The 57671-nt window shown below is 40.1% G+C and carries 64 protein-coding genes and 2 tRNA genes (2 of these 66 running past the window's edge); 7 read left to right on the top strand and 59 right to left on the bottom strand.

What is annotated here, in order from left to right; translation table 11 throughout:
- Nucleotides 1-130, bottom strand: the 5' portion of a protein-coding gene (locus EHQ16_RS15415; RefSeq protein ID WP_135632118.1) for an adenylosuccinate synthase. The gene continues 1145 nt to the left of window position 1, outside the view; the window shows 130 of its 1275 coding nt (coding positions 1-130); it begins with the start codon at nt 128-130; the stop codon falls past the left edge of the window.
- Nucleotides 131-137: 7 nt separating this feature from the next.
- A complete protein-coding gene (locus EHQ16_RS15410; RefSeq protein WP_135632117.1) occupies nt 138-1163 on the bottom strand; it encodes an ATP phosphoribosyltransferase regulatory subunit in 1026 nt (341 codons plus the stop codon).
- A 122-nt stretch (nt 1164-1285) separates the two neighbouring features.
- Between EHQ16_RS15410 and EHQ16_RS15405 the strand changes: the two genes are divergently transcribed.
- Nucleotides 1286-3304: a 1-acyl-sn-glycerol-3-phosphate acyltransferase gene (locus tag EHQ16_RS15405; protein WP_135632116.1), complete on the top strand. Its 2019-nt coding sequence runs from the start codon at nt 1286-1288 to the stop codon at nt 3302-3304.
- On the opposite strand, the gene EHQ16_RS15400 is transcribed toward EHQ16_RS15405, so the two are convergent.
- The 45 genes from EHQ16_RS15400 to EHQ16_RS15180 all read right to left on the bottom strand — a co-directional run bounded on the left by EHQ16_RS15400 (nt 3294) and on the right by EHQ16_RS15180 (nt 35180).
- Nucleotides 3294-5114, bottom strand: coding sequence for a PAS domain-containing sensor histidine kinase (locus EHQ16_RS15400; RefSeq protein WP_135632907.1), 1821 nt, complete (start codon nt 5112-5114; stop codon nt 3294-3296). The two genes, EHQ16_RS15405 and EHQ16_RS15400, sit on opposite strands and share 11 nt — an antisense overlap.
- Before the next feature lie 108 nt (nt 5115-5222).
- Complete coding sequence (rplQ, locus tag EHQ16_RS15395; protein WP_135632115.1) at nt 5223-5738, bottom strand: 50S ribosomal protein L17; 516 nt, start codon at nt 5736-5738, stop codon at nt 5223-5225.
- 1 nt (nt 5739) lies between these two features.
- Nucleotides 5740-6717, bottom strand: coding sequence for a DNA-directed RNA polymerase subunit alpha (locus EHQ16_RS15390; RefSeq protein WP_002974165.1), 978 nt, complete (start codon nt 6715-6717; stop codon nt 5740-5742).
- Between the two features lie 25 nt (nt 6718-6742).
- Nucleotides 6743-7375 (bottom strand): 30S ribosomal protein S4, encoded by a 633-nt coding sequence (rpsD, locus tag EHQ16_RS15385; protein ID WP_135602925.1) that lies wholly within the window; start codon nt 7373-7375, stop codon nt 6743-6745.
- Nucleotides 7376-7385: 10 nt separating this feature from the next.
- Nucleotides 7386-7799 (bottom strand): 30S ribosomal protein S11, encoded by a 414-nt coding sequence (gene rpsK / locus EHQ16_RS15380; RefSeq protein ID WP_100743113.1) that lies wholly within the window; start codon nt 7797-7799, stop codon nt 7386-7388.
- A gap of 11 nt (nt 7800-7810) precedes the next feature.
- Complete coding sequence (gene rpsM, locus EHQ16_RS15375; RefSeq protein WP_100790756.1) at nt 7811-8188, bottom strand: 30S ribosomal protein S13; 378 nt, start codon at nt 8186-8188, stop codon at nt 7811-7813.
- Between the two features lie 6 nt (nt 8189-8194).
- A complete protein-coding gene (gene rpmJ, locus EHQ16_RS15370; RefSeq protein WP_002974084.1) occupies nt 8195-8308 on the bottom strand; it encodes a 50S ribosomal protein L36 in 114 nt (37 codons plus the stop codon).
- Between the two features lie 9 nt (nt 8309-8317).
- On the bottom strand, nt 8318-8536 hold the full coding sequence (gene infA, locus EHQ16_RS15365) for a translation initiation factor IF-1 (RefSeq protein WP_012476295.1): 219 nt from the start codon (nt 8534-8536) through the stop codon (nt 8318-8320).
- Nucleotides 8537-8546: 10 nt separating this feature from the next.
- The gene (locus EHQ16_RS15360; protein WP_004783833.1) at nt 8547-9110 is read right to left on the bottom strand and encodes an adenylate kinase; all 564 of its coding nucleotides are present in this window, start codon (nt 9108-9110) and stop codon (nt 8547-8549) included.
- A gap of 3 nt (nt 9111-9113) precedes the next feature.
- Nucleotides 9114-10493, bottom strand: coding sequence for a preprotein translocase subunit SecY (gene secY / locus EHQ16_RS15355; RefSeq protein ID WP_002974039.1), 1380 nt, complete (start codon nt 10491-10493; stop codon nt 9114-9116).
- A gap of 7 nt (nt 10494-10500) precedes the next feature.
- A complete protein-coding gene (gene rplO / locus EHQ16_RS15350; protein WP_135632114.1) occupies nt 10501-11034 on the bottom strand; it encodes a 50S ribosomal protein L15 in 534 nt (177 codons plus the stop codon).
- A gap of 4 nt (nt 11035-11038) precedes the next feature.
- The gene (rpmD, locus tag EHQ16_RS15345) at nt 11039-11218 is read right to left on the bottom strand and encodes a 50S ribosomal protein L30 (protein WP_100743117.1); all 180 of its coding nucleotides are present in this window, start codon (nt 11216-11218) and stop codon (nt 11039-11041) included.
- Between the two features lie 13 nt (nt 11219-11231).
- Nucleotides 11232-11735, bottom strand: coding sequence for a 30S ribosomal protein S5 (rpsE, locus tag EHQ16_RS15340; RefSeq protein ID WP_002973816.1), 504 nt, complete (start codon nt 11733-11735; stop codon nt 11232-11234).
- A gap of 3 nt (nt 11736-11738) precedes the next feature.
- Complete coding sequence (rplR, locus tag EHQ16_RS15335; RefSeq protein WP_100790758.1) at nt 11739-12107, bottom strand: 50S ribosomal protein L18; 369 nt, start codon at nt 12105-12107, stop codon at nt 11739-11741.
- A gap of 6 nt (nt 12108-12113) precedes the next feature.
- Nucleotides 12114-12653, bottom strand: a complete 540-nt coding sequence (gene rplF / locus EHQ16_RS15330; RefSeq protein ID WP_002973724.1) for a 50S ribosomal protein L6 — start codon at nt 12651-12653, stop codon at nt 12114-12116.
- Nucleotides 12654-12667: 14 nt separating this feature from the next.
- On the bottom strand, nt 12668-13066 hold the full coding sequence (gene rpsH / locus EHQ16_RS15325) for a 30S ribosomal protein S8 (RefSeq protein WP_002973604.1): 399 nt from the start codon (nt 13064-13066) through the stop codon (nt 12668-12670).
- A 16-nt stretch (nt 13067-13082) separates the two neighbouring features.
- On the bottom strand, nt 13083-13268 hold the full coding sequence (locus EHQ16_RS15320; RefSeq protein WP_012476296.1) for a type Z 30S ribosomal protein S14: 186 nt from the start codon (nt 13266-13268) through the stop codon (nt 13083-13085).
- Nucleotides 13269-13278: 10 nt separating this feature from the next.
- Entirely contained in the window at nt 13279-13830 is a 552-nt protein-coding gene (rplE, locus tag EHQ16_RS15315; RefSeq protein WP_004783730.1) for a 50S ribosomal protein L5, read from the bottom strand.
- Between the two features lie 2 nt (nt 13831-13832).
- The gene (gene rplX / locus EHQ16_RS15310) at nt 13833-14216 is read right to left on the bottom strand and encodes a 50S ribosomal protein L24 (protein WP_135632113.1); all 384 of its coding nucleotides are present in this window, start codon (nt 14214-14216) and stop codon (nt 13833-13835) included.
- Between the two features lies 1 nt (nt 14217).
- A complete protein-coding gene (gene rplN / locus EHQ16_RS15305) occupies nt 14218-14610 on the bottom strand; it encodes a 50S ribosomal protein L14 (protein WP_002974152.1) in 393 nt (130 codons plus the stop codon).
- Entirely contained in the window at nt 14607-14876 is a 270-nt protein-coding gene (rpsQ, locus tag EHQ16_RS15300) for a 30S ribosomal protein S17 (RefSeq protein WP_012388932.1), read from the bottom strand. The genes rplN and rpsQ overlap by 4 nt, the downstream gene beginning before the upstream one ends.
- A gap of 3 nt (nt 14877-14879) precedes the next feature.
- Nucleotides 14880-15152, bottom strand: a complete 273-nt coding sequence (gene rpmC / locus EHQ16_RS15295; protein ID WP_135632112.1) for a 50S ribosomal protein L29 — start codon at nt 15150-15152, stop codon at nt 14880-14882.
- Nucleotides 15149-15562, bottom strand: coding sequence for a 50S ribosomal protein L16 (rplP, locus tag EHQ16_RS15290; protein WP_002974545.1), 414 nt, complete (start codon nt 15560-15562; stop codon nt 15149-15151). Before rplP ends, rpmC begins: the two co-directional genes overlap by 4 nt.
- A gap of 22 nt (nt 15563-15584) precedes the next feature.
- Nucleotides 15585-16262, bottom strand: a complete 678-nt coding sequence (gene rpsC, locus EHQ16_RS15285; protein WP_100790762.1) for a 30S ribosomal protein S3 — start codon at nt 16260-16262, stop codon at nt 15585-15587.
- 3 nt (nt 16263-16265) lie between these two features.
- A complete protein-coding gene (gene rplV / locus EHQ16_RS15280) occupies nt 16266-16616 on the bottom strand; it encodes a 50S ribosomal protein L22 (RefSeq protein ID WP_004783773.1) in 351 nt (116 codons plus the stop codon).
- Nucleotides 16617-16624: 8 nt separating this feature from the next.
- Nucleotides 16625-16903: a 30S ribosomal protein S19 gene (gene rpsS, locus EHQ16_RS15275; protein ID WP_100743125.1), complete on the bottom strand. Its 279-nt coding sequence runs from the start codon at nt 16901-16903 to the stop codon at nt 16625-16627.
- 13 nt (nt 16904-16916) lie between these two features.
- The gene (gene rplB, locus EHQ16_RS15270; RefSeq protein WP_020777805.1) at nt 16917-17753 is read right to left on the bottom strand and encodes a 50S ribosomal protein L2; all 837 of its coding nucleotides are present in this window, start codon (nt 17751-17753) and stop codon (nt 16917-16919) included.
- Between the two features lie 2 nt (nt 17754-17755).
- Nucleotides 17756-18061 carry a 50S ribosomal protein L23 gene (locus tag EHQ16_RS15265; RefSeq protein ID WP_004783612.1) on the bottom strand — a complete coding sequence of 102 codons (306 nt, stop codon included), beginning with the start codon at nt 18059-18061 and terminating at the stop codon, nt 17756-17758.
- A 4-nt stretch (nt 18062-18065) separates the two neighbouring features.
- On the bottom strand, nt 18066-18701 hold the full coding sequence (rplD, locus tag EHQ16_RS15260; RefSeq protein ID WP_002973655.1) for a 50S ribosomal protein L4: 636 nt from the start codon (nt 18699-18701) through the stop codon (nt 18066-18068).
- Between the two features lie 19 nt (nt 18702-18720).
- Nucleotides 18721-19344: a 50S ribosomal protein L3 gene (gene rplC, locus EHQ16_RS15255; RefSeq protein WP_002974191.1), complete on the bottom strand. Its 624-nt coding sequence runs from the start codon at nt 19342-19344 to the stop codon at nt 18721-18723.
- A gap of 11 nt (nt 19345-19355) precedes the next feature.
- Nucleotides 19356-19664, bottom strand: a complete 309-nt coding sequence (gene rpsJ / locus EHQ16_RS15250; protein WP_002974412.1) for a 30S ribosomal protein S10 — start codon at nt 19662-19664, stop codon at nt 19356-19358.
- A gap of 5 nt (nt 19665-19669) precedes the next feature.
- Nucleotides 19670-20875 carry an elongation factor Tu gene (gene tuf / locus EHQ16_RS15245; protein ID WP_002974170.1) on the bottom strand — a complete coding sequence of 402 codons (1206 nt, stop codon included), beginning with the start codon at nt 20873-20875 and terminating at the stop codon, nt 19670-19672.
- 49 nt (nt 20876-20924) lie between these two features.
- Nucleotides 20925-22871, bottom strand: a complete 1947-nt coding sequence (locus EHQ16_RS15240) for an elongation factor G-like protein (protein WP_135632111.1) — start codon at nt 22869-22871, stop codon at nt 20925-20927.
- A gap of 73 nt (nt 22872-22944) precedes the next feature.
- Nucleotides 22945-23418, bottom strand: coding sequence for a 30S ribosomal protein S7 (rpsG, locus tag EHQ16_RS15235; RefSeq protein WP_015678186.1), 474 nt, complete (start codon nt 23416-23418; stop codon nt 22945-22947).
- Between the two features lie 14 nt (nt 23419-23432).
- A complete protein-coding gene (rpsL, locus tag EHQ16_RS15230; protein WP_004783543.1) occupies nt 23433-23807 on the bottom strand; it encodes a 30S ribosomal protein S12 in 375 nt (124 codons plus the stop codon).
- A 148-nt stretch (nt 23808-23955) separates the two neighbouring features.
- Nucleotides 23956-28257 (bottom strand): DNA-directed RNA polymerase subunit beta', encoded by a 4302-nt coding sequence (gene rpoC / locus EHQ16_RS15225; RefSeq protein WP_135632110.1) that lies wholly within the window; start codon nt 28255-28257, stop codon nt 23956-23958.
- A 14-nt stretch (nt 28258-28271) separates the two neighbouring features.
- Nucleotides 28272-31958: a DNA-directed RNA polymerase subunit beta gene (gene rpoB / locus EHQ16_RS15220; RefSeq protein ID WP_135632109.1), complete on the bottom strand. Its 3687-nt coding sequence runs from the start codon at nt 31956-31958 to the stop codon at nt 28272-28274.
- A 125-nt stretch (nt 31959-32083) separates the two neighbouring features.
- Complete coding sequence (gene rplL, locus EHQ16_RS15215) at nt 32084-32467, bottom strand: 50S ribosomal protein L7/L12 (protein ID WP_004783509.1); 384 nt, start codon at nt 32465-32467, stop codon at nt 32084-32086.
- 36 nt (nt 32468-32503) lie between these two features.
- Nucleotides 32504-33037: a 50S ribosomal protein L10 gene (gene rplJ, locus EHQ16_RS15210; protein ID WP_100743131.1), complete on the bottom strand. Its 534-nt coding sequence runs from the start codon at nt 33035-33037 to the stop codon at nt 32504-32506.
- Between the two features lie 12 nt (nt 33038-33049).
- Nucleotides 33050-33742 carry a 50S ribosomal protein L1 gene (gene rplA / locus EHQ16_RS15205; RefSeq protein ID WP_135632108.1) on the bottom strand — a complete coding sequence of 231 codons (693 nt, stop codon included), beginning with the start codon at nt 33740-33742 and terminating at the stop codon, nt 33050-33052.
- A gap of 28 nt (nt 33743-33770) precedes the next feature.
- A complete protein-coding gene (gene rplK, locus EHQ16_RS15200) occupies nt 33771-34196 on the bottom strand; it encodes a 50S ribosomal protein L11 (protein WP_135632107.1) in 426 nt (141 codons plus the stop codon).
- Nucleotides 34197-34235: 39 nt separating this feature from the next.
- On the bottom strand, nt 34236-34790 hold the full coding sequence (nusG, locus tag EHQ16_RS15195) for a transcription termination/antitermination protein NusG (RefSeq protein ID WP_002973653.1): 555 nt from the start codon (nt 34788-34790) through the stop codon (nt 34236-34238).
- A gap of 8 nt (nt 34791-34798) precedes the next feature.
- Nucleotides 34799-34987, bottom strand: a complete 189-nt coding sequence (secE, locus tag EHQ16_RS15190) for a preprotein translocase subunit SecE (protein ID WP_002973751.1) — start codon at nt 34985-34987, stop codon at nt 34799-34801.
- 41 nt (nt 34988-35028) lie between these two features.
- A tRNA-Trp gene (locus EHQ16_RS15185) sits at nt 35029-35102 on the bottom strand.
- 6 nt (nt 35103-35108) lie between these two features.
- Nucleotides 35109-35180, bottom strand: a tRNA-Thr gene (locus tag EHQ16_RS15180).
- 215 nt (nt 35181-35395) lie between these two features.
- Here EHQ16_RS15180 and EHQ16_RS15175 point away from each other — a divergent pair.
- The 3 genes from EHQ16_RS15175 to EHQ16_RS15165 all read left to right on the top strand — a co-directional run bounded on the left by EHQ16_RS15175 (nt 35396) and on the right by EHQ16_RS15165 (nt 37379).
- Nucleotides 35396-36088, top strand: a complete 693-nt coding sequence (locus EHQ16_RS15175; RefSeq protein WP_135632106.1) for a histidine kinase — start codon at nt 35396-35398, stop codon at nt 36086-36088.
- A gap of 73 nt (nt 36089-36161) precedes the next feature.
- Entirely contained in the window at nt 36162-36929 is a 768-nt protein-coding gene (locus EHQ16_RS15170; protein ID WP_135632105.1) for an SDR family NAD(P)-dependent oxidoreductase, read from the top strand.
- A 150-nt stretch (nt 36930-37079) separates the two neighbouring features.
- Nucleotides 37080-37379 carry an ArsR/SmtB family transcription factor gene (locus EHQ16_RS15165; protein WP_100790775.1) on the top strand — a complete coding sequence of 100 codons (300 nt, stop codon included), beginning with the start codon at nt 37080-37082 and terminating at the stop codon, nt 37377-37379.
- A 3-nt stretch (nt 37380-37382) separates the two neighbouring features.
- On the opposite strand, the gene rfaD is transcribed toward EHQ16_RS15165, so the two are convergent.
- Both rfaD and EHQ16_RS15155 read right to left on the bottom strand, forming a co-directional pair.
- Nucleotides 37383-38354, bottom strand: a complete 972-nt coding sequence (rfaD, locus tag EHQ16_RS15160) for an ADP-glyceromanno-heptose 6-epimerase (protein WP_135632104.1) — start codon at nt 38352-38354, stop codon at nt 37383-37385.
- 57 nt (nt 38355-38411) lie between these two features.
- Complete coding sequence (locus EHQ16_RS15155; RefSeq protein ID WP_135632103.1) at nt 38412-40184, bottom strand: UbiD family decarboxylase; 1773 nt, start codon at nt 40182-40184, stop codon at nt 38412-38414.
- Nucleotides 40185-40237: 53 nt separating this feature from the next.
- Here EHQ16_RS15155 and EHQ16_RS15150 point away from each other — a divergent pair, with 53 nt between their 5' ends.
- Nucleotides 40238-41779, top strand: coding sequence for a phosphatase domain-containing protein (locus EHQ16_RS15150; protein WP_135632102.1), 1542 nt, complete (start codon nt 40238-40240; stop codon nt 41777-41779).
- Between the two features lie 82 nt (nt 41780-41861).
- Here the strand turns inward: EHQ16_RS15150 and EHQ16_RS15145 are convergent, their stop codons facing one another.
- Nucleotides 41862-42866, bottom strand: a complete 1005-nt coding sequence (locus EHQ16_RS15145; RefSeq protein ID WP_135632101.1) for a glycosyltransferase family 2 protein — start codon at nt 42864-42866, stop codon at nt 41862-41864.
- A gap of 129 nt (nt 42867-42995) precedes the next feature.
- Nucleotides 42996-44531: a hypothetical protein gene (locus EHQ16_RS15140; RefSeq protein ID WP_135632100.1), complete on the bottom strand. Its 1536-nt coding sequence runs from the start codon at nt 44529-44531 to the stop codon at nt 42996-42998.
- A gap of 152 nt (nt 44532-44683) precedes the next feature.
- Between EHQ16_RS15140 and EHQ16_RS15135 the strand changes: the two genes are divergently transcribed.
- Both EHQ16_RS15135 and EHQ16_RS15130 read left to right on the top strand, forming a co-directional pair.
- Nucleotides 44684-46246, top strand: a complete 1563-nt coding sequence (locus tag EHQ16_RS15135) for a hypothetical protein (protein ID WP_135632099.1) — start codon at nt 44684-44686, stop codon at nt 46244-46246.
- A gap of 266 nt (nt 46247-46512) precedes the next feature.
- On the top strand, nt 46513-47964 hold the full coding sequence (locus EHQ16_RS15130; RefSeq protein WP_135632097.1) for a hypothetical protein: 1452 nt from the start codon (nt 46513-46515) through the stop codon (nt 47962-47964).
- Between the two features lie 11 nt (nt 47965-47975).
- Here the strand turns inward: EHQ16_RS15130 and EHQ16_RS15125 are convergent, their stop codons facing one another.
- From EHQ16_RS15125 to rfbA, 8 genes are all read right to left on the bottom strand, one after another.
- A complete protein-coding gene (locus tag EHQ16_RS15125; protein WP_135632096.1) occupies nt 47976-49589 on the bottom strand; it encodes an LA_3751/LA_3752 family putative glycosyltransferase in 1614 nt (537 codons plus the stop codon).
- The gene (locus tag EHQ16_RS15120) at nt 49589-51118 is read right to left on the bottom strand and encodes an LA_3751/LA_3752 family putative glycosyltransferase (protein WP_135632095.1); all 1530 of its coding nucleotides are present in this window, start codon (nt 51116-51118) and stop codon (nt 49589-49591) included. Before EHQ16_RS15120 ends, EHQ16_RS15125 begins: the two co-directional genes overlap by 1 nt.
- Before the next feature lies 1 nt (nt 51119).
- On the bottom strand, nt 51120-52262 hold the full coding sequence (locus tag EHQ16_RS15115; RefSeq protein WP_135632094.1) for a glycosyltransferase family 2 protein: 1143 nt from the start codon (nt 52260-52262) through the stop codon (nt 51120-51122).
- Nucleotides 52259-53935: an O-antigen ligase family protein gene (locus EHQ16_RS15110; RefSeq protein ID WP_167482669.1), complete on the bottom strand. Its 1677-nt coding sequence runs from the start codon at nt 53933-53935 to the stop codon at nt 52259-52261. Before EHQ16_RS15110 ends, EHQ16_RS15115 begins: the two co-directional genes overlap by 4 nt.
- Nucleotides 53936-54203: 268 nt before the next feature.
- Nucleotides 54204-54959, bottom strand: coding sequence for a glycosyltransferase family 2 protein (locus tag EHQ16_RS15105; RefSeq protein WP_208742318.1), 756 nt, complete (start codon nt 54957-54959; stop codon nt 54204-54206).
- 112 nt (nt 54960-55071) lie between these two features.
- Nucleotides 55072-55833: a glycosyltransferase family 2 protein gene (locus tag EHQ16_RS15100; protein WP_135632091.1), complete on the bottom strand. Its 762-nt coding sequence runs from the start codon at nt 55831-55833 to the stop codon at nt 55072-55074.
- A 122-nt stretch (nt 55834-55955) separates the two neighbouring features.
- Nucleotides 55956-56837 carry a dTDP-4-dehydrorhamnose reductase gene (gene rfbD / locus EHQ16_RS15095; RefSeq protein ID WP_425269957.1) on the bottom strand — a complete coding sequence of 294 codons (882 nt, stop codon included), beginning with the start codon at nt 56835-56837 and terminating at the stop codon, nt 55956-55958.
- Nucleotides 56838-57671: the 3' portion of a glucose-1-phosphate thymidylyltransferase RfbA gene (gene rfbA / locus EHQ16_RS15090; protein WP_135632089.1), read on the bottom strand. Its footprint extends 45 nt past the window's final position; the window shows 834 of its 879 coding nt (coding positions 46-879); its start codon lies off the right edge, out of view; it ends in the stop codon at nt 56838-56840.

Below are 57671 nucleotides of genomic sequence, written 5' to 3'. Positions count from 1 at the left end.
CTACCGTATGACCGGCGTTTGCTCCACCTTGGTATCTTACAATGATATCTGTATCTTTGGAAAGGTAATCAATTACCTTAGCCTTTCCTTCATCACCCCATTGTGCTCCGACAACTAAATTTGCAGGCATAATTCCCTCATTTCACCTTATTTACAATTTCTTCTATGGAATCAAGATGCAGGGCAAAACCACAGGCATCCTTCTTAATTCCCGTAAAACTTTCATACAATTCGTTATAAACACCACCGGCAAAAACCGGCTCTGGATCACCTTCTACATAACCCTGAAACATAAACCCAGTGTAATAAGATAGATCTCTTAGTAAGGATGGATCCCAAATACAAGGAATCCCTCTTAAAGCTTGACTCACTTCCGCAAAAAAAGCAGTGATCAATTCCAAATCCCCTTTTAAGATTTCCCATTCCTTAGGATTTAAGATCTTTCGCAAAGATTCTTGAAACTTTGGCATTTCACTGACTGGGATCGCTTTGAGCAAAAGTTGGATCATTTCCATATGTGGCTCGGAAGTATTTTCTCTAGCGGCAAGGGAAACAAGTTCAGGTAAGTTTTTGGTATATAAAAGTTGGCGTAGAACCTTTGTTTGTTCCTCGCTCCAACCAAGAATTTTTAAAACGGAACGAAAAAAAGCAGAATGTCCAAAAACAATGGTAAAAGAAACCTTGGGTGCCGATTTTTGCCAAAGTTTATTTAAAATTTGGATTTGAGATAAGATTTGGTTTGTATCACTTTTTCCGAGCGACTCCACACCGATTTGCAGAATTTCACGCCGGGACGCATTTCGTTTTTTGTGGTCACGAATCTTACGAGCAAAGTAAAATACATTTTGGTTTTCTTCCCAATGAGAACGCGCTGCCATTCCCTTCACTACTTGTAGTGTTAGGTCAACGCCTGGCGAAATTTCATTTCCATCCCAATCTTTAGAGACAAGTAAACTCTCCACACCGTGGTCTAAATGAGTACGAAATGAATTAGAATAATCAAAGGAAGGTAAATTGATTTCAGCATACCCTTCTCTTTCAAAGAGCTCTGAAAATGTTTGTAGTAAAATCCGCCGGTTTTTGCTTTCTTCGGGGCCTAAAAAATGAAATCCATCCGGAATCCATTTTTGTTCCGAGGAAATTGCTTTGTGTTTTTGATTCATACCGGGATCTCGATCACCCAAGAAGTCAGTTTAGAGAAATCCTGGATTTACGCAATCAATTGTAAAAATCGAATAGACAAATCGAAAATTTTCAGTAATTTAATGTCGGTTTAGAGGCATACATGACAGAAAAAGAAGCCACTTTGGGACGCTGGCATAAAGAATTTTTTGAGAACATCCACCTATTTGTAAAATCGGGACTTACCGAGTCCGAAGCAAAGTCCATTTTAGAAGAGTTTTTAGTCCTTTCGCAAAGTACGCCAAAACCAAAGGTAATGGATATCTTCCAAGAACCAGAACGTTTGGAAGAGATAGGAGTTTTCACAGACATACGTCCCGAACCTCGCGACTTTATGTTAAAATTTCTCGATCCCATCATGAAAAAATTCAAAGTAGAGGGAACAGAAAACCTCAAACTTTTAGATGGAGTCATCGGCAAATATCCAGTCACTTTAATCTCAAACCACCTAAGCCATTTGGATGCCCCTGCCATCTTTACTCTTCTTTACAATTCTGGGCCAGAAGGGAGGAAAATTGCAGAATCACTGGTTTTTATCGCAGGACGCCTTGCCTTCGAACCAGACTTCACTCGCCTGGGACTCTATATGTTTGGAACCCTTCTCGTCTGTTCCAAAAAGGATATGGCCGACAACCCATCGTTATCGGATGTAATGACCAAAATCAATATGCGAGCCTTTCGTAATTCGCAGAAACTACAATCTGATGGAAAGGTAATCTCTATTTTCCCTGAAGGAACGAGGTCTCGCGATGGAAGGCTTATGCCTTTTGTGGACACAGTGTACCATTATGTTGCCAACAAAGTGATCCTTCCTATCTCACTAGAAGGAACAGAAAAAATTCTTCCTATCGAAGGTTTACTTTTTAACCAAGCTGTCGGAAAACTTGTGATCGGCAAACCAGTGCTTGTTGGTGAACTCACCAAAAAGGAAATGGAAACATTCCCCAAACACATTGAACAAATTTCTTTTCCAGGGACTGGTGACAAAAAGCAGTTTATCATTGATAACTTAGCACTTCTTGTAGGTAGCAATCTAAACAAACACAAACATGGAACCTATCGTAACCTTTATAAAGGGGACGTAAGGGAAACAAACCAACTCATCCCTATTCCTAAAAAACCAGAAGAACATGTTGTCATCATCGGATCGTCCAACATGTCAGTGGCATTTGCTTGTGTGATGGCAAATAAGAATGTCAAAGTTACTATCTACACTCCCGATTCCGAAATTGTAAAACAAAGTAACGAAGAAAGACGTGATATTGTCCATTACCCAATTTACAAACTTCCACCAAACATTGAATTTTCTGACAAACCGGAAGTAATGGAGTCCGCCACACTGTTCATCCAAGGAACAAATCCTTGGGAATTTGATGGAATTTATTCAAAAATCAGAACCTATCTTCAAAAAAACAAATCTCCTATGGTGAATGTCATCAAAGGATTTACGGGATCAAAAAAAGGACTCATTTTAGAGGACTTAAATGAACTTTTGCTCATTGAAAGGGAAAGGTTGGCAGTCGTATCCGGTGCTTGTTACCCAGACCAAATTATGGAAAGAAAAATTTCCGGATTTGAAATTTCAGCTTTTGAAGATTCCCTCATTCCAAAACTCCAGGAACTTCTCGCCAACAACTATGTATTCACAAGACCCGCTATCAATTCTAGAGATACAAAAGGTGTACAACTTGGAGGAGCTTTAAAAACGATTTATGCTCTCGCAATGGGACTTGTGGAAGGATATTTCAAACGAGAGTTAGGTGGGAACGTAGACAACACTTTATTCCATTTGAGCAATCGTTTCTTCAATGAAATGGTTTCCATTGGAGTGTTACTCGGGGGGGATCCAACCACCTTCAATGGCCTTTCTGGAATGACAGACTTTATGTTGGCTTGTTTTGGATCTGATACGCGGGATAGAAAGTATGGTTATGATTTAGCCAATGGCACAAGACCTGAAAAGATCACCAATGGATTTTATGGATTAAAGGTATTACCAAATCTCATCCAATTAGATGAAAAAAGGCATCCTATAGTCACAGCGGCCTACAGGACTGTCATCCAAAACGAAGAGTTTGATTTGGTTGCAGAAAAACTGCAGATGCAACTGGCTAGGATTTAGGAAGAATCACTTCAAATACAGTATTGCCGGGTTCTGAGTGAAACTGGATCCGGCCATGGTGTCTTTCTTCCACAGATTGTTTCACAATCCCGAGGCCAAGCCCAGACCCTTCCCCCTTTTCTTTCGTCGTATAAAAAGGTTCAAAAATTCTTTTTTGGATGGCAACGGGAATCCCTGGGCCGTTGTCTTTAATTTGAACCATAACTTCCTTTTCTAATTCATCTACCTGGATGGTAAGTTTTCCTTTGAAAGCCATGGCTTGTAAGGCATTATAAATCAGATTGGTCCAAATTTGAATGAGTTCATCAGGATAACCAGCAATCAAAGGACTCACATTGTACAAACGAATACAATCGACACCTGACTTCATTTTGCTTTGATACAAAGTCAGAACTGTTTCAATGGTATCCACAACATTGATTTCCGATTTTGCTTCATTTTTATCAAATCTTCCGTAATTCTTTAAACTATAAACAATTTTGGAAGTTCTTTCCACTGCCAAACGAATGGATTCAATACTACGGAGAGTGTTGAGTTCAGAAAGAACTAACTCGAGTAAAGTGGACGATTTAAATCGAGGCAAAAAACCTTGGTTTTCAAGGAAAAAATCAGGAACTCCAAGATCAACGATTCGATCTGCCAAATCATATGCTGGTTCAATACCGAGTCGAACAAAGATCCCTTCTAAATTTTTTTTAGCCTTACGAGCCTCGGCAAATGCATACGACTTCGGTTTGACTTTGAATAAATCGACAACCCAAGCCACAACCTCACCCACTTCCTCTTCCGAATACTTTGCAAAACATTCTTTAATCTGGGACAAACGGTTTCCGAAATTTCCCATACGATTATAAATTTGTTCGCTAAAAGCAGAAATGGCGGCAAGTGGATTGTTGATTTCATGGGCGACACTAGCAACTAACTGACCTAAGGTTGCCATCTTTTCAGATAGGATTAGTTGGTCTTGGGTTTTTTGGAGATCTTCTAAAATCCGATTGAGTTCTTTCGTCCTTTCTTTGACAGCAAATTCAAGTGCTTCTTTATTTTGTTTTGATTCTGTAATATCAATCAAAATAGCAAGTAAGGTGGGCCTTCCGTGATTATTGAGGATTGTATTCCCAGAAACCACATGACGAATTTCTCCTGTTTTGGTACGAACACTTGCCTCCATCCCGGTACTCCAACCTTTTTTTTGAACCTCTGCTAGAAGTCTGGCCCGGTCTAGTTTGGTGATCCAAATATTTAATTCATGGGAGGTTTTTCCAATGATTTCATCGCGGTCGTAACCAATCAACCGGCAATAGGCTTCATTGATATCATCGTATTTCCCAGTTTCTGCATTGGAAAGGCTAACGGCTGCTGGGTTGAGGCGAAAGACACTTTCAAATAGTTCTTTGCTAATGACGAGTTCGTTTTGTAATGCATGAGCTAGATTTTCTTTTTCTTTTAACGCTGTGATGTTTTGTCCGGCTGATAATAGATACTTTCCATTTTCCACAATACGACCACTAAACAGGATGACAACGGTCGCACCTGTTTTCGTAATGAGGGGCACTTCCTTGTTGAGGATAAAACCGTCCTTCCTTAGTCCTTCTAAAATGAATTCGCGGTCATTTGCATTGGAATAAATCCCTAAATCAAGAGTGGATTTACCAATTACCTCCTCTTTCGTCCGACCAAGCCAATTACAGTATACGTCATTTACGTCTACGTACAGCCCAGTCTGCATATCGGTGAGTGCCATCCCTATGGGACTAGAACTAAAGGCCGTATGCCAAATAGAATCGGATATGGAAAGGGAGGAAGACATTCGTTTGGAATGTAGTATTTGATCAGAATACAAAACGAATGCAATAAAAAAAAAGCCTACTCGGAGTTGAGTAGGCTTCTCGTCTCTAATTAGAGAAAAAGTTTTCGCTTATTTCGCAGCTGCTTTTTCTTTTTTAGGTTTTTTAGGTTTTTCTTCCTTTTTTGCCGGTTTCTTTTCTTCGCGTTTCGCTCGCACTTCTGCTTTTAACTCATCTTGCGTTTTGCGATCTACAAGTTCCAAAATTCCCATGGCAGTGTTGTCAGAAGGACGGTTTACCAAACGGATGATTCTTGTATACCCACCCACTCTTTCAGCGTAACGATTCGCAAGGTCTTTCAAAAGTTTAGTTACGATTTCTTGGTCACCAAGATGGCTATAAAGATATCGTGTATTGTGCAGGATTGCTGCATTTTTCTTTTGTTCATCAAGATTTGCTAAGTTAGCATCTAAATTGCGTTTTGCTCTAGTGATGATTCGTTCTGCGTAAGAACGAGCCACTTTTAACTTCGCAACAGAAGATTCAATTCTTTCGTGACGAAGCAAAGAGATTACCATATTTTGAATCATAGCTTTTCTATGATCCGCGGATCTGTTGAGTTGTTTAACTTTATTACGTTTATTCATCTTAAAAATCTCTCATACCGAACGAAAGTCCCATAGAGGAAAGTTTTGCTTTCAACTCTTGTAAACTTTGTTCGCTGAAATGTTTTGATTTAGTCATTTCGTCTTCTGATCTCTTAACGAGTTCACCAATGAAGTCGATTTCCAAACTACGAAGAACGTTAGTCGAACGAACAGATAGTTCTAATTCTTCTACATGTTTAGATAAAGCTGCTTTTAGTTTTTCGTCAGCTTCATCCAACTCTTCTTCTTCTTCTTCAATTTCTTCTTCAAAGTTAATGAAAACAGTTAGGTGGTCTTTTAGGATCTTTGCTGCTTGCGCTACTGCATCTTCAGGAGAAACAGAACCGTCAGTCCAAACTTCCATAGTGAGTTTTTCGTAATCAGAACGTTGTGCAACACGAGTTTCCGATACTTCAAACAATACTTTTTGGATTGGTGAAAAAATAGAATCGATAGGGATAGTTCCCAAAACTTCGATGTCTTTCTTTTTGTCTTCCGCAGGAACGTAACCACGTCCTCTTTGGATTTCCAAATCCATAATCAAATTGGCATCCTCATTGAGAGTGGCAATATGAAGGTCTGGGTTCATGATTTCAATAGAAGAATCAACAGCCAAATCAGCTGCACGGAAGTAACCTGCACCTTTTAGTTCTAGGTGGATTACTTTGCTTGCTTCTTTGTCTTCAGGCTCGTATTTGATTCGAACTTGTTTTAAGTTAAGAATGATACGAGTTACGTCTTCTGCTACACCTTCAATATAAGAGAACTCGTGAGAGACTCCTTCAATCCGAATCGCGGAAATTGCTGCACCTTCGATAGAAGACATGAGCGTACGACGAAGCGAGTTACCGATCGTAGTACCAATTCCTCTTTCGAAAGGTTCTGCAACAAACTTACCGTAGTTTGGAGTATTCACATCGGTAGTGAATTCGATTTTTTTGGGTCTTTTAAAACCTTTTAATAAATTCTTTGGAGACAATGTCGTATCCTTCTTCTCTAAATTCTTACTTCGAGTACAACTCTACGATTACCTGTTCTTTCACAGGAATATCAATATGCTCTCTTGTTGGAAGTGAAGTCACTTCTCCGGAGAACTTGGTATAATCCACACTAACCCAAGAAGCAGTACGATTGATTGCTTGAGCAAGTTTGATATTTTCTTCGATAAACGTGGATTTTTGGAACTTCTCACGGATTTCGATTTTATCACCAACATTCACACGATAAGAACAAATATCCACTCGGTGACCATTCACAAGGATATGTCTGTGAGCCACAAAGTTACGAGCTTGTCTTCTAGTGACTGCAAAACCCATACGATAAAGAACGTTATCCAATCGTCTTTCGAGGAATTGGAGTAAGTTCTCACCAGGAATCCCTGGAGTGTGGGATGCTTCTTCGAAGTATCTACGGAATTGTTTTTCTAAAACACCGTATGCGCGTTTTACTTTTTGTTTTTCACGAAGCTGAGCTCCGTATTCCGTAATCTTTCCTTTTTTCTTAGGAGGAAGACCTGGTGGGTACTTTCTCTTTTCTAGGGAAGATTTTTCTTTATGTAAAGTATGACTATTTTTGAGAAAGAGGTTAAGTCCCTCTCTTCTCATCAATTTAACAACTGGACCTCGGTAACGTGCCATAATCTAATTCCTACACCCTTCTTCTTTTTCGTGGTCGGCACCCATTGTGCGGGAGCGGAGTTACGTCTTTAATGAGTTTGATTGAAATTCCTTTCGTAGTTAAAGAACGAATGGCAGACTCACGTCCAATTCCTGGACCTGAAACCATTACATCTACTTCGGAAAGGCCAGCAGCTTCGATTGCTTTTTCAGCTGCATTGGTAGCGGCAACTTGTGCAGCATACGGAGTGGATTTTTTGGATCCACGAAATCCCATCATTCCAGACGAGGACCAAGATAGAACGTTTCCAGCCATATCCGTAATGGACACGATTGTATTGTTAAACGAAGCTTGGATATAAACCTTACCCCGTGGAACGTTCTTCTTTTCTTTTTTCTTAACCTTTTTGGTATCTTTTTTATTCTTTGCGTCTTTTTCAGCCATGGACTCGTCCTCTACTTAGTAGCCTTTTTCTTGTTAGCTACAGTTTTCTTGACACCCTTGCGAGTTCTTGCGTTGGTTCTTGTTCTTTGTCCGTTAACAGGAAGTCCACGTCTATGGCGGAAACCTCTATAACAACCTACGTCCATCAATCGTTTGATGTTTAGGTTGACTTCGGAACGAAGATCCCCTTCTACCTGGTATGATTCTTCAATGACTCGTCGGATCGCGGCTTCTTGTTCGTCCGAAAGGTCCTTCACCCGGATAGATTCGTCAATTCCTGCTTTTTTCAGGATATTTTGAGAGGACGTCTTACCAATACCAAATACGTATGTAAGACCGATCAATATTCTTTTGTTTGATGGTAAATCAACACCCGCGATACGTGCCATATCTTTCTATCTTTGCCTTTGTTTGTGTTTTGGGTTCGTGCAAATCACTCGGATTACACCTTTTCTGCGAATGACTTTGCACTCTGGACAGATTTTTTTTACTGATGCTCTAACTTTCATTATTGTTCCCTATTTCTTTCTGTAAGTGATTCGGCCCTTGGTTAGGTCATAAGGAGAAAGTTCTACAGTAACTTTATCGCCGGGTAAAATACGGATATAATGCATACGCATTTTTCCCGAAATATGTGCTAGAACTTTGTGACCATTCTCTAGTTCCACGCGGAACATAGCGTTCGGTAACGGTTCTAAAACGGTTCCGTCAATAGTTATTGCTTCTTCCTTAGCCAGGGTCTATCTCCTACTGGATCGATTTTAAAATAGTGTTAGTGATTTCTTCCATACTTCCCAAACCATTGATTTGCCGAAGGATCCCAGAGCCTTTATAAAAGTCTATTAGGGGCAACGTCTTGGTGTTGTAAGTATGCAGACGGTTTTTGATGGTCTCTTCGTTGTCATCCGAGCGTCCTTCTTTGATCGCTCTACCTAGCAACCGTTTGACGAGTTCTTCGTCAGGAACGTCTAGGTTGACAACGGAGTCGAGTTCCATGCGGAGCTCTTTGAGGATTTCCGAGAGAGCCTTTGCTTGCTCCACCGTCCTAGGAAATCCATCCAGTATGAATCCATTTGCACAATCAGCTTCGACCAATCGGTCGCGAATTATGCCTATAACGACAGCATCTGGAACAAGGTCTCCAGCGTCCATATATTTTTTTGCTTCTATCCCCATAGGGGTTCCGTTTTTTACGGCAGCGCGGAGGATGTCTCCGGTAGAGATCTGTGGAATTTGGTATTTCTCTTTGATGATGTCAGCTTGGGTCCCTTTTCCAGCGCCTGGGGGCCCCATAAATATGAGTCTCTTCATTCGTTACACTCTTCCCTTGATTTTAGTCTTCTTCATGAATCCTTCGTAATTTCTCATCAGGAGTTGGGCTTCGATTTGTTTCAAAGTTTCGAGTGCCACACCCACCATAATGAGAAGTGAAGTTCCTCCGAAAGTATACACCAAAGTTCCCCCACCGGTGTTAGAACCGAGGTTTAAAAACTTGATGATGAGATACGGAGCAAGAGCAAGACCAGCAAGGAAAAGAGCACCCGGAAGGGTGATTCGATTCAAGATTTTCTCGATCATATCTTTTGTTTGGCTACCAGGACGAACTCCCGGAATGAACCCACCGTATTTTTTTAGGTTATCAGCTAACTCTTGTGGGTTGAACTGAATCGCCGTATAAAAATAAGCAAAGAAGATGATTAAAGATGTATAAATCACATAATAGAAAAGGGCATGGTACCAAATTTGTGAAAATGGATTAAAATAGTCCATAATCACTGCCCAACCTGCCCACTGACCACCCTTAGAGGATAACCACTGAACAATTGTTTGTGGGAAAAGAATCAGTGAAGATGCAAAGATAATTGGCATTACATTGGCACTGTTCACTTTGAAAGGAATGGATTGGCTACGAGCCTGAACCATCTTTCTTCCCACCATTTGTTTTCCGTAATTTAACGGAACCCGGCGCACCCCTTGGGTTAAAATCACCGTAAGTGAAATAAGAACAATAAAGATAATGATAAGGATAAGAATGCTAAGAGCATCTGAGGTATCAGAAGTAAACATCGCAATGAGTGCTTCTGGCATACGACCAATGATACCGGCAAAGATAATGAGAGAGATTCCGTTACCGATCCCACGTTCTGTGATTTGTTCCCCGAGCCAAATAAGAAGAACCGTTCCCGTAGTGATGGATAACATCGCAATTGGTAAAAAGTATCCTTCGACTGATGGGTTGATAAGCCCTGGGTATTTTGCTTGCGCTGTTCCCGATCCAGTCGACCAAGAATTTGCAAGTTGGATCACAGCAAGAGACTGGATCGCACAAAGGATGAGAGTTCCGTACTTAGTGTACTGTTGGATCTTCTTTCTACCCTCTTCCCCTTCTTTTTGCATTTTTTGCAAACTTGGAATGAGAACCATCACAAGTTGCATAATGATCGAAGAAGAGATATAAGGCATAATCCCTAGTGCAAAAATAGAAAATTTTAAAAGTGCACCACCAGCAAACAAATCCACCATTCCGAGGAAACCTTCACTCGGATCGGCAGTAATGCCCGTTACAATCAAACTGTTGATTCCTGGAATAGTCACGTGAGTTCCCATTCTGAAAAGTAACAACATACCTATCGTAAATAGGATTTTAGATCTTAATTCCGGGATTCGAAAGATGTTAGCGATGGTTTGAAACATAGGTTATCTAGTTTTTTTTCTCTTCTTTTTTCTTTTCTCTAATGATGACTTTTCCACCTGCTTTTTCAATTTTCTCTTTTGCAGAGGCAGAAAAAGCATCTACTGTAATGGTGATGGCAACAGTCACTTCTCCAGTTCCGAGTAATTTGATTGGTCCAACTTCAGACTTAATCAAAGACTTGGCTTTGAGAATCGCAGGAGTTACTTCCCCAGAAAGACCTGCTTTAGTTAAAGAGATCAAGTTTACTGGTTGGTATTCTAGAGAGAAAATATTGGTAAAACCACGTTTTGGCAAACGTCTGTGAAGAGGAAGCTGTCCCCCCTCGAATCCACGTCTCATCGAAGCTGCACGAGCTCTTTGTCCTTTGGAACCACGAGTGGAAGTTTTTCCCATTCCGGATCCTGGACCTTGACCCACACGTTTCGGAGAAGTTTTTGCACCTTCCGGAACCGGAACCAAGTTTTTGTTGCCGAGGGATGTGGATTTTTTTGGGCGTTTTGCCCCAAATCCACGACCTTGTTCAATTCTATCTTGTGCCATACAATTATACCTTTTCCACTTTCAACAAGTAACCTACTTGTCGTAACATCCCTTTCAATTGGGGAGTCATTTTGTGTTTTTTGGATTGACCTTTCTTTTTAAGGCCGAGTGCAATTAGGGTTTTTTTGTGTATCGGGATGATACCAATAGAACTTCTTTCTTGCGTTACGATCACTTCTTCCATAATCAGTTACCTTTTATAGATCTTGCCCAAACAAATGTTTGAGGCTAACACCACGTCGTTTTACCGCCATAGACGGAGTTTCCAACTGTTGTAATGCATCCATAGTCGCCTTCACAATGTTCATCGGGTTTGAAGATCCCCATGATTTTGTTAAAACATCTTGGATTCCTGCTCTTTCCAAAACGGATCGAACAGAAGCTCCAGCGATGATCCCCGTTCCCGGAGAAGCTGGCTTCAAAATCACTCGAGCGGATTTGAACTGTCCCACAACATCGTGAGGAACGGTATGACCGATATAGTGAATGGATTTTAAATTCTTTTTTGCCGATTCAATGGACTTTCGGATGGCATCTGGAACTTCATTTGCTTTTCCAAATCCAATTCCTACTTTTCCTTTAGAGTCACCAACAACGGATAGAGCGTTGAAGGAGAAACGACGTCCCCCCTTCACTACCTTGGCAACTCGGTCGATTTTTACGACCTTCTCAGTAAATTCTTTTGTTTCTTCTTCTAACATCATTTAGAACTCCAATCCACCTTCGCGGGCAGAATCAGCAAAAGCAGCGATCTTTCCATGGTAAACCATTCCAGATCTGTCGAGTACCACTTGGGAAACCCCTGCTTTTTTCGCTTTTTCAGCGACTACTTTACCGAGTTCGGTCGCAGCCGATTTACTCTTCTTAGAATTTTCATGTTTCGGAAAATCTTTCCCTAAAGTGGTTGCATAAACAAGCGTTACACCTTTTGCATCATCAATGATTTGTGCAGTGAGGTAACGGTTTGTTTTGTTGAAAACCAACCGAGGTCTTTCCGATGTAGAGCGGAGTTTGTATCTAACTCGTTCCGCTCGTCTCAATCTTTTGATATTTTTAGCTGTCTTGTTGATCATGACGTTCTACTTCTTACCGGTTTTTCCGGCCTTTCTACGGATGTATTCGTTCTGATATTTGATCCCTTTCCCTTTGTAAGGTTCAGGTGGTCTTTTCGAACGAATGTCAGCCGCAACTTGTCCAACCAGTTGTCGGTCAATTCCCGATACTTTGATTTTTAGCTGATCTGCAACATCGATTTTGATACCAGTAGGTTCAGGGAAAACCACTTCGTGAGAATATCCAAGAGCCATCACTAGATCTTTACCACGTTTTTGTGCACGGTAACCGACCCCAGTGATTTCTAAGTTTTTTTCCCAACCAGTTGTCACACCTTTTACGCAGTTCATCGCAAGAGAGCGAACGAGACCGTGGAGCGCCACAGTCTTTTGGTCTTCACTTTTGCGAGTAAAAACTAATTCGCCGTTTTCTACATTGGCGCTGACACCTTCGTAAAGTGGAGTTTTTAGTTCCCCTAAAGGCCCTTTGATTGTAAGGGCTTCAGCTTCTGCTTTCACTTCTACCTTTGCAGGCAATTTGATAATACTTTTTCCAACTCGAGACATGGTGATATCGTTCTCTAGAATACCTTACAGAGAACTTCCCCTCCTACTCTGAGTTTACGAGCACGTTTCCCAGTCATCACACCTTTCGAAGTCGAAAGGATGAGGGTTCCGATGTTATTTCGGAACGGACGGATTTCACCAGATTGGATGTAAACGCGACGACCTGGAGTGGAAACTCTCTCGATCATACGAATTACCGGTTTTTTTTCCGTGTCGTATTTTAATTTCACTTGGAAGTCATCAAAACTTCCATTTTTTACTGTTTGAACATCATCAACAAAACCTTCTTCTTTAAGAAGATCTAGGATGGACTTTTTGATTTTGCTACCAGGAATCACACAAAGCTCATGTTTAGCTTGTTGTGCGTTTCTGATTCTTGTTAGCATATCTGCGATTGGATCTGAAAGACTCATACTTACCTTAACCTAATTACCAGGAGGACTTTTTCACACCGGGGATCTGAGCCTTGCTAGCAAGGTCCCGGAAGCAAAGACGACACATATCAAAGCGGCGCAAATAAGCGCGTGATCGACCACAAAGAGGGCAACGATTGTACTCTCTCACTTTGAATTTTTGCTCTTTGGCGTGGCGTTCCATCATTGATTTTTTCGCCATGATAAATCTCCTACTTACCTGCCGCTCGGTAAGGCATACCGAAGGCTTGGAATAATTCGAACGCTTCTTTGTCCACTTCCGTGTTCGTTACGAAAGTGATATTGATCCCATAGATAGTATTGATTTTATCAAAATGAATCTCAGGGAAGATGATCTGTTCTTTTACGGACAGGTTATAATTTCCTCGACCGTCGAAACCTTTTGGATTAACTCCGCGAAAGTCACGAACCCGTGGAAGAGCCACGTTAATGAATCTGTCAAGGAACTCATACATATGATGACCACGAAGGGTAACTTTGCAACCAAGCACCATTCCCTCTCTCACTTTGAAACCCGCAATGGACTTCTTAGCGAATGTTTTCACCGGTCTTTGGCCTGTGATTTGGCCAATTTCTACCAAACAAGCTTCCATCGCTTTTGGGTTGGTGTGAGCTTCGCCCATACCAACGTTAATCACGATTTTTTCTAGTTTGGGAACTCGCATCACACTTTGAAAGCCGAGTGACTTTTGGAGTGTAGGACGAATTTCCTTCTCGTATTTTGATTTAAGCCTAGGTACCATAACTATACTTCTTTCCCTTCTGGTCGAGTCACTCGTACGGATTTACCATCCTTCTTGGCAAAGCCCAAGCGTACAGCCTTAATTTTCTTCTTTGGCTTCGCTTTGTTCTCTGCTTTTGCATCGTGAAACATCACATTGGAAATATGGATTGGGAATTCGATTTCGATCGCTCCACCTTGAGGGTTCTCTTGGGTTGGGCGCACGAATCTTTTTCTTTTGTTCACACCTTCGATATAAACGCGGTCTTTGCGTTTATCTACAGCGAGAACTTTCCCTTTTTTTCCTTTTTCTTTACCGGAAATCACAAGAACTTCATCGTCCTTTTTGATTTTCGTTTTCTTGAATTTAGTGGGCTCGGAGCCTCTATATGCTAATTTAGCTGCCATTCTAGAGAACCTCCGGAGCGAGAGATATAATTTTCATGTATTTTTTATCGCGAAGTTCACGGGCAACAGGTCCGAAGATCCTGGTTCCTTTTGGATTCCCTTTGTCATCAATGATGGCAACGGCATTGTCATCGAAACGAATGTAAGTTCCATCTGGACGACGAACTTCTTTTTTCGTTCTCACAACAACTGCTCTTTGAACTGCTTTGTTATGCACTTTTTTTCCTTGCCCGTCACGAAGACCGTATGCAGGTTGTGCTTCCTTAACAGCGACGATGATTTCGTCACCAAGCGTAGCGTAGCGTTTTTTGGAACCGCCAAGCACTTTAACGCACATGACTTTTTTCACACCCGAGTTATCGGCTACTTGTAAAATAGTTTCTTGTTGGATCATACTAATTTCGCCTTCTCAATTACCTTTACAAGTTTATGGTGTTTCTGCTTAGAAAGTGGTCTTGTTTCCACAGCGATGACTCGATCACCAACTTGACACTCGTTCTTCTCGTCGTGAATTTTCACGCGGGAAGTTCTGGTCATAATCTTCTTAAACCGTGGGTGCACTTTTCTTGTGATGATTTCGATCACTACAGTTTTATCCATAGCATCGCTCACAACTACACCTTGAATGGTTAAAGACTTTTTAGAGTTTTTATCTTCCATAACCTACTTCTTCTTACCTTTGCTTGTTTTTGCAGCTTTAGGAGCCGAACCAGCTTTCGGTGCGATTTGTTTGAGTTTGCCCTTTGCAGCTAGTTCCTTCTCACGAAGTACAGTTAACGCTTGGGCAATTCTCTTCTTATGATTGCGGATCCCTTTTGGGTTCTCAAGAGATCTTGTGACACCAAATTGAAATCTTGCTTTTCTTACTTCTTCGGAAGAGGAAAGAATTTCTTTCTTCAAATCTTCAGGAGATAGTGATTTGAAATCGTCTTTCATAGAACGTTCCTCTTAACAAATGAAGTTTCTACCGGCAGTTTAAACGCTGCTAGGTGAAGTGCTTTTCTTGCTGTTTCCTCATCAATTCCAGCCATCTCAAAAAGAACACGGCCTGGACGAATCTCAGCAATCCAGAATTCTGGGTTACCTTTACCTTTACCCATACGAGTTTCGGCAGGTTTCTTTGTGATTGGTAAATGAGGGAAGATCCTGATCCACAATTTCCCACCTCGTTTCACTTGGCGGTTGATAGTAATCCTTGCAGCTTCGATTTGTCGCGCAGTGATACGACCGGAAGAGATGGCTTTTAGACCATACTCACCGAACGCAACGTAAGAACCTCTTTCGTCCTTACCTTTTAAGCGCCCTCTTTGGCGTTTTCTAAATTTTACTCGTTTAGGTGCTAACATGATTGTTTCTCTTTAGTACTTCTTAACTAGTTCTACGTTTTACAGCGTATTTATCTTCATCAGACTCTTCCTTAGTTGGGAAGTAGTCACCTGTATAAGTCCATACTTTCACACCAATTTGTCCGAAAGTCGTGAGGGCTTCTTTGAATCCAAAGTCAATTTTAGCACGAAGAGTATGAAGAGGAACTCGTCCTTCCATATACTTTTCAGTTCGTGCCATATCCGCTCCGTTGAGACGTCCAGAGATTTGGATTTTCACACCTTCCACTCCACCGCGCATCGCACGACGAAGTTCTGCTTTCATCACTCGACGGAATGGCATCCTTTGTTCGATTTGAAGGGCAACCGTTTCCGCAATTGCTTGTGCAATCACTTCTGGTTTTTTCACTTCGATGATGTTCATTCCGATCGGTTTATCAGCGTATTTTTTAAGTTCTTGTTTTACCGCTTCAATGTTTTGGCCTTTTTGACCAATCACCATACCTGGTTTAGAAGTATGGAGGTTTACGTTGATTTTTTCAGGGAATCTTTCGATTACGATCTTAACAACGGATGCGTTTTTGAATTTCTTCTGAAGGAATCTACGGATCTTGATATCTTCGTGAAGATTTTTAATGTAATCTTGTTTGGAAAACCAAACCGAATCCCAATTACGTGTGATTCCGATTCGTAGTCCGATTGGATTTACTTTCTGACCCATAAATTAGCTAACCTTCTTTTCGATTTCAGATACAACAACAGTGATGTGGCTTAGGCGTTTACGGATCCGAGAAGCACGACCACGTGCTCTTGGGCGGAAACGTTTCATGATAGGGCCGTCATCCACATAGATTTTTTTAACATAAAGTGAACTTGGATCCAAACTTTCGTTCATTTGGACTGCGTTCGCCACTGCCGAGTTGAGAAGGTTGATGATCATTGAACTTGCTGCTTTATTAGTAAAACGCAAGATATCAATGGCTTCCTTATAATCGTATCCACGAACTTCATCAGCAACCAGGCGAGCTTTTCTGGCAGAAATTCTGAGGTGTTTTCCTACTGCTTTTGCTTCCATCTCTCTACCTATTTCTTCGCTACTTTTTTGTCTCCACCGTGACCTTTGAAGGTTCTAGTGGGAGCAAATTCACCGAGTTTGTGACCGATCATGTTTTCGTTTACATAAACAGGAACAAACGCTTTGCCATTATGAATCATGACTGTATGACCAATCATATCTGGATAAATGGTACTTCTTCTTGACCAAGACTTGAAGGGAGTTTTTTTCCCTTCAGAGTTTAGGCTCGTAATTTTTTTCATGAGGTGGTCGTCAATGAACGGACCTTTTTTTAAGCTTCTAGCCATGAGTATCTAGATCCTACCTATTCCTGTTTTTCTTACGTCTTTGGACAATAAAACGGTCAGACGGTCTAGTCTTACGTGTTTTAAATCCTTTCGTAGGTTTACCCCAAGGAGTCACTGGGTGACGACCTCCGGAAGTTCTACCTTCACCACCACCGAGTGGGTGGTCCACAGGGTTCATAACGACCCCTCTTACTTTCGGTCTCTTTCCTAACCAACGGTTACGTCCCGCTTTTCCAATGATGACCAAGTTATGGTCTTTATTGGAAAGTTCTCCGATAGTCGCTAAACACTCTTTACGAACCTTTCGGATTTCCGAAGAAGGAAGTTTGAGAGATACATAGTCACCATCTTTAGCGGAGATCACAGCAAAAGATCCTGCTGTGCGAGCGATTTGACCGCCTTTTCCGATATGAAGTTCAATGTTGTGAACGTTAGTTCCTGCAGGGATTTTATCCAAAGGAAGTGTGTTCCCTAGTTTGATCTCTGCATTAGCACCTGATTCAATTTTATCCCCAACTTTTAAGCCGTTAGGAGCTAAAATGTATCGGTATTCTCCATCTGCATAACAGACCAGAGCAATAAAAGCAGAACGGTTTGGATCGTATTCGATTGTTTTTACAGTCGCAGGGATTCCAAATTTATTACGTTTGAAATCGATGATCCGGAACTTTCTTTTGTTACGTCCACCTTTGCGTCTAACAGCGATACGTCCCTTATTGTCACGACCAGCTTTGTAAGAAATGTTGGCAGTGAGTGGTTTGTAAGGAACCACTTCAGTGATTTCTTTGAAATCTAGAACGGAATAATACCGGCTAGACTGCGTTGTGGGTTTAAGTTTTCTAATTCCCATAATTAAACCTTAGCAAAATCCAAATTTGCTCCGTCAGCAAACGTCACTACAGCTTTTTTGTAGTGAGGTCTTGGGGACGGCATGTTTCTAAAACGTTTCATTTTCCCACGGTAAACGGCTACGTTTACAGCAGTTGGAACAACGTTATACATTTGTTTCAGGGCTTGTTTGATCAAAGTTTTGTTCGCATCCGGGTGGACTTTGAACGTATACTTGACAGTTCTTTTTCCCATACGTTCTCCAATTGATTGAAGGTCTTGCGACTTTTCTGTAACAACTGGTGATAAGATTACATTCTCTAGGTTCACTGTCTTATCCTTTCTTAGAATACTGTGCCTGAAGCTCTTTCAAAGCGCTTTCAGAGATTACTAAATTGTTATTATAGAGGATGTCTCGGCAAACGACTCGTTTGCTGTTCACATATTTGAGGTTCTCTATATTGCGAGTGGATTTTTTGAGGAATTGGTTTTCACCAGCTACCACAAAACCCACGTTACCCTTCTCCGCAATTTCCATGTTCTTCAAAATGTTGTAGATGGATTTTGTGGAGTAAGAAGAAGGTTCTACGTCTTCTATGATCGCGATTCTGTTTTCTTCTGCCTTTTTGTTAAGGATGGAGAGAACAGCCTTTTTCTTAACGCTGCGTGACAAGTTAGAGGAATAATCTCTTGGTTTTGGTCCATGAATGATACCACCACCAACGAAATGTGGAGCTCTAATGGATCCTTGTCTTGCACGACCAGTTCCCTTTTGAGCCCAAGGTTTGATTCCCCCACCGCGAACTTCGGAACGATCTTTAGTAGAATGTGTTCCTTGTCTGTTGTTCGCATTTTCAGCTTTAACCGCATCATAGATGGCTCCAAGCGAAATGCCGGTAGCAAATAATTCTGCCGGAAGTTCAACTTCGCTTACGAATACGCCTTCTTTATTGTATTTACGCGCTTTCATGTTCTACCTATCTATTTATTTATCCGATTTTCTCTATCGTAACGATACCGCGTTCTCTTCCTGGAACCGGACCGGATACAAATACCAAGTTGGCGTCTGCATCAATTTTTACTACTTTCAGGTTTCGAACAGTGCTCTGTTCAGAACCCATTCTTCCGCCCATTTTCAAACCCTTGAACACACGTCCAGGAGTTGTGTTAGAACCAATCGAACCAGGATGTCTTTGGAATCTGGAACCGTGTCCAGCAGGACCACCAGCAAAACCGTGTCGTTTAACAACACCTTGTGTTCCCTTTCCCTTAGAAGTTCCGGTTACTTTCACCGTGTCGTTCAAAGCAAACACATCAGCGAGTTTTACCTCAGCACCAACTGCTACATCCTCAAAACCTTTGAATTCAATCAGAGTTTTTTTAGGAGCTGCAATGTTAGCTTTTTTAATGTGTCCAACTTCGGCCTTCGTCATGTGTTTTTCTTTGGCATCACCAAATGCTAATTGAACCGCTTCGTAGCCGTCGTTCGCAGATGTTTTTACCTGGGACACAAAACAAGGACCCACGCGTAAAACAGTTACAGTAACCATTTTACCTTCGTTATTGAATATGTGGGCCATGCCCAATTTTTCGCCGATTAAACCTTTAGCCATGGATCCTATCCTTAGGATTTAATATCTACGGAAACTCCAGCAGGGAGTTGAAGCTTCATCAGGGCTTCTACCGTATCTTCATTCGTATTTAAAATATCGATGAGTCTCTTGTGAGTTCTCATTTCAAATTGTTCTCTAGCTTTTTTATTCACGTGCGGAGAACGTAATACCGTGTAGATTTCTTTTTTCGTTGGAAGTGGGATTGGACCGGAGACAGTAGCTCCGGTCCTCTTCGCAGTCGCAACGATTTCAAAGGTTGATTGGTCAATCAACCGATGATCGAAAGCTTTTAACTTAACGCGAATTCTTTGTCCAGCCATTGGGATTACTCAACGATCTCCGCAACAACACCAGAACCAATTGTTCTTCCACCCTCACGGATAGCGAACTTCAAACCTTGGTCCATAGCAATTGGGTGGATAAGTTCGATTGACATCGTAACGTTATCTCCCGGCATAACCATCTCCATTCCACCAGGAAGGTTACAAACACCAGTGATGTCTGTAGTTCTGAAGTAGAACTGAGGACGGTAGTTGTTAAAGAATGGAGTATGACGTCCACCTTCGTCTTTAGTAAGAACGTAAACTTCCGCTTTAAATTTTCTGTGTGGAGTGATAGTACCCGGTTTCGCAAGAACTTGACCTCTTTCGATGTCTTCTTTTTTAGTTCCGCGAAGAAGAGCACCAATGTTGTCTCCAGCTTCTGCTTGATCGAGTAGTTTACGGAACATCTCAATACCAGTAACAACTGATTTAGATGTATCACGGATACCAACGATTTCGATCTCGTCGTTGATCTTAAGAACACCTTGCTCCACACGACCAGTTGCAACAGTTCCACGACCAGTGATTGAGAATACGTCCTCAACTGGCATAAGGAAAGGTTTATCAACAATACGTGTAGGGTTTGGAACGTAAGTATCAACAGCTTCCATAAGTTTAAGAATGGATTTCATTCCTAAGTCAGAATCTTCACCTTCAAGAGCTTTTAATGCAGAACCAGAGATGAAAGGTGTTTTATCACCAGGAAAGTTGTATTTGTTAAGAAGGTCTTTGATTTCCTCTTTAACCATCTCAACCATATCGTCTCTTTCATCAGCAGCGAGCATGTCAGCTTTGTTTAGGTAAACCACGATGTAAGGAACCCCTACTTGGCGAGCAAGAAGGATGTGTTCTTTAGTTTGTGGCATAGCACCGTCAGTTGCAGATACTACGAGAATCGCAGCGTCCATCTGAGCAGCACCAGTAATCATGTTTTTAACATAGTCCGCGTGTCCCGGGCAATCTACGTGTGCGTAGTGACGGTTTGGAGTTTCATACTCCTGGTGAGACGTTGCAATAGTAATCCCACGAGCCTTTTCTTCGGGCGCATTGTCGATTTGGTCATAAGCAATCGCTTTATTTTTTCCACCAACTAACTTCGCAAGCGTTGTAGTGATTGCTGCTGTTAGGGTTGTCTTACCGTGGTCAACGTGACCAATAGTTCCGATGTTTAAGTGTGGTTTTGAACGGTCAAATTTTTCTTTAGCCATTGTTAGAATCTACTCCTCAATCGTGGTGCAAGACCCGATCCTCGGTTCTTTACTCCTTTAAAACTGCATGAAATTCATAGGTAAAAGCAGTCCTTTCCCAAGAAATGCCAATCCCTTTGGTCATGTTTCTAAGAGCCCCTGAAAAGCCAAGCAGGTTTTGGGCCGGTGCATTGGCTTTTAAGTGACTCTTCCCTGCCACAGCTTCCTCGATGGAGACCACCTTAGCGTTTCTGCGACTTAGATCAGAAAGAACTACACCTAAGTGGTCTGCGTCCACCATCACTTCTATTTCCGTGAGGGGTCCGACCAAATATGTGTTGGATGGAAACAATTCCTTTACACCTGCCAGTATCGCTACTTTCAAAAGCGTCAAAGTGATTTGCACGTCTCCCTTCGGCATCTCGTAAGAGAGAACACGAAGTCTAAGACCTACAACTTCCTCACCGTAGAACCCGTGTAAGCAGGCTTCCAAAAAGGACGTTTCTATCGAATTTTTTACTTCTTCCGGAAGACTTACCTCGAAGGCAATATGCTTCGAAAAATCGGCAGTATCTTCCAGGACTGCGATGAGCGCGCCGCTTGATTTTTGATCTTCAAAGGCACGATGCTCTAGGGCAACCTTATGAGACATTTTTTTAAGATGCTCTAATTTGGCAATGTTTATCGAACTAAAATTGAGTTTTTTTTCGGTTCTTTCCATTACCCTTCGGATTCCAATTTCCAAATGGAGTTCTCCTCGGCCAAGGAGTACCAACTGTCCGGTATCTTCCTTGTTTTGGAGCACATACCCTGGATCTTCCCAAACCAGTTCTTCCAGGCGACATAACCAAAACTCTTTCTCCGATGATTCGTCTGGTTCCAAGACCACAGAGAAAGGGCTTTGGGAACGATCCGAAGGTGGGCCCTCTTCTTCGGAAGGAAGGCCATTTGTTTGGACCACTGACTTGGCGGGCAATAGAACTAGATCCAAGTGATTTTTTAGGAAAACCAATTTACCCTTTTGTAAAGTAGTGAGTGTTTCTTCTGTTTCTGGATCTAGGAAATGAAAGGGATTTTCCTCTATAGAATTTCCTTTCGCTCGGCGGGTGGAGTTCTCCTCTCCATTGGTTAGCAACTGCTTCCATAAAGACTGGATCTCATCCAAGCGGATATCACGTGTTGGATAAACGACCGCATACCGACCAAACTCAGGATTAGTCCTTCTCGAGAGGACAAGCATTGGCAAGGCAAGAGAAGAAGGATCTTCTGTTTCTTTTGGTTCTGTCCAAAGTACCAAATCCAAAAGTTCCCGAACTCCCTCCCCCGTTTTCGCAGAACCTCCGTAAACAGGATAGAGTTTCCCGGCCTTCGGGCCCGTGTGTAACCCAATCATCGAAAAGTCCGTTTGGCCAGAAGGATCGTTCCAGGAGGAAATCATCAGATCATCGCTCCAGGAAATTAATTCTTCTTTTACTGTTTTTGGAAAAGCGGAAGGGTGCTGGAAATAGTATTCCAATTTTCCCAATTCGTCTTTCTGAAAGAGAGCCACAGGAGCTCCGCCTAAAATTTCTTCTAAAGACACAAGAGTGTCCAAGTAATCATCTCCAAACCTATCCAGTTTGTTGATAAAAAACACCATAGGAACAGAGGCTTTTGTTAGTTCCTCAATGACAAGGCGGGCTTGTGATTGCACCACAGTCCCTGCCTCCAAAACAACTATGGCAGTTTCCATAGCAGGCAAAAGGTCTGTGACTTGGTTACGAAAGTCAATATGACCCGGTGTGTCTACGAGTTGGATCCTGAACTCACCAAAATTTGTATTCCATGGAAGGGAATGAAATGTGGTGCGAATGGAAATTCCTCGGTCAATTTCTTCCTGTAAAGAATCCGATTCCGTGTTCCCGTCTTCAATGGAACCGACAGCAGAAATTTTACCTGCTTCAAATAAGATTCGTTCGGTGAGTGTGGTTTTACCCGAATCAATATGTGCAAAAATTCCAACTGTTCGGTATTTCATGATTTTTGTGCGCTAAAATAAAAAAGCCAGGTTTTCACCTGGCTTATCAATGTTTGGAATCGAATGGATGAGACTACCAGCGGTAGTGGGAGAAAGCCTTGTTGGCGTCTGCCATCTTTCTGATGTCTTCTTTTTTCTTGATCGCAGATCCGGTGCCTTTTTGCGCTTCCATAAATTCTGCAGCCAATTTGTTCTTCATTGATTTTTCGTTTCTACCACGGCTGTATTTGATAAGCCATCTGATACCAAGTGCAAGACGTCTTTCTGGACGAACTTCAATTGGTACTTGGTAAGTAACACCACCCACTCGGCGGGATTTTACTTCCACTTGTGGTTTTGCATTTTCCAATGCTTCTTGGAAAACTGCAAAAGGATCTTGTCCTGTTTTTTTAGCAATTACTTCTAATGCATCGTAGAACACGGCTTCAGCGACACTTTTTTTACCATCTACCATTAGGCAGTTGATAAACTTAGAAATCACCTTGTCATTGTATTTAGGATCGCCTTCGATGTGGCGTGGTTCAACTTTTCCTCTTCTTCTAGACATATACCTTTCTCCGATTACGCTTTAGGACGCTTAGCGCCGTATTTAGAACGTCCTTTACGACGTTTGTCTACACCGAGTGTATCCAGTGTTCCACGAATGATATGATAACGAACCCCTGGTAAATCTTTTACCCTTCCCCCACGGATGAGAACCACGTTGTGTTCTTGGAGGTTATGGCCTTCACCAGGAATGTAAGCAGTCACTTCAATTCCAGTAGTGAGGCGAACCCTTGCTACTTTACGAAGAGCTGAGTTCGGTTTTTTAGGAGTAAAGGTCATTACCCTAGTGCAAACTCCACGTCTTTGTGGGCATGCTTTTAGGGCAGGAGATTTAGTTCTTTTCTTTTGGTCTTCTCTTCCAATGCGGATGAGCTGGTTAATTGTAGGCATTCGATTCCTTCTTCTACTTCTCTGTCTTTAAAAAAATAATGACGTTTTCGTCCAAAATTCCAGATAGGGACATTCTGTAAACGAAAACATGATTTTTGTCCCCAGAAACCATCTAATTTAGATGATTTCTAGTGACTTCTGTTAGTGACTAATCGTCATCGTCCTCATCATCTGAGTCGTCTGATTCTTCTTCCAACTCATCTTCATCCTCGTCCTCCTCGGCAACAAGTCTAGAAAGTGTGGCAGTAGAAACGGGAGCTGATTCTGAAAGTTCAGAAACTTCTTCTTCCTCTTCTTCCGATTCCAAATCCCAATCCAAGTCTCCTGGAAGATCCTTGAAAACTTCAATGTCACGGTATTTTTTCATACCTGTTCCCGCAGGAATCATATGACCAATGATGACGTTTTCTTTCAGACCCATGAGGTTGTCTGTTTTTCCTTTGATGGCCGCATCCGTTAAAACCTTAGTGGTTTCTTGGAAGGACGCTGCAGAGAAATAAGACTCTGTGTTAAGGGATGCTTTTGTTAATCCCAGAAGGACAGGAGTTCCTTGTGCCGGAGATCCCCCTTCTTTTTCCACGCGGTCATTTTCTTCATCAAAGAGGAATTTATCCACTTGTTGTTGGTTCACAAACGATGTGTCCCCACTATCAGTGATGATTACCTTACGAAGCATCGAACGAACCACAACTTCGATGTGTTTATCGTTGATATGAACCCCTTGCAGACGGTAAACTTCCTGAACCTCAGAAACCAAATACTCGTGAAGGGCATTTGGTCCTTTGATGGCAAGGATATCATGCGGATCAAAGTTTCCTTCATCCAACTGGTCTCCTCGTTTCACAAAGTCACCTTGGCGCACACGGATTTGTTTTCCGACAGGGATGGCTACTTTTACTTTTTCTTGTTCTGCAGTTTCTGGGATGATATAGAGAATTCGTTTTTCTTTTACGATTTCCCCTTTGTCTTCGATCTTTCCATCGATTTCTGCCAGTGTGCAGGCATCTTTCGGACGACGAGCTTCGAAAAGTTCATCTACCCGTGGAAGACCACCCGTGATATCACGAGTTTTTTCTGCAACTGATGGAATTTTGAAGATGATATCCCCTTCTCGAACCTTGTCTCCATTTTGGAACTGGAGGAGTGCGTCCACAGGGACAGAGTATCCATCAGAACCAACTATGACTTTCGGAACGAGACGATCTTTCTTTTGTTCTACAACTTTCAAAATGATATTGGAAGTTTTTGGATCTACGTCACGACGAACGTTTTTACCAATTTCTAAATCTTCCCATTGGATGGTTCCTGCGGTTTCTGATACTGCCACTTCGTTAAAAGGGTCAAACTCAGCGAGTGCTTTGTTTTCTTCTACGATTTGGCCTTCTTCTGCACGAAGGATGGTTCCGATTTTTACTGGAATCACAAAGTCATCACCCAAGATACGAAGAGTGGTTCCTACAAGAGAAACAGTTCCCGCTTGGTCTGAAGTGATTCGTTGTTCTGTTGATTCGCCAACTTGGGTCGCAAATACTTCCCCTTTTTCCAGTCTTTGTCCATCGACAACACGAACACTGGAAAGTGAATCGGTATTGAATTCTTGGATCAGCCTGTTGACGATGATCGTTCCGCGACGAGCAAATACTTTTGCAGAGTTTGCGTTAGTCACAAGACGACCGTTAATTGATTTTACGATAGAGCGATAAGGAACTTTATGTTCTCTTTCTGAAATGGTAGCAGATGCCGCACCACCCACGTGGAAAGTTCTCATCGTAAGCTGTGTTCCCGGTTGTCCAATGGACTGAGCCGCAATGGTTCCCACTGCTTCCCCAATCTCAGCAGGCACAAGGCGAGCCATGTCCATACCGTAACATTTTGTACAAATTCCGTGGCGTGATCTACAAGTCAGAGGTGATCTTACTTTGATTTTATCGTAACCAAGGTTTTCAATTTGTTGTCCAAGAGCTCTTGTGATGAGAGTGTCTTTCGGAAATACCACTTTTTCGGAAACTGGATCCACAAGGTCTTCTGCCGTATAACGACCGAACACTCTGTCCGCAAGAGAAACGATAACGTTTTCCCCTTCTTTTACAATTCCGAGAGTGATGTTTGCTTTGGTTCCGCAATCATCTTCCGATACGATCACATCTTGAGAGATGTCCACAAGACGACGAGTGAGGTAACCCGCATCGGCAGTTTTTAACGCCGTATCCGCAAGACCCTTTCTCGCACCGTGTGTGGAGATAAAAAATTCTAATACCCCGAGACCTTCACGGAAGTTGGAACGAATCGCAAGTTCAATGATTTCCCCAGACGGTTTCGCCATAAGTCCCCGCATCCCTGCGAGCTGACGGATCTGTTGTTTGGAACCACGAGCTCCGGATGCTGCCATCACGAATACTGGATTGAATCCACCTTGGTCTTTTTCGAGTTCCTTAAACATCCCGTCAGTAATTCGGTCATTGGTTTTGGTCCAAATCTCGATTACTTTTTTACGACGTTCTTCGTTCGTGATGATACCTTTACGATACTCCATATCCGCTTTTTCTACTTCTTTGTTGGCATCAGTGACAAGACCCTCTTTTTGAGGAGAAACTCGGATGTCATCAATCGAGATCGTAGGAGCAAATACAGTCGCATAACGGTAACCAAGTCGTTTGATTTCATCAAGCATCACAACCGTGATCCCTGGCCCAAACTTCTCGTATACGTCTGCAATGATTTTGTTTGTTTCTTTATCACCGAGGGTTCTGTTGATATAAACATACCCTTTTGGCATCACTTGGTTGAAGATAAGTCTTCCCGGTGTGGTTTCGATGATTTTCCCTTCATGAAGAACGGAGATTTTGGAGCGAATTTCTACGGTTTTCGTTTCAATCGCATACATTACCTCTTCCAGACCAGTGAAGAATTTTCCTTCTCCTTTAGCGTCTTTTACTTCAGAAGTTAAGTAGTAAATTCCAAGAACGATATCTTGTGTTGGTCCACAAATCGGTTGTCCGTTCGCAGGATTCAAAATGTTATGCGGTGATAACATAAGCATCCAAGTTTCGAGCTGTGCCTTTGGAGCAAGCGGTACGTGGATTGCCATTTGGTCCCCGTCAAAGTCGGCGTTAAACGCGTGACAAACGAGAGGATGGAGTTTGATTGCCTTTCCTTCTACAAGGACTGGTAAAAATGCTTGGATTCCTAGTCTGTGAAGTGTAGGAGCACGGTTCAGGAGAACCGGGTGTTCTTTCACCACAGTTTCCAAAACATCAAAAACTTCTTTGTCTTCTGCTTCGATTTTTTTCTTCGCAGATTTGATGTTTGGTGCTAGTTCCAAATCCACAAGGCGTTTCATAATGAATGGTTTGAAAAGTTCCAAAGCCATTTTTTTAGGAAGACCCATTTGGTGGTATTTGAGTTCAGGACCAACTACAATTACGGAACGACCAGAGTAATCCACACGTTTACCGAGTAGGTTTTGGCGGAACCGGCCTTGTTTTCCTTTGAGCATGTCGGAGATCGATTTCAGTGGTCGATTTCCTTTTCCTTTCACAGTGCGTTTGCGACGGCTGTTATCAAAAAGAGCATCTACTGCTTCTTGTAACATACGTTTTTCGTTTCGTACGATGATCTCAGGAGCTTTCAATGCAAGAAGTCGTTTGAGACGATTGTTTCTGTTGATCACTCGACGATACAAATCGTTAAGGTCGGACGTTGCAAAACGTCCCCCCTCTAATTGCACCATCGGACGAAGTTCTGGTGGGATCACTGGAACTACATCCAGAACCATCCACTCAGGACGGTTTCCGGAATCCCGGAACGCTTCCAAAACTTCTAGGCGTTTGAAAATACGTTTGTCGGAGATTTTATTTTTATCTTGGATCTTTTGGCGGATCACACGAGCTTCTGCATCCACGTCGATACGTGCGAGAAGTTCTTTGATGGCGTCCCCACCGATACCTGCGATAAATTTATCACCGTATTCATCTAAATAATTATGGTATTCATCTTCATCGATGAGCTCGCCTCTGTTCCTTCCGGAATCAGCAGGATCGATAATCACATACTTCTCAAAGTAAAGAACACTTTTGAGTTGGTTGATGGTCATATCAAGAAGGAGACCCATACGAGAAGGAACCGAACGGTAGTACCAAATATGTGATACGGGAGCCGCAAGTTCAATATGGCCCATTCTTTCACGACGCACTTTGGAGTGAGTTACCTCAACCCCGCATTTGTCGCAAACCACTCCCTTATAACGGATGGATTTGAACTTACCGCAGTAACATTCCCAATCCTTCGTGGTTCCGAAGATTTTTTCGCAGAAAAGACCATCTCGTTCCGGTTTTAGGGTACGGTAGTTGATCGTTTCAGGTTTTTTAACTTCCCCGAACGACCACTCTTTGATCCGCTCGGGTGATGCCAAACGGATCGTAATCGATTCAAAACTATTGTAATTTCTCATACTTTTTCCCTTCCCTAAACGTTTTCAATGGTCTCGAATTTGATTTTCTTTTTGTTTTTCGAGAATTCATCTTCGTAATCAGAGATATCCACTTCCAATCCTTCGGAGTCTTTGATGATGATATCAAGAGCTAGTCCTCGGAGTTCCTGAACAAGAACGTTGAACGATTCTGGAATTCCCGGTTTGATCGAGTGGATTCCTTTTACTATCGCTTCGTAAATTCTTGCACGTCCAAGCATGTCGTCTGACTTGATGGTGAGTAACTCTTGTAAGGTGTGTGATGCACCATAAGCCTCAAGAGCCCAAACTTCCATCTCCCCTAACCTTTGTCCCCCGAACTGCGCTTTACCACCGAGTGGTTGTTGCGTTACGAGTGAGTAAGGTCCAGTAGATCTTGCGTGGATTTTGTCATCCACCAAGTGAGCCAGTTTCAACATGTAAATGTATCCACAGAATACTTGGTTGATGAATTTCTCTCCCGTTCTTCCGTCGTATAACTGAAATTTGCTGTTTTCTGGTAATCCCGCTTTTTTGCAGAATTCATGAACGTCTCCTTCGGAAGCTCCATCAAACACGGGAGTTTCAAAGTTGATCCCTAGTTTTTTAGCAGCAAACCCAAGTTGAGTTTCGAAAATCTGACCGAGGTTCATCCGTGAAGGAACCCCAAGTGGGTTAAGCACGATATCAACAGGAGATCCGTCTTCCATGTATGGCATATCTTCTTGTGCCATCACACGAGCAACGACCCCTTTGTTTCCGTGACGACCCGCCATCTTATCACCCACGAGGAGTTTACGTTTACGAGCCACATAGACTTTCACCATTTCTTCCACGCCAGCAGCGAGTTCATCGCCTGTTTCACGGGAATAACGTTTGATATCGATGACAGTTCCTTCGAAACCGTTTGGCATACGAAGAGAGGAATCTCTTACTTCTTTTGCCTTCTCTCCAAAAATGGAGTGTAATAGTTTGTATTCAGGAGTAAGGTCGGTTTCTCCTTTGGGAGTGACCATACCAACAAGGATGTCCCCTGGTTTCACTTCGGCACCCACACGGATCACACCAGACTCATCCAAATCACGGAACGCTTTGTCCGATAGGTTTGGAATGTCACGAGTGATTTGTTCTTGTCCGAGTTTGGTTTCCCGAGCTTGGATTTCGAATTCTTCAATGTGAATGGAAGAGAAAACATCGTCTTTGATGATTCGTTCCGAGATAAGAATCGCATCCTCAAAGTTGTATCCTTCCCAAGGCATAAACGCAACAAGTACGTTACGACCAAGTGCCAAGTAACCAGCATCAGTGGATGGGCCATTGGCAAGAACAGTTCCTTTTTGTAGGATTTGACCGAAGTCACCGTATTTTTCACCTTTGATGATTTGTCCGGCAACCGGAGCACCAATTCCTAAGTCTTGGCCTTCTTTCACAACCGCTACATATTGTACGTCTTCCGAATGGAAAAGGTCATGGGTTTCTTTTTCCCCGTTTGGAGTCGTTAGCTCCACACGTTCTTTGGAAACCTTACTTACCTTACCACCAGTAGTTGTGTGTAACATAGAAACGTTTGGTTTTTGGTTAAAACAAGTTCCTTGGTTGGTTTTTTTGAATTTAATGAGTGGGTAATGAACAATCTCTTTGGATTGGTCTTCTTTGATCCAAACACCAGTAGCATCTACTTTCGAAACCACACCGTCTTTTTTGGCAACGATACAAACACCCGCATCATAAGCAGCACGAGCTTCCATACCAGTTCCCACAAAAGGAGCTTCTTCCGTAAGAAGTGGCACCGCTTGGCGTTGCATGTTTGATCCCATGAGAGCGCGGTTCGCATCATCATGCTCTAAGAACGGAATGAGTGCCGTTGATACCGATACCACTTGGAGTGGAGCTAGATCCATATATTGGATCTCAGATGGGCTACGGAAAGGAAAGTCCCCTCTATGGCGAGTGGAGATAAGTTTAGAAGTAAATTCTCCCTTATCATCTACAGTCGAATTGGACTGTGCCATATAGTGGTATTCTTCTTTGTCCGCAGTGAGATACTCTACTTGTTTTTGGACTTTTCCGTTTTTCACAAGGCGGTATGGAGTTTCAATAAAACCATAATCGTTCACTCGTGCAAAACTAGACATGGAAAGAATGAGACCAATGTTTGGACCTTCCGGTGTTTCAATCGGGCACATACGACCATAGTGAGAATAATGAACGTCACGAACTTCGAAACCTGCTCGGTCACGAGAAAGACCTCCTGGCCCAAGAGCGTTTAACCTACGTTTGTGGGTAAGTTCTGCCAGTGGATTGGTTTGGTCCATAAACTGAGAAAGTTGCGATGATCCAAAAAACTCATTGATCACCGCAGTGATTGGTTTGATGGAAATGAGAAGTTGCGGAGTTTGTTGTTCCGGCTCTTGAACTGTCATCCTTTCTTTGATCACTCGTTCCACACGTGAGAATCCAAGTTTCAATTGGTTTGCGATAAGCTCACCCACCGAACGAATCCTTCTGTTTCCTAAGTGGTCAATATCATCCGGATAGTAGTTTTCTGCTTCCGACATAAGCATCACAAGATAACGAACGGTTTCGATGATGTCTTGTTTTCTTAAAACTCGGTCTTCTGCTTTTGCAAATTCTTTCGGATTGTTGAATTCGAATTTACTATTGATTTTGTAACGACCCACAACACCTAAATCAAAAGTTTTAGGTGAGAAAAAGAGGCGTTTCAGTTCTGCTTCTGCGTTTTCAATCGTAGAAGGTTCCCCTGGACGCATGATGGTGTGAAATTTTTTCACTGCATCTTCGTAGTCGTTGACACCGTCTTTTTCAAGACAGTTGATAAGAACTGGGTTGTCTTTTCCTTTCGGAAATTCAATGACATCCACATCTTTTACCTTCATTTCACGAAGGATGGAGATATTATCCTCATTGATTTTGGAACCAGCATCGAGCATAACCTCGCCCGTTTCCATGTTGATGATATCAGCAATAGTTCGGCGACCAATCAGACGTTTGAGGTCTTTTGGATTGGCACCAGCAATCTTCATTTTGGAAGATCCATAGAACAAACGAAGCACTTCTTCGTTCGTTCCCATACCCATTGCTTTTACAAGTAAGGTTGCAGGAAATTTTTTCTTACGGTCGATTTTGGCCACAAGGATTCCCTTGTTGTCCATTTCGAATTCCAACCAAGAACCTCGGTAAGGAATGACCCGTGCCGAGAAAGTATCACGCACTTGGTCATAAGAAAAGAAAATACCAGGGGATCTATGAAGCTGGCTTACCACTACCCTTTCCGCACCATTGATGATGAAAGTTCCGTGGTCTGTCATCACAGGAAGATCTCCCATGTAGACAACTTGTTCCCGGATCTCTCCGGTATCTTTGATGATGAGTCGAATGACTGCTTTTAAGGGAACTGCAAAGGAGGAGTCAGTGTCTTTGCATTCTTGCGGATCGCGTTTCGGCTCTCCCAAGATATAATGGCCATATTCCATGACCATATCATTGTTTGGTGATTCGATTGGAAAGGATTCACGAAATACCGCTTCCAATCCTTGGTTCAAACGTTTCGTCGGATCTTTCACTTCCGACTGGAGAAACCAATCAAAGGATTTTTTTTGTACGTAGATAAGATTAGGAAGTAAATTGAGGTCGGTAATTTTACCGAAATTTACCCGGTTTCTAATTTGCATTCGGGTATGCATGGAATACTCTCCCTAGAGACAACAAAATAATAGATGGTATGATAAACGAAAAAATAGAGGTGGGGACGCCTACGGCCTCCCTGCCTCTAAGTTTTTGAAGACTGGGTTTAAAAATTGGCAACCGATTAACCGGCAGCAGCAACTTCTACTTGAGCCCCAACACCTTCGAGTTTTTTCTTAATATCAGCAGCTTCGTCTTTAGAAACGCCTTCTTTCACTGATTTTCCACCAGCTTCAACAAGCGTTTTCGCATCTGCCAATCCAAGACCAGTGATTTCGCGAACGAGTTTAATAACGTCGATCTTTTTGTCACCGTGTGCTTTCAAGATTACATTGAAAGTTGCAGGCTCTTCAGCAGCAGCTGCGCCACCACCTGCACCCGCAACAGCCGCTACCGCAACCGGTGCAGCAGCAGAAATCCCGAATTTGTCCTCCATCTTTTTCACTAGATCAGCTGCCTGAACTAATGTAAGACTTCCAATTTGTTCTAATAGCGCGTCAACAGACATCCTATATTCTCCTTATCCTACTAATCACTATGATTACTAATTGCCGTTTTTCTCGGCTACAGCATTGATGGCGCGAGCCAATGATGCCATGATTTGATTGATTCCAGAAGCAATTTGCGTTGCAGGAGCATTGATCCCACGAGCAACTTGCGCAAGAAGTTCTTGTTTGGACGGAAGTCCAGCAATCGCCTCTACTCCAGATTTACCCAAAACTTCCCCGTCCATATAGCCGGTTCTGATTTCGAGTTCCTTCTTATCTTTTGCAAAGTCCTTACAAACTTTTGCTACTGCTGGAAGTGCATCCAGAGAGAAAATAGCTGCAAGTGGTCCTTTGTAAACATCCCCAAAGTCAATGGAGTTGTTTTTATGTTCAGAAGACTCTTTTAATGCACGGAGAAAAAGGTTGTTTTTGATTACCTTCATCTCCGATCCTTCTTTGCGAAGTTTCGCACGAAGGTTGGACATATCTTCAACAGTTAAACCGCTGTAAGATGCTAAAATAAAGTTTGGTCGTTTTTCCAAACGAGTTTTAAGTTCTGCTACTGCTTCAATTTTAGATGGATTTGCCATGATTCTTACTCGTTATATGTTCGCGTTTACTAGTTCTTTCACATCGACTTTTACGCCGATTCCCATAGTGGCTGCTACAGAGAAAGACTTGAGGTAATCACCCTTCGCATCAGAAGGTTTGTCTTTCATAAGAGCTGCAACAACAGCATTGATATTGTCAGAAAGTTTGTCATCAGAGAAGGAACATTTTCCCACTCCTAAGTGAACCACTCCCCCTTTGTCAGGGCGGTATTCAATTCGACCTGCTTTGAGTTCTTTTACCGCTTTGGATACGTCAGTAGTAACAGTTCCTGCTTTTGGTTTTGGCATAAGACCCTTACGACCAAGAACTGGACCAAGTTTACCTACTTCCTTCATCATATCAGGAGTAGCCACACAAGCATCAAAGTCAGTCCAACCACCGGAAACTTTTTCGATTAAGTCCATATCACCAACAAAGTCCGCACCAGCTTCCTTTGCTTCGTTTTGTTTGTCTCCTTTGCAGAAAACCAAAACTTTGATTGTTTTTCCAGTTCCGTGTGGAAGAGAGATTGTCCCTCTTACGTTTTGGAGAGATTTATAATTGATTTTAGTCGAAATCTCTAAGGTTCCATCAAATTTGGAAAAACTAGTAGCTTTTGCCAAACCGACTGCTTCACCAAGGGTATAAGCCTTTGTGCGATCGACTTTCTCTTTGAGTTGGATATATTTTTTGCCGCGTTTCATGACTTCTTCGGTTCCCGTTTCCTAATGATTACTCGACGTTTACACCCATGGAACGACAAGTTCCAGCAATGATGTTCACTGCTGCATCCATATCATTCGCATTTAGGTCTTCCATCTTAGTTTTTGCAATTTCTTCTAGTTGAGCTCGTTTGATTGTCCCCACTTTTACAGTGTGGGGAGTGGCAGAACCACCAGGAATCCCAAGCGCTTTCATCACAAGAAGCGCTGCTGGAGGAGATTTCGTTACGAATGTAAAACTTCTGTCGGAATAAACAGTGATGACCACAGGGAGTTTGAGTCCCATTTGGTTTTTGGATCTTTCATTGAACTGTTTACAGAATTCCATAATATTGAGTCCGGCTTGACCAAGAGCGGGACCTACTGGAGGAGCTGGGTTTGCTTTCCCTGCTTCCACTTGGAGTTTAATTTGTTTTACTACTTTCTTTGCAGCCATCTCGTTTCAAGTTCCTTACTAAAAGTCAATCTATCAGTTCTATTGTTCCGATTTTACTTGGAGGTAATCCAACTCCACTGGAGTGGATCTTCCGAAAATTTCTACACGAACGCGGAGTCTTCCCTTATCAGGGAAAATTTCATCCACAAGACCTGTGAAATTAGCAAACGGACCATCTATAATTTTCAATGTTTCGCCCACTTTGAATAGGAAACGAGGTCTCGAAACTTCTTCCGATTCCACACTTCCCACATCGCTGAAGAGATTTTTGATCTCATCCAGTGAAAGTGGCTCCGGACCTTTTCCTTTTCCGCCTACAAACGTAGACACAGAAGGTAAGTTCTGGATTTTAAATCGAAGGTCATCGGTCATGTTCATCTCAACGAGAACGTAACCCGGCATGAGTTTTTTCTTTGTGACCTTCTTCTTGCCGTTTTTCATTTCGGCAACTTCCATTGAAGGAATTTTTACCGCGAAAATTTGGTCTTCCAGCTTTTGTTGTTGGACCATCTTCTCAATGTTTGTTTTCACCTTATTCTCGTGACCGGAATAAGTTTGAAGAACATACCATTTTTTATCTAAAGAATCGCCCACTTCCCTACCTATGTTCCTAATGCCCAGAACCACTTTAACAGTTTCAGGAAAACAAAATCCGAAGCTGATAAAAATAGGGAAAAGATAAATACTGTAACTAGGACTACAACGGTAGAACTCACTACCTCTTGGCGCGTTGGCCAATGTACTTTTTCAAGTTCTGCTTTACATTCCTGAATGAAACTCGTAGCTTTCATTGATCCTTGTCCTGTTCTCTAATTCTATATATTCTGTAGTCTGGCAGGGCTGGAGAGAATCGAACTCCCACCAAGGACTTTGGAGATCCTAGTTCTACCATTAAACTACAGCCCTAAAACAAGCCCTCTACCAGGCTTGAACTGGTGACCCCTTCCTTACCATGGAAGTGCTCTACCACTGAGCTAAGAGGGCAAAACGTTTCCCACCCAAGCGCGGGTTTCCAAGCGAGGCTAGGTTTTTTACACTATTTTAAATGAGGCTCTTTGGTCAATGGAAAATGAGTTTATTTCATAGAAATGGCAAAAAAACAGGAAAAACAATGAATTTCCCTTGAGATTTTAGTTGTGGATTTCCCGGTTCGATAATAGAACCATGTGGGATAAGTCCCCCACTTTAAGGAATGATTCGTGGCGAAACCCTTTGTAGAATTAGAAACACAAATCCCCGATTTGGTAAAGGCAAAATCCAAAATTGTCGTAAGATCCTCAAGGATGAATCGCCAACTAGAACAGTATGTTTTAGGTCTCATCACAAACATCCTTTCTGAAGTAGGACAATCCCAATTTGTGGAGATGCTTTATACAATCTCCAAAGAACTGACCATCAATGGAATCAAAGCCAATCAAAAACGTGTGTTTTTTGAAGATGAAGGCCTCGACATCACAGACGAAAGTGATTACCTCCAAGGAATCAAAGAGTATTCTAAAAAGTTTTCAGAGAAGATGGCAGATGAATACGGAAAACGTTGCCTTGCTCGCGGCGTTTACGTTCAAATCAAATTCCATTACTGTTTGGACGGACTTCTGGTAGAAGTGACAAACAACACTCCGGTCATCAAAACGGAAGAAGCCCGGATGCGAGAAAAAATGAAGAAGTCCATGGGATACAATGACATCGCCGAATTCTATATGGACAATATGGACAATACGGAAGGTGCAGGACTTGGAATTGCCCTCATCATGATTCTACTCAAAAACGAAGGGGTTGACCCTAACCTATTTCGCATCATCACTCATGGAGACCGCACCGTAGCTCGGGTGGAAATTCCATTTAACGACAATTACGTGTCGTTTCGTAGTGCAGAACTAGCAGAAATTTAATTCGTGATTCTCCCGACCCTACTCATTTAGATTTGTATCGACCGCCTGTTTGCCATTTTCGAAACTGGTGGACATGGAATTAAAAGGTGCAAACATTCTCGTCACCGGATCTGCCGGTGGCCTCGGAAAAGCAATGGCTTACCGTTTGGGTAAGACAGGTGCCAATATCATACTCTCAGACATCCAAAAAGACAAATTGGACGAAACCGTAGCTCTCTTTCAAAAAGAAGGAATCAAAACTACAGGTATTGTTGCCAATGTCGCCAAAGAAGAAGACAGCATCCGTCTCATCGAAGAAGCGGCAGCTTTCCAAGGCAGTTTGGACGTAGCGATTCTCAATGCCGGAATTTTACGTGATGGTCTCCTCATCCGAGTCGACAAAGAAACCGGAAAAGTAAAAGGCAAAATGGGAATCGACCAGTGGCAATCGGTCATTGATGTAAACTTAACAGGTGTGTTTCTTACGGCACGCGAAGCGGCAGCAAAGATGGTGGAACAAAAGAAGGGAGTGATCATCCCCATTGCCTCCATCGCTATGCATGGGAATTCAGGCCAAACGAATTATAGCGCTGCAAAAGCCGGTGTTGCGGCAATGACTGTGACTTGGTCAAAAGAACTTGCAAAGTTTGGAATCCGAGTGGCAGGGATCGCACCGGGATTTATTGGAACCGAAATGGTTTTAAAAGACATGAATCCGGAAGCCCTTGCAAAATGGAAATCCATCATCCCTGTGGGAAGGCTCGGAGAACCGGATGAAATTGCATCTACAGCTGAGTTTATCATTTCTAATGATTTGGTGACGGGCGTAGTTCTAGAAATTTCCGGTGGTGTTCGAATCTAACTTCGATTAATGTCTACCCTACCCTCGAAAAAAATTCACGAGGGTAGAGGCCCTCTTTCCAAATTCTTGTCATTTTTTTTACAAACGAAAAAAATTTCGTAGGTAAATACAATACATATTCGTCATAAGGATATAACGGAACTCTTACTGATGAAAATAAAAACAGAACTCACCAAACAACAATTGGAACAAGCGATTAAAGGAATTCAAGGGATAGCCCACCCAATCCGCCTTTTGATTCTTTATACCTTAGCGAAAGAAGAAAAAACGGTAGGTCAGCTTGTCGAATTGTTAGGAACTAGCCAATCTGCGGCATCCCAACACCTAAGTAAGATGAAAAATAACGGAATTTTAGAGTCTCGTAAATCATCGAACCAAGTATTTTACAGTTTGAAAGATCCTAAGTTCAAAGATCTAATCCAAACCATTGTAAAAGTGTACAAAAAGTAAACATTAGTTCTTTTCCTCTCCCAGGAAACGAATGTATTCAGCCACTGCATCCCTTAGGTTTGTATAACCGAAGGGATATCCTGTTTGGGTGATCTTTTCCATTTCCGCACAGGTATAGTATTGGTATTTGCCCTTTAACGAATCTGGCATATCTACATACTCAATATTCACCGGTTTGGCCATCGAAGCGAACAAAGCGTTCGCCAAATCGTTCCAAGTTTCGGCAACTCCTCGTCCCACATTGTACAATCCGTACTTTCGTTCAGAAAGTAAATAAATGCTGATTTTACTAGCGTCCTTGACGTAGAGGAAATCCCTTTTTTGTTCCCCGTCCTTGTATTCCGGTTTGTAAGACTTAAATAATTTTAATTTTCCCGTGTCTCTGATTTGTTCGTAACCTTTCAAAACAAGGCTACGCATCTCTCCCTTATGGGCTTCCCCGTATCCAAAAACATTGAAGTATTTGAGTCCAACGAGTTTATCGGCGATGCCTACTTTTTTAGCATAAAGATCGAATAGTTGTTTGGAATAGCCGTACATATTGAGCGGTTTTAGATTTTCAATTGGGGCTTTGTCGTCATAACCATACTCACCTTCCCCATAAGTGGCAGCACTGGAGGCGTAAAGAAATGGAATATTTTTTGCGACAGCAAACTCTGCCAATTTCTTCGTATAATGAAAGTTATTTTGCATTAAGTAAGTGGCATCTTTTTCCGTTGTGGCAGAACAAGCACCCAAATGGTAAATTTCAGATATCTCGTTTAAGATTGAATTTCCGGAATCTAAAAAAGATTCAAATTGATCTTTCTCATAGTAGTCCTTAAAAAAATTCCTTTGGAGATTTTTCCATTTCTCTGTTGTCCCCAAATGATCCACGACCAAAATATCGGTATTCCCGTTTTGATTGAGATCTTCTATAATTTGCGAACCAATCAGGCCCGCACCGCCAGTGACTAAGGTTAGTTTTTTTGCCATGTCTTCTTTTTAGTTTTTTATACCTAAGGTTTCTTTCTATTCACTTTTTTTTAAAAGTCAGACGGAGTCGATCATCCTTCCAAACTTTGTATCCACTAATTTTACTGTTTCCGAAAGAGGAACAAGAACTTCCGGGATCCAAGGTTTCATCCGGCAATCAAATACAATAGGAACTGCGTACGCGATATGGTTATGTTTTGTTTCCGTTCTCGCATAGACATCGGAGGCCGGCTCCATTCTTGTAAACATTGTCCAAATAAAATCAGAATCAGTTTTTACTGCATCTTCTGAATCATCCACAAGAAATACATAATGAAAACGTCCTAGATCTTCCTGTAACAAAGTTGTCGCCAACTGGTCCTCTTTTGTATAAGCAGATCCCTGAACCACAAGGACTCCCGGTAAAAACACTTTGGGATTTTGGAAACGTTTGTCTTTAAAATGACCTGAAAATTCACGAGGAAGGTTAGGATATTTTAAAGGTGCATTGGCTTCTGTAATTCCCATCCATAACATCTTACTCCCTTTGTTTACCGTTCCACTGGTATAATCGAGTGTATCTTGACTGATATTGCTAAAAATAAAAAAGTCAGTTTTCGGATCACATCTTTCTGTGATGACTTTAAATGTTTCTGAAAAGTTTTTTAGATTCACTCGTTCATTGGTTACGAGCAAACATTTTGTGAGTGAAAGTTGCCCTTCTCCCAGAATGCGAAGAGCTCCCATAAAGGCTTCTCGGAAGTATCTTTCCTTCACAATCGCTGCGGCAAGAGAATGAACACCAGATTCTTCGTAGGCCCAGACACCAAGCACCTGTGGCATGACAAGTGGGAACATCGGAGAAAGTAAATCCTGTAAAAACTCAGCGATGTAATGGTCTTCTTGGGGAGGCCTTCCTACCACTGTCGCAGCCCAGATCGCATCCTTTCTATGAAGGACATGTGTTAGGTCTAGATAAGGATAATCGTGTAACAAAGAGTAGTATCCATAGTGATCACCAAATGGGCCTTCCGGTTTTCTAAGTTTAGGAGGGATCTTCCCAATCAGAGCAAAGTCGGCATCAGCAACGATTGGGTATGGGGATACCGATTTGTCTTTTTTCATCCGGAGTTTTTCACCCATTAAAAAGGAAGCAAATACAAGTTCCGGGATTTCTTCTGGAAGTGGTGCCACCGCAGCAATCGTTAAGGCAGGTGGTCCACCAATGTATACGTGCGCAGGAAGGGACTCTCCTTTTTTTTCCGCTTCATAATAATGAAAGCCACCTCCCCGGTGGATTTGGATATGCATGCCTACGGTTTTATCGCCGAATAATTGCACACGGTACATACCTAAGTTTCCATTCCCTGATTCCGGATGTTGGGTATAAACCAAAGGAAGGGTGACAAAAGCTCCTCCGTCTTTCGGCCAAGATACCACTTGGGGTAACTCGGCGGTTGTGATTAGGCCGCCAGAGAGAACCGGAGCCCTTCTCACCTGTTTTAAACCCACTTGGAAGGGCAAAAGTCCAAGAGAACGTTCCTTCCAAAGTTTCGAAAACCTAGGAGGGAAAATCTCCTTCGCAAGTTTGGCTAGACGCTGGATGGTCGCAACGGGTTTTGGGCCAAAGGCTAAATGAATTCGTTTTTCAGATCCGTAGAGATTGGTTGCTACCGGAAACTTTGTCCCTTTGACATTGGTAAAAAGAAGGGCCGGGCCTTTTTTGGCCACAACACGCCTCTGGATCTCCGCAAGTTCCAGGTAAGGATCCACGGGTTCAGAAATCACACGGAGTTCTCCCTCCGTTTGCAAAAGTCGGACAAAATCATTGGTGGATCGTAGTGAAACCATAAAAAGGAATGGACGGCTCCTTGTTTTCTTAAACTCTTAAGGGCATAAATTCTATGTCCCAAGAACCAAATACCACACAACCAATCATTACCGATATCAAAAGAATTGCTGTCTGCGGAGGATCTTTAGGAAGAGAGAGGCGTTCTTATGTGCGCGGACAAGTGGTGGATGTGGGGATTACCGATCTCATGAAAGCTGAAGGCCTTTGGGATCTTGTCACTGGACTTTTTATTGGGGAAGAAACAAAAATCACCCCCTTCTTAGATTTCTCTTTGGCTCCCGTCAGAAAACCAGTATTAAAGTTAGAAGTGTATGATGTGGGTGGAAATAAAATTTACACCTCAGGGAAAATCAAGGCCGACGAAGATGGATTTTTTTCCTGCGAGATTCGAGACAAATTGCCAGTTGGATTTCACGACTTCCAAGTTGTACTCGAAGGCCTAGATAGTTTTCGACAATACTCCAAAGACTTGGCCCATTTAAACACAACCGAAGATTCTATTTTAGGAAAAACTACGATTGTTGGAAAAGGGAAACTTAGAATTCTTGCAGAGGACTATAAAGGAATGGTTGTGACCTCTGATATCGACCAAACCTACCTCGCCACAGACATCCATTCCGGAAAAGGGAAATTCACTGCAGTATTCGAAACACCTAATCAAAAACAGGCGCTTCCAGGAATGCCGGAACTTTACCGAGAACTTCGCACATCCCTCTCCAATGCCCCTCTTGCTTTTATCTCTGCCAGTCCTCATTTCTTTCGCCGCACCATGCTTGCAACCATCGCCAAAGACGGAATTCAAACTGAATCCTTACATTTAAAATATTTGGAAGGAACCATCAAAGGTGTTTTTGACAAAGTACTCGGAACCATCTTTAACCCTATCGAATTTTTGCAGAACGGATTTAGGCCCGCTTGGTCGCGAACAAAAAAATTCTTAGGTGCTTCTTACCAAAGTTTATTCGACCAAATGTCCTATAAACTCTCCATCCTTCTTTATGACCGCATCTACCTTCCCACAGAAGCCAAAGAAATTTTACTCGGTGACAATACAGAATCGGATTATATGATCTTTACTCTTTACCAAGTCATCTGTATGGGGAAACTAAACGGAGATGAATTAGAAGAATATTTATACAAACTAAATTTCCTCGGTCGCGATGCCATCACAAGGGATGCAGCTAAAAAAATTCGCCTCCTTGCCGAAGAAATCCACAGAATACATGGAACAACGAACCCAGTATCTCTCAGCCTCATCAACCGCACGGGCCACGGGCCAGGTGAAGTAGAAATGCGTGAAAAAGTAAAGGATGCGTTACCGGTGGGAATGTATGACTCCCTTTTTGCCAAGGGACAAGCGTTTTATGGAACAGAGGGAGCTTTGGGAATGGGGATCATTCTAGAATCAGAACGATATCTAACAATCGAACAGATCCTAGCGGTGGTGGCGGGAATGATTGGGAAGGTATTGGAAGGGAAACTAGTGGATGAAAGTTTTTTATTGAAATTATTAGAAGAATTGACCATCCCAAAATCAGCAGAAGGGACAAGGCAAAAACTAAAAGAAGGTTTGGTTTCTGCCTTTCGGTCTTAAATCAAAAACAAAGAACATTGCAAGGTAAAACAAATGTTCTTATCAAATTTAAAAAAAGGTAAAGGTAAGGAACAATCCTTCTTTATCTTTTTTTGACTGGAGATTTTTGGACACGAATCCCTTCTGTAAACTCAATCACATAAAGAGGTCTGCCTTTCGACTCCTCAAAAATTCGGGCTACATATTCTCCTAAGATCCCAATGGATATCAAAATCGATCCTCCAATCAAACAGATCAAAGTCACGATGGTGGCCCAACCAGGATTATAAACAATTGGCATTTGCAAAATAAAATGTTGGAAGGCTCGAAAGAGTGCATAAACACCAACGGCAAAACCAATCACAGCTACCACAATCCCAAGTCCCAAACTAAAACGAAGAGGCAAAGGAGAAAAAGAAACAGCAGCATTCATTGCCAATTTTAACATCTTTTGTAATGGGTATTTGGTTTCACCAGCTACCCGTGGATCGCGATTGTAATAAACAGGAGTCTGTGGAAAACCAATCCAAGCATTCATCCCTCGGAGGAAACGATGGTTCTCACGAAGCCCATTCAATGCATCCAAACATCGCCTAGAGATCAGGCGAAAATCTCCCGAATCCAAAGGAAGGTCTTTATGAACTAAAATTTTCATAAGGCGATAAAAAGCCCACGCAGTTACTTTCTTAAAAAAAGATTCTCCGGAACGAGCTAGTCTCTGCCCATAAACTACGTCATAACCTTCTTCGTATTTTTTTAACATTTCCAGAATGATTTCAGGAGGATCTTGCAAGTCGGCATCCATCACTACCACAGCATCACCACGCGCATGGTCCATCCCAGCAGTCACAGCAATTTGGTGGCCGAAATTACGAGCAAGTGATATGACACGAACATTTGCATCTTCTTTTGCCCATTGCATCAAACCAACGATGGTCAAATCAGAACTACCATCATTCACAAGAATGATTTCCGTTTTAACTTGAAATTTAAAGATAGTTTCTCTTAACCTTTTTTTTAGAATGTCTAAAACTTCTTCCTCGTTATAACAAGGAATGATTAAGGAGAGAAGACTTGGTTTTTTTCTAGGGACAAGATAATAATGCATATTTAAGATATGTTGATTCTTCGAAAGGAATTATGTGCTAAAGAGAAAATAAAAGAAAACCTACCTTTAAGACCACTACATTTTGCTTCCAAAATTAATTTTCAGAAGCAAAACTCTAATTCCAAAAGTTTAATTCTTTTGGATCTTTACAGAGGAATTTAAATATAGAATTCGATTTCCTTCCCGTGCAAGAACTGGGGTAGAAAGTTCTTGCGTTTCAAACTGAATGAAGGTGTAAGACTTTAAATTTTCTGGGCTACAATGATAAGTACGCGGGACAAGGAATAACCAAGGTTCGGTAAAACAAACTTTTTTACCTTCCCTGTTTAAAGCCGAAGCCACACCCAAAACTAAATTCCCTTGCGGAAAATCTTTAGGATTCGAGTCCCAATGCAAAACAAACTGATCATCAATATGATGAATGGCATTTGTCCATTCTTTCACAGATAAATTTCTATCCTTTGCCGGTTCCTTCCCATACAAAAAAACACTAAAACCAATCAGTAAAACAAACCAAACAAATTGTTTTGGTTTCCATTCCGCACTGATTTGTTTCTGGAAAAAAACCATCAAAACAAGAAAAATCTGAACCGCAATCACTGAATCAAAATGCCAGTAAAGATGGGGGACAATCGGGCCTTTCATCCGAAACAGGGTAAGTAAAATGACAACAGTGTATACAAAACTAAAATTACGAAGTCTTAGGGCAAAGGAATTGAAACCGTCAGGTTTCCAAAATGGAAGGAGAATGATGAGTCCGTAAAAGAATCCAGCATAGGGCAAAGGGAAAATAGAATCCAACATCGTTTTTAAAAAAGAAAAAACTTCGACTGGTTTTTTGTTCCCACCACCTTTTAGCAAATATTTCAAAACACTGCTGATATTGCCGGGAAAATTTTGAAAAAAATCGATGAGGACAGGAAGCCAAACAACGAACAATAACAAACCAGAAACTAGTAGCGGAAACTTCAGATCCTTCACCTTCCAGTGGTTTGTTTTTCTTTCCTTAAAAACGGAATAAATAATAAAAAGGAATCCAGTTCCAAAAGGGACAGCTCCCATAATGTTTATCTGAAATAAAAAAGAACCAGTGAATAAAAAAACGGGTAAATACCACCACTTTCTTTCGGATAAGTTGGCAACAGAAAAAATGAATACAAGAAAAGGACAAATCATCACGAATGGTGTCCAAGTCTCAAACAGAAACCCAAACCCTAAACTCTTCCATACAAAAAAACTAGAAATCCATAAGAAAACCGCAGCCCATGGAGATTTAAAAATTTTTGTCAGTTGGTAAAATACAAAACCAATACAAAAACTGTTCAATAAATAGGTGAAAAAAACATAACGGGCATAAGCGGAATCAAAAAAGAAAAACAGTTTTTCAGCGAAAGCTAAAAAGTAAAAATATACAGGGCCTGGATGGTTGAACTGAAACCTTGAGTATGGGCCATAAGCAATCCTCCCATTTAGGATTTCCATAATTTGAAAATCATTGGCAGCTAGATCTGTGACAAAATAATACTCGCCCAAAAAGTTAGATACATTCACGAAAAAATAGAGAAGGACAAAAGATAGAAAAAGACCCAACACTTGGGTCTCTGGTTTTTTCAAATTCAAAACTTTCATTTTGGCAAAGGAATCCTTCAGATCTGTAATATTCATTTCTCGACATACTCCATAACAGGTATAAAAACTGTGTATTCAAAATTCAAATTGGGAACTCTTTGTTCCAGATAAGTTTGGAAAAAATCTAACAACTGTTTAAAAAAGATAGCAAAAAAGAAGAATCATTACAAAACTGATAAAAATTTCCTATGTCAGACTTGTCGACTACAACTAAAAAAATAGAACCATTCTTATACATTCCCGCAGTCATCTTTTTGATTTTTATTTCTATTTTTTACTTATATACAGGGAGTTTTTTTATCTCTCCCAAATTTGCCCGTTTTACCACCTTGGGTTTGTTAATTTATTTTTTATTTTCGAAAAACGGTAACACTTTGCTAAAATTTGTTTCTCTTTTTGTCTTTTATCTATCTTTTACAAACCCAATTCCCTCATCCGATTTGATTCCTTCGCGATTCTTTCCACTTTGGTTGGACCCTTCTACCAATTTCAAATTTGATTTGTTTTTGGATCAGGGTTCTACCACTCTCCTTAGTGAAAACGATTTAACTTCACTCCAAGGACAAATGACAAACCTTCCCCATCCAAAAGAAAAAGGATTCTTAGTTGCACCCTACTTCTTAGTCCCTGGAACCAATGAAATTTTACCTACCTATCCCTGGACTCCCGGTTTTTTTAACTTTCTGATTTATAAAACATTTTCTTTTTTCCATCCCATAATTCCAAAAATGAATTATGAAAATACAAGTTCGATTCTTTTTGTTTTACCAACTATCTACCGGTTGGAAAGTTTCAGTGCTGCAATCCTTGCCACAGCAACATCCTTTTTGCTTTATTTAATTCTTCGCCTAAAGCCATTTTCAAATTCAAAAGCGATATCTTTTTTGTACGTAGTTATTTATTCTTTATGTACATCCCATTTCTCAAATTCGTCCCAAGGATTATGGCAACATACAATCATTGAGTTTTTACTTGGTTTGATTTTATACTTAGTTTTTCTGGAAAACAATCATCATCTTAGATTTTTACTCATTGGTCTTTTTGCGGGAATATTAATTTATTCAAGACCAAGTTCAATTTTCCTATTAACCTTTCCCGTGGTAGTGTTAATCACAAAATTTAAAAAATTCAAATGGTCTTTCTTCCTAGCACTCATTTCTTTTTCAATTACACTTTTGTTTTTCGGTTTATTAAACGATTCCTACTACCAACATTTTTTGGGTGGATATTCGTTACACAAGATTGCTTATTCCTATGTTGGTCATTCTGATTTATTTTCGAAACCCTTGTGGGAAGGACTATTTGGCCTAACCTTTAGCCCAGGATTCGGATATTATATTTTTTCTCCAATTTTACTTTTGCCACTATTCTACTTTCCCAAAATTAAAAATAAAGGTTTGTTCGTTTGCCTTCTTTTGCCTGAAGTTTTTTTAGTTTTGTTTTATGCAAAATATGTATATTGGGAAGGAGGTCATTCCTATGGTGCTCGGTTCTTAACCGATATCAATCTCTATTCCATTTTAACATTTTCTATGATCCCACTTGCCATTTGGAAAAATCGCATCTATCAAATTGTGGTTTCAACCCTTCTCATTTTTTCTTTTTACGTCCAGTATTTTGGTGCGAATCAAAAAGAAATGGTTTCACTCTGGAACAGTTGCTCTTATGAAAGTAATTTTGCAAAATCAATTGATTTCAAAAACTTACCATTTCACCCAAATCTATCCAGAACAAACTGTACACATCAATGATATCAAAAGATATTTACGCCTTAAATGCACTCGAATACTTTCAGACTGGTTTGCTATTTTTGGTTCCATCTATGAATATCCACATACAAGATTGGAATACAGATCACTTAGAATTAAGGGTAAATAAGACGACTCCTTATGCCATCCTTACGTTAGGAGAGTTAGAAGTATTTGAATACAATCCAAAATGAAAAAGAAAAAAACAAAGATTCGAAATTCAGTAGACTTAGGATAAGATTCTAAAATATCTATTCATAGGATCATAAGTGAAATCTGAAATAGTAAAATTACTCCGATCTTGTTTTGTCTTTGTAACAAATCTTTTTGAGAATCGGGAACTGAAAATACCACAGGTTCTTAGCTTAGGGATAGTCCTTGGGCTCTTTGGATATACATTTCGATATTTTACCTTCCCCGTCTCTGTTTTGGACTGGGACGAAATTACCTACTTCATCATTGGCAAAGGCATCCTACTCGGAAAAATTCCTTATTTAGATCTTTGGGATATCAAACCTATTGGCATTTATTTGATCCATGCCGTTTCTTTGTTAGTTTTGCCTTATGATACAGAGGTCTTACGGTGGACTTCTTTTCTCCATCTCCTCGGTTTAGCAATGGTAGTTTCTACTTTTGTGAAAAATCAAACTTGGATCCAGAGGTTGTTTTGTGGAATCCTAGTATTGTATTTTTTTTCTAGATTGTCATCAGGTTTGTCAGCCAATTCGGAAATATACTTTTTATTCTATGAATGGCTTGGGATTTCTTTGTTTTTTCGAAAGAATTCAAAAGCAACTTCCTTTTTCTTTTTGGGTTTTGCCTTTTTAATCAAATACATAATTTTTTTCGATGTTGTATTCTTGGGAATGTACGCCCTTTGGAAAAGATCCAAATCCACCTCCCTTTTCCAAGTCTGTCTAGAAATGAGTACCTTTATCATTCCTATTGGTACGAGTATTTTGGTTTATTTTTTTCTTGGGCACACACAAGAATTTTTTGATGCCCTCTTAACCGTATCTTCCAAACACCAACCAAATGAAACCATAGGCTTTCCTTTCGGAGTTCTACTCAGGCTTTTTTGGCCTCTGCTTTTCCTTGGTTTTATAACCTTACTTTCTGATCGAAAATTTTCTTCCTATAAAATTGCTTTAGTGGCCCTAACACTCACGGCTCTTCTTGGAGCAAGTTATACAGGTTATTATTTCCAACACTATTTCTTGGCACTAATACCACCACTGGCAATTCTTGCAACACCTGCTAGAAAAGTATCATGGCAGCTGTCGCTTTTTGCTTTAGTTTTGGTCTTATACTCTTGGAACTCGATTAGCATCCGGTGGAAAAAAGACCTTTCACACATTCCAGATCATAGTCGGATTATTGCTGATAAAATAAAGAGCTTGGGAGAAGGAACTGTATTTGTAGCCAGCGGAGTACACGCCACTTACATTTTTTTGAACCAACTCAGTCCGACAGAATATGTACAACCTGTAAACTATATTGATCCGCTATTTTCTAAAAACTTTGCCGTTGATATTTCGAAGGTTATGTTTGAGGTAAAAGATGTGAAATATATTCAATGGTGTAATGATACTACTTTAGAAACGGCAGACAAAGACGAATCACTAAATCAGGATTTTATTTTGCCACTTCAAGTTTTTGTAAAAGAAAAATTCAAAAATAAAACGACACCTTTAAAAGGTTGTGATCTCTACTATAAGTAAACTGAATCATTTTATTTTTTTTCCCAAAGCATCAGTCTAAATCCGGCAATTTCTTCATCCGAAACTTTTTGATAATAATTTGAACGTATCTCATATTTAGTATCAATCCATTCCTCATAGAATCCCTCAGTCACATTATCATCTTTAGGTGGTTTAAAATCATAAAAGAAAACCTGAAACTTTTTTACTCCAGATTTCATAAACTTTGATTCTAAAGTATTAAATTCAGATTGTTTGTTTGCAATCCAATGTGGCTTTTTTAAGAACGAATCAGAAATTAAGAGCAAATCAAATACACTTAAGTGAACTACTGGCGAGTCAGGTTGTTCACTTAATTTTGCCTGAAAAATCTCATGATATTTTTTAACAAAATCTATCGTTTTAAAATTTCTTCTTACGTGATAGAGACCTAACCCAATTTGAAGCAGGATCAAAAGAATAACAATTTGTCGTTCTTTTTGTATAGATATAGTAGAAAGTAAGGAGATTACGAATATGGAAAATAGTAAATAAGAGAATTCCGTAAATCGTAAACCTAAATACAAACCACCTGAAGAATATGGACTAAGAATAACAACAGTAACAAAGGATGTTAGAGTTACAGTGATAATCAATTTCTGAAGCTGTGATAATTTTAATTTAAAACATGAATAAACGATCAGAATCAAGATAGGAAAACAGTAGAATATAAAACCAATTCGGTCTGCATTTCCCAAAAAGAACTCTTGGATTAAGTGAAATCGATGATTTAAATCCAATCTCGAAAAATCGGCAAAACTAACTTTACTTCGAACACCTAAGATTTCCTGAAACTCAGTGAAATTGTAGTATCCGAGCAATGCGAATGCCAAAATAAATCCAATGATTAATGGCATATACTTAACTAAAGAAACGAAAAACTTCTTTCGGTTACGATATAGAACCATTAATCCAAGAATTCCAATAAACATTAGTGATTCGGAACGGAGAAATATCGAAACAGCTCCAAAAAACCCAAACAAAAACTGGAAAGGTAAAGATATGTATTGATTATTTTCTAATCGAAACACCACAAAGAAAAACGATAATAACAGCAATTGTGCAGGGATACTTTCAGAAAATTCAATGGCACTTGAAATTCCATATCCGACCAAAAACAAAAGACCCGCTAAAGCCAAATAGTTAGTTTGTTTAATTTCGAAAAGAGATCGAACACTTAATACAACAAAGAAACCTAAAATCAGATATAAAAGAAGTATGATTCCATTGAACAATCGATACGGTATCGGTAATAAAGCAAACGTTTGAGCAAAAAAACTAGGATATTGAAAAACACAGTGTTTTATACCGAAGTCATCTGTAGTAAAAACAGTCCATGGATATCGAAAAGGATAAAATCTATAGTTTTCATCAAAATCCTGATGTTTGGCAAAACATTGATGGGAATGAATCCCCCTATCTCTGTATTCTATAGTTTGATAAAGTTTGATCTGAGAATCAGACTGTATTAATGGACTGATCCCACTATCCCAAACAATCCTCTTATAAACCAAATTACCGACAAATAAAACCAATACAAACAGAAGAAAATTTTTACTAATGAGTAATTGTTGAACTTTGTTTAACCAATCCATAGGGTTCTTCATTACTTCTTTTCTAAAAGAGACCCTTTAAAATGTGCTAAGGAATATTCTGAATGAATTTTATACTTCACAGGATTTAAATTAAAATTGATATCAAACTTTTCCTTCCAAATGGCAGAGGGAAATTCAGCATTAACCAATTGATTGCCTTCCCACTCTAAATACAAAATCCTCGGAGCTTTATTTTGCAGCTGATTCTCTATTTTTAACCAGTCATCATTGGAATATATTGCAAGTTGCGGGTATTTTACATAACTATAACCCACTAAATAAGAAATAGATAAACCACGTTGTACAATTAGATCTGGATTGATCTGGTCAATCTGATCCATTACTTGATGGTATAACTTTGCCGAAGACGACCATTGTTTGATTGCCCTTGTATCCGACTTATATGAAAAATATACCAATGGTAAAAAAAGGAGATAAACAGGGAACTTAAACTGTTTTTTTCCTAAGGAGAGAAAAACTCCGATCATTAATATGTAAATACCACTCTCAAAATATCGCATCCCAAATATATCCACACCAGCTCGGTAAGGAGATATAATAGGTAACAAAAGAATGAAGACTACACCAGAAATAAGAAATGGAAATATTGCAGATTTTTTTTCCCACCATAACGGAAGTGTTGCCAAAAAAAGAATTGGATAACCTTTAAAAATTCCAATTTTAAAATCATTACCCCATAGATCGGCAATCCATTCCCTACCGAGATCCCTCTGTAAATTTCCCGACTCCATATCTGTAACGGTATTCAATCCTCTCATACCAAGGAAATGTCCATATACATCATGGTTCCAGAGAAAGAATAAAGTTTGTAATCCAATACATAATAAAATATAAGGAATTAATTTTTTAATTAAACTAATTTGATTCTGAGTTTTAACAAATGAAATTCCTAAAAATATAATGAGTGCTATTGATGACTCCGGCCGGAGTTGGAAATTAAAAACAATGGCAACGGCCAAAAGTAAACCATATCGAAATTCACTTTTATCTTGAAATTCAAGGTAAGAAAGAATGGCCGCTAAAAGGAAAAAATTTGTTAAAGTGAGTTCCGAATAATCCAGTGAAGAAAGAAATATTGGTGTTAAACATTGAATGAATATAGTAGAAAGAAGAATAAAAATTCCCCTTTTTTCATATTTATTTAAGATCCGATCCAAAAGAAGAAAATTTAAAAAAAAGAAAAATATTGGAATATAAGTGATCCACTTAATCGATACAACGAGTAAAATTAACTTTTGAATCCAAGTAAACAAAACTGGATACTGAAAAACACAATTCCCATTTTTTAGAAAGAAAGCCCAAGGATATCCAAATGGAATCATTGATACTTCAAAACCCAGTTCCTTTGCAGGGAAATAACACTCTTCTGCGGAACCACCTGCTAGACTATTTAATACTTGATAGTATTTGATTTCAGGATCGCTAGAGATAAAAACAGAACTATCATTCCACTTCCATCGATAAAACAATGGGATTAAAATGATAAAAAAATAAATACAAACCCTTTTGGGAAAACCCATTTTAGTCTCGTTTTATGATATGCGCTGTAACGGCTTGTAATCCAAATATCAGCAAAGTTAAACTTAGGTTAGTGGCTACAATAAATTCACGTTCAAAATTGATAAAAACAAATCCCGACTTTTGCCACTGAATAAAAATCCATACAATAGCTAAAGCAATGATGCCCAAACCGCTAAGAAGCACGAAAAAAAGTCTGTCTTCTTCCATTGACAAAATGAATTGATAAACAGTGCTTATCTTAACTTGTTTTGTTGCAATGAGAAGTCCTGTCCCCCAAAGTGTAAGGCCAAGAACCGAAAGAAATGAAAACAATAACATAGAGTGTAATCCATAAAAATTGGCACCAAATACGGAGATTACTTTCCCAACAAAAACCGAAATCAGAAGTTGTGACCAAGCAAGGACAAAAATGATAATCCCTGTTCGTTCAAACAAATGAGAACCATAAAACAAAATTCTGAGTAAGTGCCTCATTCCATCACGCCATGTGCGCAAATGAGGAATTCTGCCAACCTTATCTGGGTATAACGAAACAGGAACGTGATACATAGCAGAATCATGAATCAAAGCTTTGATTAGAAGCTCAGACGCAAACTCCATCCCCTTACTTTTTACGTTCCAGAGCAGGTAACTTTCTTTTTTAAAACAACGAAAACCAGAATTTGAATCTCGAATTTTTGTTTTTTTGGCATAAAGCAAATTGATAATCCAATTTATAACCGGAGTTCCTAAATACCGGTGTAAAAAAGGCATTGCTCCTTTGTGGATCTTTCCATCCAAACGAGAGCCAATCACCATATCCGAATTTGTCTCAATTAACTTTTCGATAAGGGCCGGAGATTCTAAAAAATCATATGTATCATCTGCATCGGCAAAAACAATAATTTCACCTTTTGCATTTCGTATTCCGGTATCAAGAGCTGAGCCGTAACCTTTTTCCTTGGCAGAAACAACGGTTGCTCCAAACTTTTTTGCAATGGAAACTGATTTGTCCGCACTGCCGTTGTCTGAAACCAAAATTTCTATATCATAAGTACTTTTATAATCTTTCTGGATGGTAATAAGTTTTTCCAAAACAAAAGGTAAAGTTTTTTCCTCGTTTAAACAAGGAATTACGAATGTGACTGATTTCTTTTTTTTCATAAAAAGTCCCGAGTATAGATTCCAAATGGATCTTTTGCTGATAGGAGATAACGGCTCAGAATCAATGCGTTATCCATATTCTTTTGTTTTAAAACATAGGTCATTAGGTTTGCTGCGCAGAGTTCCTGACGAGGCATAGTCTGAAAACATTGCACAAGTAAACTAGGTTCTAACTCAGTATTTTTTGCTAATGCAAGTTCCAGAAAAAAATATCTTGCACCAAGAAATTGTATTTTCCAATTTTTCAAAAGACTTAAGTTTTGATTTTCAATTTTTTTTACAAAACCAGTGTTCTTTGGTTGAAATTCATAAAAAGTAGAAAGTTGTACGTCCTTGTGGTATTTAAAGATTGATTGTTCCACAAACCCGAAACGTAAAGAGAATGAGATAAGCATCAAAAGCGAAAAAACTAAAAAAGTTTTCGAAAATATCTGTTTGATTGGTTTGGATTGATTACTTTCATTTTTGTTTGTTTTATTAATCCCAACAAGAACCATTCCCCAAAAAAAGACATTTGCCACTTCTAAACTACTGAAGTCCATAAATTCATGAACTAGCCAAACTATAAGTATAAAAAACAAAAGTTTATCTTTGGCTGAATACTCAGAATGACTTTTCGCAAAACGAAACAAATAGATGAGAAGAAAATAAAAAAAGAGTAAAAGCCCGACAATGCCAACTGAACTTAATATCTGAAAATACAAATTGTGCGCCAATGGAAAGGTATGAAAATGAATGATATAGTCCTGGACAAAACGAAAGTCAGCTAAAGATAAATATCTAATGTCTAAAAATGGAATGATTTTCTCTGGATTGAACCCAAGTCCAAACAATGGTGCATTTGCAATTGTTGAAAACAGATGAAGTTTCCATATAGAAAATCGGATTCCAATAGTTCCTAGATCAAATAAAGTTTTTTCTGAATAAAGTAAAATTATTAGGTAAACCACAATCACAGGGACTGCGAAAATCGAAAGAAACTTTCTTACTGACCTTGATCTTTGGTTCCAGATAATGATAAAAGCAAGTAACCCTACAGACAAAATGGAAATCCTTGAAACGGAAATCATTAGTAAAAGAGAAGCAAAGATTAGAACAGCAAAATAGAATAAATTTTTAAAACGATTTTCAGACCTGATGGAATGAACAGCAAGACCCAATACTAAAAAGGAATTTGATCCTATTAGGCTCACCGGAATTAGGAATAAGTCCTCACGATAGTTACTAATTCTAAAATTTGGTTCCAGAAACATCTTAATAGCCAAAATGACGGCGTTAATCAAAAACACCAAAAGTAGGCCATCCACGATGGTTTGTTTCATAGAATCTTTCCAAGTTCTAGCGAAAGAAACAAAAACCATCACTTCGAAAAGTAACAAAATTCTGATTAAAGCAAAGTCGTCATACCAGTCTTTGATGATCCAGTAAACAAATGCGAAAGTAGATAAAAGCAAAAGCCAGGTGAAATTTTCATAAATGGATTCCTGGTTTCGGATTACCAAAGCAAGTGCGAATCCAATAGGAACCACTGGATAACTCATAAAATTGGAAGTCACAAAACAAGGAAGGACTGCTAATATACTACCGAAAGTTAGGAATTCTTTTTCTGAAGATTTTGTATGATAATAAAGTAGGACGCAGGCCCAAAAGAACATAGTTAGCTTAATTGCCAATTTTTCTGGCAACAGCTGAATGGGATCATACTCTGCTAATTTAAAAAAAACAAAGTTGGATAATAAAATAACAAATAGGAGATGAAAAAAAGAAAGAAAGGAGTATTTTCTTTTTCTTAAATTCCAAAAAAAATAAATTAAAAAAAGAAAAACTCCTAAACCAATCGCATCGTTTCTAAAAAACTTCTGATTTGTTTCTCCAAAAAAAAGACTTAAAAAACCTATAAAGAATAAAAAGTCAAAAAGGAGAAAAAGAACTCTCTGCATTTTAAAGCCAATTGGCAGTTTTAGGAATGTATTTATCTGGCATCGACTTATGAAAGAAACTTTTCTTTGATACGATAAGATTGAAGTATAGTATATGGCGAAGCGCCGCCACTCCATCTTTCCAAGTTATTTTCTTTCCTTCTAAATAATTTCTTGGATAATAAGATATGGGGAATTCCTGAACGCGGATTTTAAGACGAGCTAACTTTGCTGTAATCTCAGGCTCAAATCCAAATCTTTTTGATTCCAAATTGATATTTTGAACAATCTCCGCCCTGAAGGCTTTGTAACAAGTCTCCATATCAGTTAAATAAAGACCGCTTAAAAAATTAGAAAGTATGGTCAAAATTCGATTGATCAGGTAGTGGAAAGTACGGTGAACCTGACGACCATCTTTTTTAAAGCGAGAACCGAACACAACATCCGCCTTTCCATTGGCTAGTGGTTCAATTAACATAGGAATTTCGTCCATATCGTATTCAAAATCAGCATCCTGAACGATAATGATATTTCCACTTGCTTCCGCAATCCCTCTGTGAAGGGCAGCCCCCTTCCCTTGATTTTTTTCCTGAATCAAAATTTTATGTTCCGATCGAAAACGAAAGGTCTTTAGAATTTCTAAAGAGTTGTCACGCGAAGCATCGTCGATAAAAACTAATTCCTTTTTAGTGGACAATTGAAGGGAATCAACCTTAGTTAGGAACTCCTCTAGATGTGAGGACTCATTATAAATTGGGATAATTAAGGATGTCTTAATTGACTTCTCTGAACTTAACTGATTACGTCTAGCGACCATAGTTACTATCTAAAAATTACAAACATAAGTGAAAGTCAAGCGGTAAAAACGAATCCACGAAATCAAACTTTGGTTACTTATTTCTATATTTGCGAAGTCCCAAAAATCCATGAACCAATGTTAAGAAGAAGGCATAAAAAGTGGATATTTTTTCACGATTTTTTAACATTCGGAAGTGAGCTAACATCACTTTTTTCTTGTTAGATGTAGCAGCTCCACGCCGTACACGATAACGAGCCAATACCTCAGAATTGGCAAAGGCTCTTTTTCCATCTCTTAAAATATCCAACCAAAGAGCATAGTCGTCTCTCAAACTTTTTAAACTTGGGTCAAAGAACTTCTTCCCTACACTAGGAACATGGTAAATAGCAGTGAGTAACCCGACCCGATTGTAATGCAGGAGATCGCTGTAAGAATACTCTTTTGTTTTGACAAGAAATGGTTCACAAAATTCAAAACCATTTTCATCCACTATTCGATAAGAGGCAAAGGAAAACGGAGAATGATTCTTTTCCATAAAGGGAATCATGGTTTCCAAAAAGTTCGGTTCCCATAAATCGTCAGCATCCAAAAAGGCAATAAACTCACCCTTTGCCAACTTAATTCCTGTATTACGTGTGTCAGCAGAACCTGAGTTTTTTTCTTTGGGAATAAATTGAATTCTAGAGTCAGAGGCAGCTATTTTTTTTGCCAAAATTGCTGTATCATCTTTGGAGCAATCATCCACAAGAAGGAGCTCCCAATCTTTAAAATTTTGGCTGGTGAGCGAACGAACAGATTCCTCAAGATAAGAAACTGCATTGTAAGCGGGCATAATGACAGATACTTTAGGCATAAAATTGACTACATTTTAAAAGAACTGGTAAATTTTAAAGACAAATTAAACAAAATCGAAAACGCAATAAGAGTATAAATTTAAAAACTCTGGAGTCTTTAAACAAAGGAAATCCCTATCCTCTACTGGATAATTTCTCTTACTAACTCTTGCAATCTTTGTTTCCAGTGTACATTTTCAAATTCAAAGTTTTCTCGAAACTTCTGTTTACTTAAAACACTGTAAGGTGGACGTTTTGCATCCGTAGGATAGTCTTCTGTGGCAATGGGAATCACCTTACAAGGATATCCCAAGGAAGATACGATCGCATAGGCAAAGTCAAACCAACTTGCCACACCTTCATTAGAAAAATGATAAATTCCAGATTTTGCCGTAGAGGTAGCAAGAAAACAAACACGCGCTAAATCGCCTGCCCAAGTAGGGGTACCAATTTGGTCATCAATGACTCGAAGGTTTTCTCTTTCTTTGGCCAACTTCGCAATTGTATTAAAGAAATTTTTTCCAAACTTTGAATATACCCAAGAAGTTCGAATGATGATAGAATCTGGATTTTCTTCTAAAACCTGATCCTCTCCAGCAGACTTTGTTTTGCCATAAATAGATATTGGATTTTTGACAGCAGTTTCCTTATAGGGACGAAAATGAGTTCCATCAAAGACAAAATCAGTAGAAACATGAATGAACTTTGCACCTAGAGTTTTTGCATAACCCGCTAATATTTTAGCTCCATTTACGTTCACCAACTCAGCGTTTTTTTCATCTTTTTCTGCTAAGTCAACGGCTGTATACGCTGCCGCATTGATGATGGCAAAATAATCTTTAGATTTAGAAAAAAAGTTTTTAATGCTCTTTTCAGAGGATAAATCCAATACAGATCGATCCACAAATTCGAAATTAAAGTTCTTTTCTTTCTCCGACAACAAACGAAGTTCAGATCCCAATTGACCATTGGATCCAGTAACAAGGATTTTTTTCATATTCAATTCAGCTAATTTGACAACCAATCAGTAGATTGTTTCACTTAAAATTCGAATCAAATATTGGCCATATCCATTTTTCTTTAATGGTTCGGCCAATTTCTCTAATTCCGATTTAGTAATATAACCTTTGCGATAGGCAATTTCTTCAGGACAAGCAATCTTTAAACCTTGCCGCCTTTCCACAGTTTCTACAAATGTAGAAGCTTCCAAGAGTGACTCATGAGTTCCAGTATCAAGCCAGGCATACCCTCTACCCATAAGTTGAACATCTAAAATTCCTTTTTCTAGATATATCTTATTTAGATCTGTAATTTCAAGTTCACCTCTTTTTGAAGGTTTAACTTGTTTTGCATATTCAACGACCTTAGAATCGTAAAAATAAAGCCCTGTCACCGCATAACTACTTTTAGGTTTTAATGGTTTTTCTTCAATCGAAACAGCACGTCGTTCGTTATCAAACTCAACAACTCCATATCTTTCTGGATCATTGACATGGTAGGCAAAAACAGTGGCGCCATTTTTTTTATTAACAGCAGCATTCAATTGTTCTTCCATTCCATGCCCAAAAAAGATATTATCTCCAAGGATGAGAGCCGCAGGTTCTCCCCCATTCAGAAATTTTTCTCCAATCAGAAAGGCTTGCGCCAATCCATCAGGCGAAGGTTGCACTTCAAATGTAAGTGAAATACCCCACTGAGAACCATCACCTAACATCTCTTTAAAAAGAGGTGTTGATTCTGGAGTCGAAATAATTAAAATTTCCTTAATTCCCGCTAACATAAGAGTACTTAACGGATAATAAATCATAGGTTTGTCATAAATAGGCAGTAATTGTTTACTTACCACCTTAGTTACTGG

The sequence above is a fragment of the Leptospira kanakyensis genome (assembly GCF_004769235.1).
In the GTDB taxonomy this organism is placed as follows: Bacteria; Spirochaetota; Leptospiria; order Leptospirales; family Leptospiraceae; genus Leptospira_A; species Leptospira_A kanakyensis.
The sequence above is the reverse complement of the archived record's forward strand: the minus strand, read 5'-3'. Positions and strand labels throughout refer to the sequence as shown.

Coding starts and splice junctions, on each gene's coding strand:
- EHQ16_RS15410 (WP_135632117.1), bottom strand. CDS start 1,163: ATGAATCAAAAACACAAAGCAATTTCCTCGGAACAAAAATGGATTCCG.
- EHQ16_RS15405 (WP_135632116.1), top strand. CDS start 1,286: ATGACAGAAAAAGAAGCCACTTTGGGACGCTGGCATAAAGAATTTTTT.
- EHQ16_RS15400 (WP_135632907.1), bottom strand. CDS start 5,114: ATGTCTTCCTCCCTTTCCATATCCGATTCTATTTGGCATACGGCCTTT.
- rplQ (WP_135632115.1), bottom strand. CDS start 5,738: ATGAATAAACGTAATAAAGTTAAACAACTCAACAGATCCGCGGATCAT.
- rpsD (WP_135602925.1), bottom strand. CDS start 7,375: ATGGCACGTTACCGAGGTCCAGTTGTTAAATTGATGAGAAGAGAGGGA.
- rpsK (WP_100743113.1), bottom strand. CDS start 7,799: ATGGCTGAAAAAGACGCAAAGAATAAAAAAGATACCAAAAAGGTTAAG.
- rpsM (WP_100790756.1), bottom strand. CDS start 8,188: ATGGCACGTATCGCGGGTGTTGATTTACCATCAAACAAAAGAATATTG.
- rpmJ (WP_002974084.1), bottom strand. CDS start 8,308: ATGAAAGTTAGAGCATCAGTAAAAAAAATCTGTCCAGAGTGCAAAGTC.
- EHQ16_RS15360 (WP_004783833.1), bottom strand. CDS start 9,110: ATGAAGAGACTCATATTTATGGGGCCCCCAGGCGCTGGAAAAGGGACC.
- secY (WP_002974039.1), bottom strand. CDS start 10,493: ATGTTTCAAACCATCGCTAACATCTTTCGAATCCCGGAATTAAGATCT.
- rplO (WP_135632114.1), bottom strand. CDS start 11,034: ATGGCACAAGATAGAATTGAACAAGGTCGTGGATTTGGGGCAAAACGC.
- rpmD (WP_100743117.1), bottom strand. CDS start 11,218: ATGGAAGAAGTGATCGTAACGCAAGAAAGAAGTTCTATTGGTATCATC.
- rpsE (WP_002973816.1), bottom strand. CDS start 11,735: ATGTTAGAAGAAGAAACAAAAGAATTTACTGAGAAGGTCGTAAAAATC.
- rplR (WP_100790758.1), bottom strand. CDS start 12,107: ATGATCAACAAGACAGCTAAAAATATCAAAAGATTGAGACGAGCGGAA.
- rplF (WP_002973724.1), bottom strand. CDS start 12,653: ATGTCTCGAGTTGGAAAAAGTATTATCAAATTGCCTGCAAAGGTAGAA.
- rpsH (WP_002973604.1), bottom strand. CDS start 13,066: ATGAGTCTTTCAGATCCAATCGCAGATATGCTAACAAGAATCAGAAAC.
- EHQ16_RS15320 (WP_012476296.1), bottom strand. CDS start 13,268: ATGGCGAAAAAATCAATGATGGAACGCCACGCCAAAGAGCAAAAATTC.
- rplE (WP_004783730.1), bottom strand. CDS start 13,830: ATGGTACCTAGGCTTAAATCAAAATACGAGAAGGAAATTCGTCCTACA.
- rplX (WP_135632113.1), bottom strand. CDS start 14,216: ATGGCAGCTAAATTAGCATATAGAGGCTCCGAGCCCACTAAATTCAAG.
- rplN (WP_002974152.1), bottom strand. CDS start 14,610: ATGATCCAACAAGAAACTATTTTACAAGTAGCCGATAACTCGGGTGTG.
- rpsQ (WP_012388932.1), bottom strand. CDS start 14,876: ATGGAAGATAAAAACTCTAAAAAGTCTTTAACCATTCAAGGTGTAGTT.
- rpmC (WP_135632112.1), bottom strand. CDS start 15,152: ATGAAAGACGATTTCAAATCACTATCTCCTGAAGATTTGAAGAAAGAA.
- rplP (WP_002974545.1), bottom strand. CDS start 15,562: ATGTTAGCACCTAAACGAGTAAAATTTAGAAAACGCCAAAGAGGGCGC.
- rpsC (WP_100790762.1), bottom strand. CDS start 16,262: ATGGGTCAGAAAGTAAATCCAATCGGACTACGAATCGGAATCACACGT.
- rplV (WP_004783773.1), bottom strand. CDS start 16,616: ATGGAAGCAAAAGCAGTAGGAAAACACCTCAGAATTTCTGCCAGAAAA.
- rpsS (WP_100743125.1), bottom strand. CDS start 16,903: ATGGCTAGAAGCTTAAAAAAAGGTCCGTTCATTGACGACCACCTCATG.
- rplB (WP_020777805.1), bottom strand. CDS start 17,753: ATGGGAATTAGAAAACTTAAACCCACAACGCAGTCTAGCCGGTATTAT.
- rplD (WP_002973655.1), bottom strand. CDS start 18,701: ATGAAAGCGCGTAAATACAATAAAGAAGGCGTATTCGTAAGCGAAGTT.
- rplC (WP_002974191.1), bottom strand. CDS start 19,344: ATGGCTAAAGGTTTAATCGGCGAAAAATTGGGCATGGCCCACATATTC.
- rpsJ (WP_002974412.1), bottom strand. CDS start 19,664: ATGGCTGGACAAAGAATTCGCGTTAAGTTAAAAGCTTTCGATCATCGG.
- tuf (WP_002974170.1), bottom strand. CDS start 20,875: ATGGCTAAAGAAAAATTTGACCGTTCAAAACCACACTTAAACATCGGA.
- EHQ16_RS15240 (WP_135632111.1), bottom strand. CDS start 22,871: ATGAAATACCGAACAGTTGGAATTTTTGCACATATTGATTCGGGTAAA.
- rpsG (WP_015678186.1), bottom strand. CDS start 23,418: ATGTCTAGAAGAAGAGGAAAAGTTGAACCACGCCACATCGAAGGCGAT.
- rpsL (WP_004783543.1), bottom strand. CDS start 23,807: ATGCCTACAATTAACCAGCTCATCCGCATTGGAAGAGAAGACCAAAAG.
- rpoC (WP_135632110.1), bottom strand. CDS start 28,257: ATGAGAAATTACAATAGTTTTGAATCGATTACGATCCGTTTGGCATCA.
- rpoB (WP_135632109.1), bottom strand. CDS start 31,958: ATGCATACCCGAATGCAAATTAGAAACCGGGTAAATTTCGGTAAAATT.
- rplL (WP_004783509.1), bottom strand. CDS start 32,467: ATGTCTGTTGACGCGCTATTAGAACAAATTGGAAGTCTTACATTAGTT.
- rplJ (WP_100743131.1), bottom strand. CDS start 33,037: ATGGCAAATCCATCTAAAATTGAAGCAGTAGCAGAACTTAAAACTCGT.
- rplA (WP_135632108.1), bottom strand. CDS start 33,742: ATGAAACGCGGCAAAAAATATATCCAACTCAAAGAGAAAGTCGATCGC.
- rplK (WP_135632107.1), bottom strand. CDS start 34,196: ATGGCTGCAAAGAAAGTAGTAAAACAAATTAAACTCCAAGTGGAAGCA.
- secE (WP_002973751.1), bottom strand. CDS start 34,987: ATGAAAGCTACGAGTTTCATTCAGGAATGTAAAGCAGAACTTGAAAAA.
- EHQ16_RS15170 (WP_135632105.1), top strand. CDS start 36,162: ATGGAATTAAAAGGTGCAAACATTCTCGTCACCGGATCTGCCGGTGGC.
- EHQ16_RS15165 (WP_100790775.1), top strand. CDS start 37,080: ATGAAAATAAAAACAGAACTCACCAAACAACAATTGGAACAAGCGATT.
- rfaD (WP_135632104.1), bottom strand. CDS start 38,354: ATGGCAAAAAAACTAACCTTAGTCACTGGCGGTGCGGGCCTGATTGGT.
- EHQ16_RS15155 (WP_135632103.1), bottom strand. CDS start 40,184: ATGGTTTCACTACGATCCACCAATGATTTTGTCCGACTTTTGCAAACG.
- EHQ16_RS15150 (WP_135632102.1), top strand. CDS start 40,238: ATGTCCCAAGAACCAAATACCACACAACCAATCATTACCGATATCAAA.
- EHQ16_RS15145 (WP_135632101.1), bottom strand. CDS start 42,866: ATGCATTATTATCTTGTCCCTAGAAAAAAACCAAGTCTTCTCTCCTTA.
- EHQ16_RS15140 (WP_135632100.1), bottom strand. CDS start 44,531: ATGAATATTACAGATCTGAAGGATTCCTTTGCCAAAATGAAAGTTTTG.
- EHQ16_RS15135 (WP_135632099.1), top strand. CDS start 44,684: ATGTCAGACTTGTCGACTACAACTAAAAAAATAGAACCATTCTTATAC.
- EHQ16_RS15125 (WP_135632096.1), bottom strand. CDS start 49,589: ATGAAGAACCCTATGGATTGGTTAAACAAAGTTCAACAATTACTCATT.
- EHQ16_RS15120 (WP_135632095.1), bottom strand. CDS start 51,118: ATGGGTTTTCCCAAAAGGGTTTGTATTTATTTTTTTATCATTTTAATC.
- EHQ16_RS15115 (WP_135632094.1), bottom strand. CDS start 52,262: ATGAAAAAAAAGAAATCAGTCACATTCGTAATTCCTTGTTTAAACGAG.
- EHQ16_RS15100 (WP_135632091.1), bottom strand. CDS start 55,833: ATGCCTAAAGTATCTGTCATTATGCCCGCTTACAATGCAGTTTCTTAT.